The sequence below is a fragment of the Larkinella humicola genome, from assembly GCF_008727875.1.
GTDB classification, from domain to species: Bacteria; Bacteroidota; Bacteroidia; order Cytophagales; family Spirosomataceae; genus Larkinella; species Larkinella humicola.
In genome coordinates, this window is record NZ_VTWS01000007.1 from 57672 (window position 1) to 115342 (window position 57671).

Annotated in this window: 46 protein-coding genes and 1 tRNA gene (2 of these 47 cut by a window edge); 23 read left to right on the forward strand and 24 right to left on the reverse strand. The window is 51.9% G+C overall.

Features of this window, described 5'->3' with window-relative positions; genetic code table 11:
* The 3 genes from ade to F0P93_RS24350 all read left to right on the forward strand — a co-directional run.
* A protein-coding gene (ade, locus tag F0P93_RS24340) for an adenine deaminase (protein WP_150880346.1) crosses the window boundary here: on the forward strand, nucleotides 1-818 show its final stretch. 838 nt of this gene lie to the left of the window's left edge; 818 of the gene's 1656 nt are visible here — the last part of the coding sequence; the start codon falls outside the window, past its left edge; it ends in the stop codon at nucleotides 816-818.
* A gap of 151 nt (nucleotides 819-969) precedes the next feature.
* Nucleotides 970-1560: an RNA polymerase sigma factor gene (locus F0P93_RS24345; RefSeq protein ID WP_124873068.1), complete on the forward strand. Its 591-nt coding sequence runs from the start codon at nucleotides 970-972 to the stop codon at nucleotides 1558-1560.
* A 114-nt stretch (nucleotides 1561-1674) separates the two neighbouring features.
* A complete protein-coding gene (locus F0P93_RS24350) occupies nucleotides 1675-2946 on the forward strand; it encodes a replication-associated recombination protein A (RefSeq protein ID WP_150880347.1) in 1272 nt (423 codons plus the stop codon).
* 4 nt (nucleotides 2947-2950) lie between these two features.
* Here F0P93_RS24350 and F0P93_RS24355 read toward each other — a convergent pair whose 3' ends face one another.
* A complete protein-coding gene (locus tag F0P93_RS24355) occupies nucleotides 2951-4150 on the reverse strand; it encodes a hypothetical protein (RefSeq protein ID WP_150880348.1) in 1200 nt (399 codons plus the stop codon).
* A gap of 10 nt (nucleotides 4151-4160) precedes the next feature.
* Entirely contained in the window at nucleotides 4161-5111 is a 951-nt protein-coding gene (locus F0P93_RS24360) for a DUF2157 domain-containing protein (protein WP_150880349.1), read from the reverse strand.
* Nucleotides 5112-5170: 59 nt separating this feature from the next.
* Here F0P93_RS24360 and F0P93_RS24365 point away from each other — a divergent pair, with 59 nt between their 5' ends.
* On the forward strand, nucleotides 5171-6862 hold the full coding sequence (locus tag F0P93_RS24365; protein WP_150880350.1) for a VRR-NUC domain-containing protein: 1692 nt from the start codon (nucleotides 5171-5173) through the stop codon (nucleotides 6860-6862).
* A gap of 106 nt (nucleotides 6863-6968) precedes the next feature.
* On the opposite strand, the gene F0P93_RS24370 is transcribed toward F0P93_RS24365, so the two are convergent.
* A complete protein-coding gene (locus tag F0P93_RS24370) occupies nucleotides 6969-7706 on the reverse strand; it encodes a class I SAM-dependent methyltransferase (RefSeq protein WP_150880351.1) in 738 nt (245 codons plus the stop codon).
* 214 nt (nucleotides 7707-7920) lie between these two features.
* Between F0P93_RS24370 and F0P93_RS24375 the strand changes: the two genes are divergently transcribed.
* A complete protein-coding gene (locus F0P93_RS24375) occupies nucleotides 7921-8301 on the forward strand; it encodes a c-type cytochrome (protein ID WP_150880352.1) in 381 nt (126 codons plus the stop codon).
* Between the two features lie 104 nt (nucleotides 8302-8405).
* Here F0P93_RS24375 and rlmB read toward each other — a convergent pair whose 3' ends face one another.
* Complete coding sequence (gene rlmB, locus F0P93_RS24380; RefSeq protein WP_150880353.1) at nucleotides 8406-9224, reverse strand: 23S rRNA (guanosine(2251)-2'-O)-methyltransferase RlmB; 819 nt, start codon at nucleotides 9222-9224, stop codon at nucleotides 8406-8408.
* On the reverse strand, nucleotides 9197-10537 hold the full coding sequence (locus F0P93_RS24385; RefSeq protein WP_150880354.1) for a GWxTD domain-containing protein: 1341 nt from the start codon (nucleotides 10535-10537) through the stop codon (nucleotides 9197-9199). The genes rlmB and F0P93_RS24385 overlap by 28 nt, the downstream gene beginning before the upstream one ends.
* A gap of 209 nt (nucleotides 10538-10746) precedes the next feature.
* Between F0P93_RS24385 and F0P93_RS24390 the strand changes: the two genes are divergently transcribed.
* Entirely contained in the window at nucleotides 10747-11514 is a 768-nt protein-coding gene (locus F0P93_RS24390; RefSeq protein ID WP_150880355.1) for a class I SAM-dependent methyltransferase, read from the forward strand.
* Nucleotides 11515-11570: 56 nt separating this feature from the next.
* Here the strand turns inward: F0P93_RS24390 and F0P93_RS24395 are convergent, their stop codons facing one another.
* Nucleotides 11571-12455: an SDR family oxidoreductase gene (locus F0P93_RS24395; protein ID WP_225309625.1), complete on the reverse strand. Its 885-nt coding sequence runs from the start codon at nucleotides 12453-12455 to the stop codon at nucleotides 11571-11573.
* 142 nt (nucleotides 12456-12597) lie between these two features.
* Between F0P93_RS24395 and F0P93_RS24400 the strand changes: the two genes are divergently transcribed.
* The gene (locus tag F0P93_RS24400; RefSeq protein WP_150880356.1) at nucleotides 12598-13725 is read left to right on the forward strand and encodes a trans-sulfuration enzyme family protein; all 1128 of its coding nucleotides are present in this window, start codon (nucleotides 12598-12600) and stop codon (nucleotides 13723-13725) included.
* Here F0P93_RS24400 and F0P93_RS24405 read toward each other — a convergent pair.
* The 5 genes from F0P93_RS24405 to F0P93_RS24425 form a co-directional block, all read right to left on the reverse strand.
* Nucleotides 13722-14582, reverse strand: a complete 861-nt coding sequence (locus F0P93_RS24405; RefSeq protein WP_150880357.1) for an SDR family oxidoreductase — start codon at nucleotides 14580-14582, stop codon at nucleotides 13722-13724. The genes F0P93_RS24400 and F0P93_RS24405 overlap by 4 nt on opposite strands.
* Nucleotides 14583-14853: 271 nt before the next feature.
* A complete protein-coding gene (locus F0P93_RS24410; protein WP_150880358.1) occupies nucleotides 14854-16023 on the reverse strand; it encodes a cysteine desulfurase family protein in 1170 nt (389 codons plus the stop codon).
* 156 nt (nucleotides 16024-16179) lie between these two features.
* A complete protein-coding gene (gene glmM, locus F0P93_RS24415) occupies nucleotides 16180-17589 on the reverse strand; it encodes a phosphoglucosamine mutase (protein ID WP_150880359.1) in 1410 nt (469 codons plus the stop codon).
* A 177-nt stretch (nucleotides 17590-17766) separates the two neighbouring features.
* Nucleotides 17767-18609, reverse strand: a complete 843-nt coding sequence (locus F0P93_RS24420; RefSeq protein ID WP_150880360.1) for a transglutaminase family protein — start codon at nucleotides 18607-18609, stop codon at nucleotides 17767-17769.
* Nucleotides 18610-18645: 36 nt separating this feature from the next.
* The gene (locus F0P93_RS24425) at nucleotides 18646-19371 is read right to left on the reverse strand and encodes a proteasome-type protease (RefSeq protein WP_114406081.1); all 726 of its coding nucleotides are present in this window, start codon (nucleotides 19369-19371) and stop codon (nucleotides 18646-18648) included.
* Between the two features lie 252 nt (nucleotides 19372-19623).
* On the opposite strand from F0P93_RS24425, the gene F0P93_RS24430 reads away from it, so the two are divergent.
* Both F0P93_RS24430 and F0P93_RS24435 read left to right on the forward strand, forming a co-directional pair.
* Nucleotides 19624-20298 (forward strand): NUDIX hydrolase, encoded by a 675-nt coding sequence (locus tag F0P93_RS24430; RefSeq protein WP_150880361.1) that lies wholly within the window; start codon nucleotides 19624-19626, stop codon nucleotides 20296-20298.
* Between the two features lie 127 nt (nucleotides 20299-20425).
* Nucleotides 20426-20497 (forward strand) — tRNA-Arg (locus F0P93_RS24435).
* 124 nt (nucleotides 20498-20621) lie between these two features.
* On the opposite strand, the gene F0P93_RS24440 is transcribed toward F0P93_RS24435, so the two are convergent.
* Complete coding sequence (locus F0P93_RS24440) at nucleotides 20622-21074, reverse strand: hypothetical protein (RefSeq protein WP_150880362.1); 453 nt, start codon at nucleotides 21072-21074, stop codon at nucleotides 20622-20624.
* 217 nt (nucleotides 21075-21291) lie between these two features.
* On the opposite strand from F0P93_RS24440, the gene F0P93_RS24445 reads away from it, so the two are divergent.
* The 4 genes from F0P93_RS24445 to F0P93_RS24460 all read left to right on the forward strand — a co-directional run bounded on the left by F0P93_RS24445 (nucleotide 21292) and on the right by F0P93_RS24460 (nucleotide 27675).
* On the forward strand, nucleotides 21292-23235 hold the full coding sequence (locus F0P93_RS24445; protein ID WP_150880363.1) for a S41 family peptidase: 1944 nt from the start codon (nucleotides 21292-21294) through the stop codon (nucleotides 23233-23235).
* A gap of 53 nt (nucleotides 23236-23288) precedes the next feature.
* Nucleotides 23289-24152: a leishmanolysin-related zinc metalloendopeptidase gene (locus F0P93_RS24450; protein WP_150880364.1), complete on the forward strand. Its 864-nt coding sequence runs from the start codon at nucleotides 23289-23291 to the stop codon at nucleotides 24150-24152.
* 614 nt (nucleotides 24153-24766) lie between these two features.
* The gene (locus tag F0P93_RS24455) at nucleotides 24767-26665 is read left to right on the forward strand and encodes a hypothetical protein (protein ID WP_150880365.1); all 1899 of its coding nucleotides are present in this window, start codon (nucleotides 24767-24769) and stop codon (nucleotides 26663-26665) included.
* Between the two features lie 14 nt (nucleotides 26666-26679).
* On the forward strand, nucleotides 26680-27675 hold the full coding sequence (locus F0P93_RS24460) for a carboxypeptidase-like regulatory domain-containing protein (RefSeq protein ID WP_150880366.1): 996 nt from the start codon (nucleotides 26680-26682) through the stop codon (nucleotides 27673-27675).
* An 80-nt stretch (nucleotides 27676-27755) separates the two neighbouring features.
* Here F0P93_RS24460 and F0P93_RS24465 read toward each other — a convergent pair whose 3' ends face one another.
* The 4 genes from F0P93_RS24465 to F0P93_RS24480 form a co-directional block, all read right to left on the reverse strand.
* Nucleotides 27756-31307, reverse strand: coding sequence for a carboxypeptidase-like regulatory domain-containing protein (locus F0P93_RS24465; protein WP_150880367.1), 3552 nt, complete (start codon nucleotides 31305-31307; stop codon nucleotides 27756-27758).
* A gap of 287 nt (nucleotides 31308-31594) precedes the next feature.
* Nucleotides 31595-32185, reverse strand: coding sequence for a hypothetical protein (locus tag F0P93_RS24470; protein ID WP_150880368.1), 591 nt, complete (start codon nucleotides 32183-32185; stop codon nucleotides 31595-31597).
* 18 nt (nucleotides 32186-32203) lie between these two features.
* On the reverse strand, nucleotides 32204-32608 hold the full coding sequence (locus F0P93_RS24475; RefSeq protein WP_150880369.1) for a hypothetical protein: 405 nt from the start codon (nucleotides 32606-32608) through the stop codon (nucleotides 32204-32206).
* 271 nt (nucleotides 32609-32879) lie between these two features.
* Nucleotides 32880-33236, reverse strand: a complete 357-nt coding sequence (locus tag F0P93_RS24480) for a hypothetical protein (RefSeq protein WP_150880370.1) — start codon at nucleotides 33234-33236, stop codon at nucleotides 32880-32882.
* Between the two features lie 256 nt (nucleotides 33237-33492).
* Here F0P93_RS24480 and F0P93_RS24485 point away from each other — a divergent pair, with 256 nt between their 5' ends.
* Nucleotides 33493-34212 carry a hypothetical protein gene (locus tag F0P93_RS24485; protein WP_150880371.1) on the forward strand — a complete coding sequence of 240 codons (720 nt, stop codon included), beginning with the start codon at nucleotides 33493-33495 and terminating at the stop codon, nucleotides 34210-34212.
* A gap of 41 nt (nucleotides 34213-34253) precedes the next feature.
* Here the strand turns inward: F0P93_RS24485 and F0P93_RS24490 are convergent, their stop codons facing one another.
* Together F0P93_RS24490 and F0P93_RS24495 are read right to left on the reverse strand one after the other, a co-directional pair.
* Nucleotides 34254-34574, reverse strand: a complete 321-nt coding sequence (locus F0P93_RS24490; protein WP_150880372.1) for a hypothetical protein — start codon at nucleotides 34572-34574, stop codon at nucleotides 34254-34256.
* A gap of 90 nt (nucleotides 34575-34664) precedes the next feature.
* Nucleotides 34665-35138 (reverse strand): GNAT family N-acetyltransferase, encoded by a 474-nt coding sequence (locus tag F0P93_RS24495; RefSeq protein WP_150880373.1) that lies wholly within the window; start codon nucleotides 35136-35138, stop codon nucleotides 34665-34667.
* A gap of 118 nt (nucleotides 35139-35256) precedes the next feature.
* Between F0P93_RS24495 and F0P93_RS24500 the strand changes: the two genes are divergently transcribed.
* Entirely contained in the window at nucleotides 35257-36024 is a 768-nt protein-coding gene (locus tag F0P93_RS24500; RefSeq protein WP_150880374.1) for a MerR family transcriptional regulator, read from the forward strand.
* Between the two features lie 114 nt (nucleotides 36025-36138).
* Here F0P93_RS24500 and F0P93_RS24505 read toward each other — a convergent pair whose 3' ends face one another.
* Entirely contained in the window at nucleotides 36139-36963 is an 825-nt protein-coding gene (locus F0P93_RS24505; protein ID WP_150880375.1) for an alpha/beta hydrolase, read from the reverse strand.
* A gap of 111 nt (nucleotides 36964-37074) precedes the next feature.
* On the opposite strand from F0P93_RS24505, the gene F0P93_RS24510 reads away from it, so the two are divergent.
* Nucleotides 37075-39075 (forward strand): S9 family peptidase, encoded by a 2001-nt coding sequence (locus F0P93_RS24510; RefSeq protein WP_150880376.1) that lies wholly within the window; start codon nucleotides 37075-37077, stop codon nucleotides 39073-39075.
* A gap of 439 nt (nucleotides 39076-39514) precedes the next feature.
* Nucleotides 39515-40702: a phosphoglycerate kinase gene (locus tag F0P93_RS24515; protein ID WP_150880377.1), complete on the forward strand. Its 1188-nt coding sequence runs from the start codon at nucleotides 39515-39517 to the stop codon at nucleotides 40700-40702.
* Between the two features lie 305 nt (nucleotides 40703-41007).
* Here the strand turns inward: F0P93_RS24515 and F0P93_RS24520 are convergent, their stop codons facing one another.
* A complete protein-coding gene (locus F0P93_RS24520; protein WP_150880378.1) occupies nucleotides 41008-43458 on the reverse strand; it encodes a TonB-dependent receptor in 2451 nt (816 codons plus the stop codon).
* A 928-nt stretch (nucleotides 43459-44386) separates the two neighbouring features.
* On the opposite strand from F0P93_RS24520, the gene nadE reads away from it, so the two are divergent.
* The 4 genes from nadE (at nucleotide 44387) to egtD (ending at nucleotide 50212) form a co-directional block, all read left to right on the forward strand.
* Entirely contained in the window at nucleotides 44387-46411 is a 2025-nt protein-coding gene (gene nadE / locus F0P93_RS24525; protein ID WP_150880379.1) for an NAD(+) synthase, read from the forward strand.
* A gap of 184 nt (nucleotides 46412-46595) precedes the next feature.
* Nucleotides 46596-47993, forward strand: a complete 1398-nt coding sequence (locus tag F0P93_RS24530) for a mercuric reductase (protein ID WP_150880380.1) — start codon at nucleotides 46596-46598, stop codon at nucleotides 47991-47993.
* 3 nt (nucleotides 47994-47996) lie between these two features.
* Nucleotides 47997-49199: an ergothioneine biosynthesis protein EgtB gene (gene egtB / locus F0P93_RS24535; protein WP_150880381.1), complete on the forward strand. Its 1203-nt coding sequence runs from the start codon at nucleotides 47997-47999 to the stop codon at nucleotides 49197-49199.
* Between the two features lie 14 nt (nucleotides 49200-49213).
* Nucleotides 49214-50212, forward strand: a complete 999-nt coding sequence (egtD, locus tag F0P93_RS24540) for an L-histidine N(alpha)-methyltransferase (protein WP_225309626.1) — start codon at nucleotides 49214-49216, stop codon at nucleotides 50210-50212.
* 68 nt (nucleotides 50213-50280) lie between these two features.
* On the opposite strand, the gene F0P93_RS24545 is transcribed toward egtD, so the two are convergent.
* Nucleotides 50281-51159, reverse strand: a complete 879-nt coding sequence (locus tag F0P93_RS24545; RefSeq protein ID WP_150880383.1) for an SDR family oxidoreductase — start codon at nucleotides 51157-51159, stop codon at nucleotides 50281-50283.
* Nucleotides 51160-51356: 197 nt separating this feature from the next.
* Between F0P93_RS24545 and F0P93_RS24550 the strand changes: the two genes are divergently transcribed.
* Both F0P93_RS24550 and F0P93_RS24555 read left to right on the forward strand, forming a co-directional pair.
* A complete protein-coding gene (locus F0P93_RS24550; RefSeq protein ID WP_150880384.1) occupies nucleotides 51357-52223 on the forward strand; it encodes a DMT family transporter in 867 nt (288 codons plus the stop codon).
* A 311-nt stretch (nucleotides 52224-52534) separates the two neighbouring features.
* Nucleotides 52535-53587 (forward strand): hypothetical protein, encoded by a 1053-nt coding sequence (locus F0P93_RS24555; protein WP_225309627.1) that lies wholly within the window; start codon nucleotides 52535-52537, stop codon nucleotides 53585-53587.
* Nucleotides 53588-53698: 111 nt separating this feature from the next.
* Here the strand turns inward: F0P93_RS24555 and F0P93_RS24560 are convergent, their stop codons facing one another.
* The 3 genes from F0P93_RS24560 to F0P93_RS24570 form a co-directional block, all read right to left on the reverse strand.
* Entirely contained in the window at nucleotides 53699-54262 is a 564-nt protein-coding gene (locus F0P93_RS24560) for a phosphonate degradation HD-domain oxygenase (protein WP_150880385.1), read from the reverse strand.
* Between the two features lie 101 nt (nucleotides 54263-54363).
* The gene (locus tag F0P93_RS24565; protein WP_150880386.1) at nucleotides 54364-55845 is read right to left on the reverse strand and encodes a SusD/RagB family nutrient-binding outer membrane lipoprotein; all 1482 of its coding nucleotides are present in this window, start codon (nucleotides 55843-55845) and stop codon (nucleotides 54364-54366) included.
* A 151-nt stretch (nucleotides 55846-55996) separates the two neighbouring features.
* Nucleotides 55997-57671, reverse strand: partial view of a SusC/RagA family TonB-linked outer membrane protein gene (locus F0P93_RS24570; protein WP_150880387.1) — the 3' portion only. Its footprint extends 1649 nt past the window's final position; 1675 of the gene's 3324 nt are visible here — the last part of the coding sequence; its start codon lies beyond the right edge, outside the window; the stop codon is at nucleotides 55997-55999.

The window sequence follows — 57671 nt, forward strand, 5'->3', positions numbered from 1 at the left end:
TCAATCCGGTGTTGCATTACCGCCTGCCGGTGGGTCTGCTGCGGGAAGGTGATCCGGCCGATTTCATCGCGGTCAGCGACTTGCATGCGTTTCAGATTCTCAAGACGTATAGTAATGGCGTTGTGGTGGCCGAAAATGGAATTTCACTATTGCCGGATTTGCGGAGTGAACACGTTAACCGGTTTACTTGCCTGCCGAAAAAACCGGAGGATTTTGAAGTGAGCGTAGAATCGACCGTTGGTCAGGATCAGCAGCTTCAGGTCATTGAAGCCCTTGATGGGCAGTTAATTACCAATACCCTCCTTCTCACACCAACCCTTCTGAAAAACCGGGTGGTGGCCGATGTGACGCGGGATATTCTGAAAATAACCGTCGTGAACCGCTACCAGGACGCGGCCCCGGCCGTGGCCTTCATCAAAAATTTCGGACTTAAAAAAGGAGCGATTGCTTCTTCCGTCGGGCACGATTCCCACAACATCATTGCCGTGGGCTGCGACGACGACAGCATTTGTCAGGCCGTTAACCGGGTCGTCGAAGCCCGGGGTGGGTTGAGTGCCGTTGCGAATGCGGCCCACCATCACCTTCTTCCCCTCCCCATCGCCGGTTTGATGACCGATACCGACGGCTATGCCGTGGCGGCTACGTACACGGCCATCGACCGCTTTGTCAAGGATGAACTGGGAAGTACGCTGGGTTCACCGTTCATGACCTTGTCCTTCATGGCCTTGCTTGTTATTCCGTCCCTCAAACTCAGTGACCGCGGCTTATTTGACGGACAAAACTTCCGCTTCACTCCCCTTCTGATCCGACGGTCCTAAAACCGTATGCACGCATACTAAAATAAAAAAAATCCTATTTATACAAGTTTTTGTAAAAAAAAGCCCGAACTGTTTTTATTAACAAGTTTTGTTAATAAGTTTACATTCTGTAGAAAGAGTACTTTCTGTTGACCCATCCTAAACCATTACTATGCCTCGCTACCGCACCCCATCCGGTATAGACGAAGAGCAACTCTGGGATCAGTTCCGGAGTGGCGATGAAGTGGCTTTTGCCCGGCTTTATAAGGAATATGTGCAGGTGCTGTATCACTACTGCGCCCACTTCACCGCCGACCGGGCCTTGATCAAAGATTGTATTCACGACCTGTTTGTCGAATTGTGGAAACACCGGCAAACCATCGGTCAGACCACCTCGGTCCGGTTTTATCTGATGGCTTCGATCAAGCGAAAACTGGTTCGCCATTTGAACGCCGAGATGAAATTCAGCAGTCAGGACGATGTAGAAAACGACCGCGAATGGCTCCCCGGCTGTGCGCCGTCCTACGAATCGACGCTGATTTCCTACGAAGAAGACGACCACGTTAATTCCTGCGTGGCCAAAGCCATCGAAAAACTCCCCCGCCGTCAACGCGAAGCCGTTTATCTGCGCTATTACCAGAATTTGAGCAACGAAGAAATTTCGTCGCTGATGCAGATCAACATCCAGTCGGTTTACAACCTGATTTTCGGTGCGTTGACCAATCTAAAAAAATACATTTCGCCCGAAAAAGTGGTTCTGTAACGGACGAACACCACTCCCTCGCGGTTCTAACTATTGCTTGTCGTTTGAAGTTTACCCACTACGGTTACTTACCTTTGTAACCATAACCGGTCTACTTCAAACGACAAATTCTGCATGAACCCGATTACCACACCCCTGCCCGAACGGATGCGCCCCCGCACCCTGGATGACGTCATTGGCCAGCAAAAACTGATTGGCCGGGGAAGCGCCTTACGCCGGGCCGTCGAAGCTAATCGCATTCCGTCGATGATTTTATGGGGACCGCCGGGCGTTGGAAAAACAACCCTCGCCCAGTTGATTGCGGAAGCCACCAAACGCCCTTTTTTTAGTCTGAGCGCCATTAGCGCGGGCGTGAAAGAAGTCCGCGACGTGCTCAGTCGTCCCTCGGGTTTGTTCCCTCCCATCGTTTTCATTGACGAAATTCACCGGTTTAACAAAAACCAGCAAGATGCGCTGCTCGGTGCGGTCGAAAAAGGAACGATTACATTGATTGGGGCTACGACCGAAAACCCGTCGTTCGAGGTCAACTCGGCTTTGTTGTCGCGCTGTCAGGTCTATATTCTGGAATCGCTCGGTGCCGACGAACTAAAGCAACTGATTGATAATGCGTTGCTGAAAGACAGCTACCTGAAAGAGAAAAAGATAACCGTTCAGTCCTACGACGCGCTCATGCGGATTTCGGGCGGTGACGGGCGGAAACTCCTGAACCTGCTGGAACTGGTGGTGACCTCCAGACCCGACAATCAGGAAATGACCATCGATGATGAACTGGTGACGACCGTTGCCCAACATCAGATTGCCCGGTATGATAAATCGGGCGAACAACACTACGACATCATTTCGGCCTTCATCAAATCCCTGCGCGGCAGCGACCCCAACGGCGCGCTGTACTGGATGGCCCGGATGCTGGTGGCGGGTGAAGATCCCGAATTCATTGCCCGCCGGATGTTGATTCTAGCCTCGGAAGACATTGGCAACGCCAACCCGACGGCGATTATCATGGCGACCAACGCCATGCAGGCCGTGAAAATTATCGGCTTTCCCGAATGCCGGATTGTACTCTCGCAGGTGGCGGTTTATTTAGCGACGTCGCCAAAAAGCAACGCCAGTTATGTAGCGATCAATGAAGCCATGGCGCTGGCCGAACGGACGTCCGATCAACCCGTACCCCTGCATCTGCGAAATGCGCCGACAAAACTCATGAAGCAGATTGGTTACGGCAAAAACTACCAGTATGCGCACGATTATGAGGGGAATTTTGTGCAGCAGAACTTCTTACCCGATGAGTTGAAGGGGACGAAATTGTATCAGCCGGGTCAGAATGCGCGGGAAAACGAAATCCGGAAGCAGTTGCAGCGATGGTGGGGTGAGTGGTACGACTATTGATCGGTCAATACCGCTCACCGCTGCCGCCACCGCCAAAATCACCACCGCCAAACCGCATATCATCTTTGGAACCCAGATGCCCCGAAGTGGCCTGAACACTCGCCAGCAGTTCGGCATTGATCAGGAATTGGTTGGGTGAATCTTCATCGGGCCGATCCGTAAAACCGGCCTGGGGTACGCGCAGATACCGAATCAAAAAAACCGCTATCAGAATGAGCGACAATCCGTTGACGGCCAGATAAACTTCCAGCGAAAACAGCGGGTGAAAATACCGCCAGGTGGCCAGGGCCAATCCCCAGCCGATGGCACTCATGATCAGTAACGGGCGTTCTTTCTGACGGAAACCCAGGTAAAATAAGGCAATCGGAACCGCGATGGTCAGCGTCCAGAAAAGGCCCGCCCAGGCAATTTCTGGGGCTTCGGCGGGTCGTCGGTCCATCATCCAGTAGTTCAGTTCACGAACGGCATAGTAGTTACAACTAATCAGTAACAGGCTCAGGGACAGCCACTCCAGCAATATTAAATTATCCCGCCAGTACACCATTTCATCCCGGTCTTCATACAGCCGGGCCAGTACATACAGCCCCGCCGACACGCCCATCAGTACAAACGGCAGGAGTTGTTTCCCGAACGAAAACTCCAGTATGAAGTCGAAAAGGGCTACGGCCAGTATTACAAAAGCCGCTAACGTCAGCAACAGATCGCTATAATACCAGACGCCGAACAGCACCAGAGGCAAGCCGATGACACAATACTGCCAGAGCGGCAAGTTGTCGGGAAACAGACCGATTACTCCTACAATGACGAGGGCCACAGCGGCAATGATCAGGGCATTGTCAGTACCGGCCCGGTAGTGATTGCGGCTGTTGATCAGATGGTTAGCCAGAAAACCAATGGCGACTCCGAAACCGATATTGAAGAAATGATAAAAAAGATTGACTTCAAAGAGTTTTGACAAGAGCGTTGCCAGCAAAAAATACCCGCCACTGACGGCGACAATGGAAAACACGAACAGGCCGATTTCGATGAACCCGTTGGATTCGTGAAAACCGACCGGAAATTTTTCCCGGATCTGCCTCATTTTCGCTTCATCGAACAGGCCCTGGCGTTGCCAGTGGGCCGCCTGTTCGGTGATGTGTTTGTTGCGAACCCAGTTTTCGTTGTAGGCTTTCATCTTGGCAAGGGGTGTGGAGTGAATGCGCAAAGGGTCAGCGTCAAACGTTCCGGCTTTTTGATAGATAAGCCGTAATGCCAATGCCGGTGATGATCCAGTAGAGGTACGTGGCTTCGTCGCGCAGGTGCAAATAATGGAACACCAGGTAGGTTACACCAATGTACCCGTAAAACGTACTCATGAGCAGGAAAAGAAACGAATGTTCTTTTCGGGCATACCAGTCGAACGCAACGCAGGCGACTGCCAGCGCGACGGCAAACAACAGATCCTGTTCTTTAAAATTGAACAGCCCGGCCACCAGCGCAACCAGCAGCAGGTTGCCTGCAAATGTCAAAGTGGTTAGGGTAAAATGCCGTTTGATCCGTTGCCGATCCAGCACCAGTGCCCCCGCCATGAGCACCAGACTCAGCACGATGGCCGAAAGCAAAACCGTCAGGTCTCTCAGGTTGCCCCTGAAGTAAAACTCCAGCGGTCGAACCGTCACCCCAATCCACGAAATCAGGGCGGTGAGTCCCATCGCCAGCACACCCCGGTGGTCGAACAGATACGCCAGCGTCAGAAACAGGATGGCGGGCAAAAAAGTTACCAAACCGTAGCGGGTTCCAAACAGGTTATATTGGTATTGCAAATACCCTTCCAGCGTCAAAAAAAGCAGGCAACCCAGCAACAGGGCATAATCGCCAAACGGCGAACGACTGGGTGAGTGAGCGGTGGTGAGTGGCCCCTTGAAACGAATGGCAAACGCAAAACAGGCCGCGCAAACTACCGCCAGCGCCAGAATCAGCAGGTTGTGGCCGATCTGGTCGATGTATTTGTAAATCAGCCAGCCCGTTCCCGTCGTAAAAAGCAGAATACCGGCATAGAGCAACGACCGTAATTCCCAATGTACCGAAAACAGTTTCTGGTCTTCAACCGATTGGATCACAACGCGTTGTTGCTCGTCAAGCAAGTGCTGATCGGCAAGTTCCTGCAATACCCTTTTCGGGGACATATTAGCGAAAAATAGTGTTACTAGTTATAACAGTAAAGATGGGCAAATGGATTGAAAAAATGGCAACCAGACCGCAACAGATCGAACTTCCACCAAAATACTACCTGGATTATTTCCGCTATCTGACCGGTTTTGTCCGTCGCATGTACGGCCATTTACTGAATGAAGCGGAGCAGGAATTCATTCGCCGGTTTGACGAGCTGACCGAAGATGCGCAGTGCCTCTACGTCCGGTTCAGCAACCGACGGGGAACGTTTTTTCGGGTGCAGAAACTTCAATACAAGGAAATTGATGACCTTCCTGCGGCCGTAGGCGAACTCCTCATCAACGGTTTTATCGAACGGCTCAACCCGCACCACGAAGTGCTGGGCGATGAGGTGCTGAACACCTTTACCAAACCGGAGTTGCTGGAGTTGTTGCCGCTGGAACCGGAAGAAGTCAAACCGCTGGGGAAAGCGAAAAAGGAAAACATTGTCCGGTATGCCCTGCACGAGCTGGATTTTGCCCGGATTGTCGAAAGCCTGACCCGGCTGGAAACGGTGGTAAAACCGCATTTCGACGCGGAGGTGATGATGTTGAAATACCTGTTTTTCGGAAACCGTTCCGGCGACATGACCGAATTTGTGATTCGCGATCTGGGCATGGTGACTTTCGAACGCTACGACGAATCGAAGCTGACGGCCCGCTTTGTGAACCGTAAAGAGGTAGAAGACAAACTGCTGATTTCACTTACGAACGAAGAATTTCACGAACTGCGCGATTCGGTGACGCCACCGGAAGATGTGTTCAACTGGTTTATGAACTGGAACGAAACCCGGCCTGAACTCAGCGAGATTGCCAAACCGGGTTATGCCAAACTGGTGGCCCACGTCGGCGGTTTTCTGGAGCGTCAGAAAATGCCGGAACAGGCCATGCAGGTCTATTCCCTGACCGAACGGGTTCCGGCCCGCGAACGGCGCGCACGGCTGCTGTTCCGGTCGGGGCTGACAGACGAAGCGCTGGCCCTCTGCGACGAAATCGCGCTGAATCCGCAGAACGCCGATGAACGGTATTTTGCCAACGACTTCCGGGAGAAAATTCTGAGTGCCGGGGAGAAAAAGCGCAGCCGAAAAGCCACCACCCGGTTTTTATCCGATGCCGAGAGCGTCGGCATTCCGGCCATTTACCGGCACCACGTCGAAGCCGGGGTCATGAATCACTTTCTGGAAACCGGCTGGGAGGCTTCGTTTACAGAAAATTATCCGTGGCGTGGCCTGTTCGGGCTGGTGTTCTGGGACATCATTTACGACGCCAACGTGCAGGCCATTCACCACCCGCTGCAACGGACGCCTTCGGATTTTTACCTCCCCGATTTTTACGTAAAACGCGAAGAGTTGCTCAAAAAACGCCTGGCCGACCTCAAAACCCGTGACGATTGGAAGAAACACATCGAGACGGTTTTCTTCGAAAAATACGGAATCACGAATGTGCTGGTTGATTGGAATGAGGAACTATTGAGCCTGAATCTCCAGATGGTCGCGTTGCTGGAACCGGCGCAACTGGGTCTGATCATGCTCGAAATCTCGCGCAATCTCCGTGAAAACACCCGCGGTTTTCCCGACCTGCTGGTCTGGAACGAACAGGGGGCGTATGAGTTCGTAGAAGTGAAATCGCCGACCGATCATCTCGGTGCGCAGCAACTGCACTGGCTGGAGTTTTTCCAGCTCATCGGCGTCCGGTCACGGGTGCTTCGGGTGATTTGGACCCAATAGAGTGAAGAGTTAAGAATTAAGAGTTAAAAAAATTGGCATTGAGCAGTTTAAAACAATGGCCCCTGCCTGAAATTCAACGCTTAACTCTTCACTCTTAATTCTGCATTCACAATCTCCCCGCGCGCAGGAATACCGGAAACCGGATTTGCCGTTCGCCGGCGCCCCACACGGTTTTCAGTTGATCGGCCATCCACAGAACCGGATCGTTTCCATGCTGGCGGATGTATTTCTGAACACTCGACCACGTTCGGAGGTAGTTCAGAAAGCGATTCAAATCCCAGCTTCGCCAGATGGTAAAGTCCTGGTGGACCACCTCATCGAACGGAAAGGAAATACGGGCATAGCGGTCATCGACATGTTTTCGGTTTTCGTCCCAATACGGCCCAATGATGACCTCATAGAAATGGTAGAAAACCGGATCGATAACCGGGTCGATTTGCACGCTTCCATATCCCCACTCGGCCAGAACCGCACCCGGTTTTGCGACCCGCCGAACCTCCCGGTGAAACGCGTCGGTATCGAACCAGTGCAAAGCCTGGGCGACGGTTATGATATCGAAAGACCGGTCTGCGAAAGGCGTTTGTTCGGCCGCACAGACGGTATAGGTAATGTTGGGTTTTTGAACAGCTTTTTCCAGTTGCTGCGCGCTAATGTCCGTGGCATCCACGGTGTCAAAATGGGCCGACAACGCGCTGGCAACCTGTCCGTTCCCTGTAGCGCAATCCCATGCTTTCTGACGGTTACCGGTTATGGACAACAGAAAATCATAGAGTTCTGGGGGGTAATCGATCCGGTATTGGGCGTACAGATCAGCGTGGCCGGAAAAGTTGTCAATAATTGCCATAAGGAAATTCAGCTAGTTGGAATCTCATTTTCATGCTTCTTTTCATTCAATTTCAGCGACACCATTAAACTTTTGGTTTTCAGCCTTGTCAAATGAGCAAGATATTTATGGAAAAAGCCGGTGGAGTGTTGGCGTATATTAGCATTGCCGTATAACTTTGTTGGCCCGATCACAGTTTTTAGTCTTAACTCATTAAGCTTTTAATCGAATTTACATGAAAAAAACGTTTGGAATGCTCATTGCGGTTGCCCTGACCGCCCTTATTTCCGTCAGCAAAGCGCAAGCTCAGACCGTAATACCCGACGACGTTAAAGCTTTACTCCAGAAAAACATCTGTCTGGCTTGCCATAATCCGGACACGCGTCTGGTGGGCCCTCCTTATAAAGAGGTTGCAAAGAAGAAATATACCGATGCGCAGATTGTCGAATTGATTTACGAACCCAAGCCGGAACACTGGCCAGGTTACCCCCCGATGGCTGCGTTGAAAAACGTTCCGAAAGACGAAGCACTGAAAATTGCCGCCTGGATCAACTCCCTGGATGGTGGCGCGAAAAAAGCTCCGGCGAAAAAACCGGCTGCCAAGAAAAAGGCGTGATATTCGCTAATACGTAAAAAAATAGTCCTGCCAAAAAAGCAGGACTATTTTTTTACACGGATGAAATTATTTAAAGTTCGCGATTTGTAAATCGCTAATTATGCTTAAACCCCTTCATCAACCGGTGGCTCGTTGTCACTGAAAATCCGTTGCCGGACCGCTTCGTACAACACCACACCCGTGGCCACCGACACGTTCAGCGACTCGACCTGCCCCACCAGCGGAATGCGAGCATGGTGGTCGGCCAGGCGCAACAGTTCATCCGAAATACCATCATCCTCCGAGCCCATAACAATGGCTGTGGGGCCGGACATGTCAATGTCGTACAGGTAGTTATCGGTTTTCTCAGTACAGGCCACGACCTTAATGCCTGACTCTTTCATGTATTTCAACGTCTCCTCGAGATTGACTTCGCGGCAAACCGGCAGGTGACTCAAGGCACCCGACGAGGTTTTCATGGCGTCGGAATTGATGAGTGCAGCCCCACGCGCCGGAATCACAATCCCCTGGGCACCCGCACACTCCGCCGTCCGGGCGATGGCCCCAAAGTTGCGCACGTCCGTAATCCGGTCGAGCACCAGTAATAGCGGCACCTGCCCTTTTTCGTAGACGCCCACAATCACGTTCGAGAGTTTGGCGTAAAAAATCGACGACACAAAGCAGATCGCTCCCTGGTGATTTTTCCGCGTAATGCGTTCCAGTTTCTCAACCGGCACGCGCTGAATGGTCACCCGACGTTCAAACGCGAGTTGCTGAATTTCGGGAAAGCTGCCTTCTTTGACCAGATACAGCCGGTCGATGTCCTTCCCGGAACGCAGAATTTCGGTAACGGATTGAATGCCAAACACCATCTCATCGCTGGAGTACTGTTTGGGCTTTTTGGTATGAAACGTATTTACTCGCGAATTGCTCCGGTTCTCCATGCTTCGACTACGGGATACCAGACGGGTTGATATTCGACATATCGCACCAGTTCATAGTGATCCTCAACAAATTGATTAGGTTTTCGATTAAAGGTAAAGTTAATTTCCGAGACATTCGCACGTTGGTTATATACCCACACCTCCCGGTCGCGGCTGCGCTGAACCCGGTCGGGTGGTCCCAGCACAATGTAGATCATCCCTTTGTCGGTTTTCCAGCCTTCCTTATACGTGGTAAAAAGACGGTTGGCTTCTTCTACGCGCCCATAGTAGGCCCGAATGGCGCCTTTTGCCAGATTCTGGTCACCGGCCATCAGCGTCAGCCAATACCGGTCGAGTGCTTTTTTATAATCCGCAGCCGTATTCAGGCTGTTGATTTCGGTATTGGTGCTGACGTATAAAATGGGTTTGATCAGTTTTTCGGGGCGAGTCATTTTCGGGAAGCGATTATCAGCCACAACCAGCCCCAGACCGAACGCATCGGCGGTATCTTCCACAAAATAATACAGGCCTTCGTCCGGTAGTGAGAACGGCTGGTTCGTCATCACCGTCATGGCCGAGTCGACGCCCATCACTTTGGTCGGCGGACGCGGTGTGGTATTCATCGGCGACTGCGCCGGATCGAAATCGTGCCGATACCGGAATAAATGCAGCGGTTTCGAAACCGCCCCCAATACATCCCGTACCACCACCGTATCGCCGGCATTGACAAAATGGTGCTGCTGCGGCAGGTTGGTTTTCGGATCAAAAAAAGCAAAGCGGTCACTCAGCTTGACGGTTTTAAACCGGATGGGTAAATCGTTCAACACCTTGCGACCCGTACTGATTTCGGTAATTTCAAGCAACATGACTCCGTTGACGGTATTGGCCGGTTTCTTCACATCAAACGCAACCGTCAGCACATCGCCCGCTTCAGGCGTGGCTTCCCGGATCACCGACTCGGCCGTCAGCGGAACGTTACCGTAAGCCAGTCGTTCGCGGCTGTTGTAGTCCGGATAAACGACATAATTCAGCATGAACCGGGACGTAAAATCCTCAACCGTGGCATGTTCACTGCCCTTCCGAACCATCAGGTTCATGTACACCCGAATCGATGACGAATCTTTTCCCAGAAACCGTCCCTTGGTTGAAACCACCCGCCAACTGGTTTCCGTGGGTCTGGCCGGAGCCGAAGCACTAACCGGTGCCGACCTCGGCGCCGACCGATCCGCCGGTCGTTCGGTTTGGCTGGTGCTGCTTTCCGGATTTTTGGTACGCTTGCCGGAAGCACAGGCTCCCAGTAAGGCCGCACAGAGTATGATAATGGCTATTCTCATATGGCTTAAATTCTATTCATACCTAAAACGAACAAAACGCCCAATCCCATCAATTCCAATTCGTTTTTTCAAAGCTACCGCAAATCAAGTAACTTTACCGAAAAAAAGAACAATGGAGACCCGGTTTATTCGAAAGCTACGGCTTTAAGCACGCATTCGTTTTAGCCGAATCCTTCTTCCAACTACCCGAGTCACCGCTCAGGCATCCTATGTATAAAACCACCGAAATTACCTCCGCCGAAATTGCATCCGACAATCCTGTTCACCAACGGCTGTTGTTTCCGTACGTCGAAGCCGCCAAAATCGTGCGCGGCAAGGTACTGGAAATCGGTTGCGGCTGGGGACGCGGACTCGAATTGCTAACCAAAGCGGCTGATCACTATACTGGCATCGACAAAAATGAGGAGTTGATTCAATCGCTTCGTCAGGAATACCCACAATCTACATTTATTCAGGCCAATATTCCTCCACTGAGTGGGTTAGCCGACAACAGCTTCGATTATATCGTCACATTTCAGGTCATCGAACACATTCAGAATGATGAACTGTTCATTAAAGAAGCGTTTCGGGTTCTGAAACCCGGTGGAACACTGCTGCTGACCACCGTCAACCGCCTGTTTTCGCTGACCCGCAATCCATGGCACGTGCGCGAGTACACCGCCGACGAGTTAAAAAGCCTGATGCTGCGGTATTTTCCAAAAGTCGATACCCAAGGCATTCACGGCAACGGGAAAGTGATGACGTACTACGAGCAGAACAAGAAATCGGTCGAGAAAATTACGCGCTACGATGTGCTCAACCTGCAACACCGCCTGCCCCGCTGGATGCTTCAGGTGCCTTATGATTTGTTGAACCGCCTGAACCGCAATAAATTACTGGAACAGGACGGTTTGGCCGCCGAGATTCAGTACACGGATTATGAGCTGACCAACACGCCCGCCGGAAGTCTGGATTTCTTTTATCTGGCCCGGAAATAACTCGCTTGTGTGAAACCCTGACAGGGCTTTATCGCTGTCAGGGTTTCACACAAGAACTACTCTTTCCCAACCCTATTAGACTCCTTGATCGCCTGCCCAATTTCGTCCCACTGCTCCGGGGTCACGTTTTCCAGGTGATTGAACTCCCCCGCCGACAGCACTTCACCGCCATCGATGGTGATGCACTCGCCGGTCATATACGCCGAGTAATCAGACAGTAAATAAGCCGCCACGTTCGCCAGTTCCTGGTGTTCGCCAGCCCGTTTGAGCGGAATACGGCTAATGGGATCCATCATCTTCACCAGTGGTTCGGGAAAAAGCCGGTCCCAGGCACCCTTGGTAGGAAAAGGGCCGGGTGCAATCGCATTCAGGCGAATACCGTATTTCGCCCACTCGGCCGCCAGTGATTTGACCAGGATCAACGCTCCGCCTTTGGCGACGGCGGAGGGAACAACGTAACCGGAACCCGTTGTGGCATAGGTCGTTGAGATATTTAAAACCGTTCCCGGAATCTTATTTTCAATCCAGTATTTCCCCACCGCCAGCGTGAAATAGTACGTCCCGCGCAACACGATATCGACCACCACGTCGAACGCTTTGTAGGATAACCGCTCGGTTGGGCTGATAAAATTTCCGGCGGAGTTATTCAACAGCGCGTCGATCCGCCCAAATCGTTCGACGGTTTGGGCAATCACCTGCTCGATTTCCAGCGGTTTACGCACATCACAGGCCAGCGGCAACACCTGCCCGCCCGTTTCGTCCATCAATTCAGCGGCAGCGGCTTCCAGAACGGGTAATTTTCGGCTGCAAATGACCACATTGGCACCCAGTTGCAGAAAATACCGGGACATTGATTTCCCCAACCCCGTACCCCCACCCGTAACAATAATTGTTTTATCTTTCAACGCGCCTTCGCGCAGCATTCCTTCAGCTTTGATCATATTCAGTTGGACAGTTTAAGGTCTATAGTGTCTGGTTTAGGGTTTCAAAAGGTATGCATCAGGAAATAGCGTCCTGGCCTACAAACCTACACGTTAAACTATAAACTAACATTACTTATTTTAGCGCGTAAACCAAAACCGTATGCATCCCGAAACTCTCGCCATTTACCAAAGCCGTATGGCCGACGCCAACGCCGGAGCTGTCGTCCCGCCCATTTCGCTCAGCACCACCTTTGAACGGGAAGCCGATGGCTCGTTCCCACACGGGCATATCTATAGCCGGTCTAGCAACCCAAACCGCGATCTGCTCGAAACCGCCCTGGCTCAACTGGAAGGCGGTTTTGCCGGACTGGCCTTTAGCTCCGGGCAAGCCGCCACGATGACCCTGCTGCTGGCCCTCCGACCGGGGGATCACGTCATTCTCGGCGATGATGCCTATCACGGAACCCCGGCTTTGCTCGAAGAACTTTTTCACCCTTGGGGATTGACTTACACCCGCGTCGATTTTACGGATCTGGAGGCCATTCGCAGTTCCATTCACGAAAATACCAGCCTGATCTGGATCGAAACCCCGTCCAATCCGCTGTTGAAAATAGCCGATATTCAGGCCATTGCCGATCTGGCGCACAACGCCGGCGCGTGGTGTGCCTGCGACAATACGTGGGCAACGCCGATTCTGCAACGCCCGCTTGACTTAGGCTGCGATGTGGTGATGCACTCCACGACCAAGTACATCGGCGGCCACAGCGACGTGTTGAGTGGCGCGTTGATTTTCAGGGAAGACGGTGATTTCTACCAGCGGGTTCGGCGGTATCAGACGCTGGGTGGTGCCGTAGCAGCTCCGTTTGATTGCTGGATGCTGTTGCGCGGCACCAAAACCCTGACCACCCGGGTGAAGGCGCAATCGGCGACGGCTATGCAACTGGCGCAATTTCTGCACGAGCATCCTGCCGTCGAAGCGGTTCATTATCCGGGTCTGGAAAGTCATCCGGGACACGCCATTGCGCAAAAACAGATGACGCGGTTTGGGGCCATGCTGTCGGTTCAGATCAAAGGCGGTTCCGACGCAGCCATGGCCGTTGCAGGTCGCGTCCAGCTCTTTACCCGGGCCACGAGCCTCGGCGGGATCGAAAGCCTGATCGAACACCGGGCTTCGGTGGAAGGCCCCAATACGACGACACCCCAGAACTTACTACGGATTTCGGTTGGTCTTGAACACGCCGACGATCTGATCACTGATCTGGAACAAGCGTTAAATGCGCTGACTTAAACCGTTACCTGGTGTTTTTTCAGGTGGGTCAACTGCTCACTCAGCGTCCAGAGCTTCGTGGCATTGAACCGGCTTTGGGCGGCTTCGCTGGGCGGTTTAGGCCGGTTTTTGGCAAAATACAAACCCGTCACTTTGTCTACTTCGGGCGACGAGGCCAGGTAAATACCGGTTCTGGCGCCTTCTTCCGGGCTGATGAAAAAAGGACGCGCTATGTTGAAGAGAAATCCTTTCAGATTGCTGTAGTCCTGGGCAAAATTGGTTTTCACCACGCCGGGGTGCAGGCTGTTGGACGTGATGCCATCATCGGCCAGACGTTCAGCTAATTCGTTGGCAAACAAAATATTACACAACTTCGAGGCTCCGTAGGCTTTCATGCCTTCATACTGCCGTGGTTGGGCCAGTTCATCGAATTTGAAACCCCGATCCCAACGGTGCGCTTCGGAGGAGACGGTAATGACGCGGGAATTGGTTCCTTTCCGAAGCAGGTCGATCAACAGATTTGTCAGCAGAAACGGCCCCAGGTGGTTGGTGGCAAAGGTTAGCTCGATGCCTTCGGGCGTATATTGTTCTTTTTCAATGTATAAACCGGCGTTGTTGATCAGCACATCCAGCCGGTCGAAGCGGTCGATGACTTCCCGGGCGGCCTGAATTACCGACGACTGGCTGGCCAGATCACACCAGAGCAAATCGACATACCCGGTTTTGCTGACACTCTTGATCTCCTGACGAACGGGCCGGGCTTTTTCCAGATTCCGGCAAAGCATGATGATATTGAAACCTTTTTTGGCTAATTCTAAGGCAGTTATTCGCCCGATGCCGGAATTGGCACCAGTAATCAGACACGTTCGGGACTGCATGGTGGTTTGTTTGGGTTACAGGAATGGTAACCCGCTGAGGAAGGAAGAAGTTTTGGGAATGGAGTAATAACGAATATTGAATGCTGAATAACGAATAACGAAGTGATGCCTCCTCACTGATCAGCGCCCCTTCTTTCGATATTCAATATTCGTTATTCAGTGTTCGATATTTACTTGAATTATAAATGTAAAATGGTGAATATCAAATGTAAAAGTTAGAAGAACCAGCCACTTTTACATTTAATATTCACCATTTTACATTTATAATTCCTTATTTCACAGCCGCTTGCTCGCGCTTGAACAGCTCGACCAGCGTATCGACGGCGTAATCCACTTCTTCGACAGTATTGTATTTGCTGAATGAAAACCGGATGGCGCCCCGCTCGGCATCGTTGTGGGGCAAAGCTGAAAGCACGTGGGAGCCGAGGTTGGAACCACTGGTGCAGGCACTGCCGCCCGAGGCCGAGATGCCCGCAATGTCGAGGTTGAATAACAGCATGTCGCTCATTTCGGACGACGGCAGACCGACGTTCAAAACCGTATACAAACTTTCGGAGAGATTAGCCGACAGCCCGTTGAACGATACGCCATCCAGCCGTTCGCACAGTTGACCAATCATCCGGCTTTTCAAACTTTCGATGTACTGCCGGTGGCTTTCCATTTTGGCATACGCTATTTCCAGCGCTTTGGCCAGGCCCACAATTCCATAGACATTTTCGGTTCCGCCCCGCATGTTGCGCTCCTGCGAACCGCCGTGAATAAACGGATGAATCGGGCCGCGACCGGATTTGGTATGTGCATTCACGTACAGAAAACCGACGCCTTTGGGGCCGTGGAATTTATGGGCAGCGCCGACGATAAAATCGACCGGAAGCTGCTGTAAATCATGCCGATAATGCCCCATTGTCTGTACCGTATCGGAGTGAAAAACCGCTTTGTATTCCTGACAGAGACGGCCAACGGTTTCCAGATCGAGCAGGTTTCCGATCTCATTATTGCCGTGCATCAGCGACACGAGGGTGCCGGGATTCGCCCGGAGCAATTCTTCCAGATGCGCCAGATTGATGCGCCCCTCCTCATCCACTTCCACCAGATTCAGCGTAACCGCACCCTGCTTATGAAGGTGTTCGAGCGTGTGCAATACGGCATGGTGTTCGAGCGGAGACGTGATGGCGTGCGTCAGGCCGTAGGTTTCGATGGAACTGCGGATGGCGGTGTTATCGGCTTCGGTTCCGCCGGAGGTAAAGAAAATTTCGGCCGGGGACGTGTTGAGCAGCGTAGCGACAGTTTTCCGGGCCCGTTCGATGGCCGTCCGGACTTTCCGTCCGTGGGAATGAATTGAAGAAGGATTGCCGAATTCCTCAGTCATGAGCGGAAGCATGGCTTCCAGCACCTCCGGGTCGAGTCGGGTGGTGGCGGCATTGTCAAAGTAAGCGCGCATTGTGATGTTGTGTAATACACCACAAAGGTACTAAATTAGAAATTGCCCCCAACCTCAGAAATTGCCCCCAACCCCCTAAAGGGGGCTAAAACATCCGGGTTCCAAAGCCGCCTTTAGGGGGTTGGGGGCAATTTCTGAGGTTGAGGGTAGTTTTGATTATAACTTGGCGGCAATCACTTCTTTAATATCCGAAATGATTTTGTTGGCCAGGTAATCCGCCGTTGAAAGCGTATCGGATTCGGAGTAAATCCGGATAATGGGTTCGGTATTGGATTTGCGCAGGTGCACCCACTCTTTGTCGAATTCGATCTTGACGCCGTCGATGGTGTTGATGGGATTTTTGGCGTATTTGGCCTTGATCCGGTCCAGCACCGCGTCGACATTGATGTCGGGCGTCAGTTCAATTTTGTTTTTGGAAATGTAATAATTCGGGTACGTCCGGCGCAGCATCGATGCCGATTTGCCAAATTTGGCCAGGTGCGTCAGGAAAAGGGCAATGCCCACCAGCGCATCACGACCCAGATGCAAATCCGGATAGATAATCCCGCCGTTGCCTTCACCACCGATGGCCGCATCGACCTCCTTCATCATTTCCACCACATTGACTTCGCCAACCGCCGAAGCCGAGTGTTTGCCACCGTATTTCTGCGTCACATCGCGCAGGGCCACCGTCGACGACAGGTTCGAAACCGTATTGCCCGGTTTTTGATCTGCCGACCGGTTTTTCAGCACATAATCCGCCACGGCTACCAGTGTGTATTCTTCGCCAAACGGAGAACCGTCTTCGCAGATGAGCGCCAGCCGGTCGACATCGGGATCAACCACAATGCCGAGATCGTATTCGTTTTTCTCTATTTCGACAATGATGTCGCGCAGATTTTCGGGCAGCGGTTCCGGATTGTGGGCAAACTGACCCGTGGGTTCACAATGCAGCCGCTGAATCGATTCCACGCCCAGGGCTTCCAGCAACATCGGAACGACAATACCGCCGGTTGAATTGACGGCGTCGACGATGAGCCTGAATTTTCGGGCCGCAATGGCTTCTTTGTCCACCAGCGGCAGGGCCAGAATGGCATCGATGTGCTTCTGAAGCCAGGTGTCGTCGGTTCGGTAAGAACCTAACTTCTTGACGTCCACAAAGTCGAACGCTTCCGATTCGGCCATTGCCAGCACATCGGTGCCGTTTTCTTCGGAAATAAATTCACCTTTCTCGTTTAGCAACTTAAGTGCATTCCACTGAATCGGATTGTGGCTGGCCGTCAGGATAATCCCCCCGGCGGCTTTCTCGCCCGTCACGGCCAGTTCAACCGTTGGCGTAGTCGATAAACCCAGATCAATCACATTCAGCCCCAACCCCTGGAGGGTGGCAGCTACCAGTTTTGAAACCATTTCACCCGACAACCGACCGTCCCGCCCAATCACGACCGTACGGTTATCGGGATGGCGTTGCCGTACCCACTGTCCGTACGCTGCTGAAAACTTCACTACATCCAGGGGTGTAAGGCCATCGCCACTACGCCCACCAATGGTTCCACGAATTCCGGAAATCGACTTTATTAATGCCACGTTGAAAGAAATAATGAATATACTGAATGGTTTACGTATAAATGGTTTTATTTATTGAACGGCTTGATTATTAAATGATTACTCAGTACAAACGAATGCATAATCCATTTAACCATCCGCCCATTTCCAACCACGCAGCCATTGAAACAAAGATAACTTCTTTTTCCGATCCTCGGTCTATTCCGTTCCGGTTATCGAAACGGTCGTCGTCATGGTCGAGCGGGCCTGCCCCCGAAACGCACCGGCTAAAGGGGCCAGGCGATCATGAAAAAAGGAAGCTGCCAGAAAAACATGGTGATTGATGACCACCGAGCCTTCCGTCGGATCGAAACCGCGCCAGCCCGCACCGGGCAAATACACCTCAGCCCAGGCGTGGAGTTCGTGGTCCTGCTGCGGATTTCCGTACAGATACCCACTCACGAACCGGGCGGCCAGTCCAATGCTCCGGCAGGCCGCAATGTACAGCACGGCATAATCGCGGCAGGAGCCTTTGCGTGAAATCAGCGTCATCTCGGCGGACGTTGCCGGTCCTTCATCGCGGGTTTCGTACACAAAATTATTGCAGATCGTCGTGCAGAGGTGCGACAGAAACGGTACGGTTTGCCATTTGGCTTCCGACGCGATCTGCCGCGCGTATTGCTCCACCAGCGTGGTGACGGCGGTTCGTTCGAGATACGGTTCCAGCATTTTCCGGTCGGCGTCCGAATAATTAAACGGGATGCGCTGGGTTTCGAACGGAAACAGAAAAAAGTCGTAGGCATTGTACAGGTCCGATTCAATTTCTGTTTCGGCCCTGACAACCAGCGAATTGGTCTGGCTGGTGAAATAAATCACCTGCTGCGTGTTGCCTTCGATATCGACATTGCTAACCAGCTTGCTGGGTAGCGGGTCAATGTGCAGCGTGTAGTGGTTTAACCGTTGGTGCGGGTAAATTTTGGGGTACAAATACAGTGTGTGCGGTTCGAGAGATACCGCTGCTGAATAGTCATACCGGAGTTCATGCCTTACCCGAAGTTTCATTGGTGCGTAGAGGTGGTTAACGCGTGGCTTTCCGAATTAGAGTATTTTGTCAAATATGGGATTCATCCAGGCCGTTGGGAGTTTACGAACTGAATTGTTCAGTAACGCGCTCCACTGGTTCGACACGCCTTCCATATCTTCTTTTTCGAGTCGGTGCTCGGTCAAGTGAAAACTATCTTTCGCGTATACCACTACATCGAGTGGATAATCCACGTCGTTGGCGCTGACCCGCGTGGCATCAAACGCCAGAAAGCCCATCTTCAGAGCATCCTGCAGGGAGGATTCGTAGGTCAGATTCCGGTACAACAGCGGTTTTCCGTAGCCCGAATTGCCGATGATCTTGAACGGAGAACCGTGGTCCACTTCCACCCAGTTTCCTTCCGGATAGAGCAGAAAAAGTTTGTGTTCTTCGTCGTCTTCCAGTTGCCCGCCCACGATGGCGTTTAGGTTAAAGTGCATGCCGGACGCTTCCAGCGCGGCTTTATCCTCAATGGCTACGCGCCTGACCTGCTCACCGAAGGCATTCACCGCCTTGTACAGTTTGTTAAAGGATCGGTCTTTTTCCCCAATCACTTCCCGAAAGTACGTGATGGCCTTGTCGCGGACGGAGCGCAGACCGGAGGTCATGATGAACAGAGAGTGATTTTCCAGTTCGTGAACCGAAATCTTACGATTACTCGAAACTTCGGAGCCGGAGGTAAGTCGGGTGTCGGCAATGGCGACTAAGCCGGAGGCTACTTTGATACCTAAACAATACGTCATTGAATCTGTAAACTACAAGCTATGGCGAATGGCAAATATACACGTTTCCGAAATTTGACCCCCGATTTAAACCGGTTTTTACAAAAACAACTCGTTTTTGTTTTGACAAGACAGTGGAAAACAGCAAAAAATCAGGTCTGAATTAAAATTTGCCGGACTTTAAAAAAGGGTTTGTTACTTGCGTATCGGATGCGGTACGGGTTCTTTGCCGGGTCGCAATAACCGAAAACAATCCCTCCAAAACGAATAAATATGAAAAAAGAATCGCTGGCTGATGCGCCCAAATACCGGTTCTGGAAACAACAGGCCGAAACCAATGGACTGATCATCAATAAAATAGACGAGTTTTACATCCGCCGACGCCACAACGGCGAGGTGCTTTTCGCCATGCTGGAAGTGGATGCCAACACACCGGAAGGCGACAAAATACCGCCCGCGCTGTTTCTGAAAGGCCACGCAGCCTCGGTACTGGTGTGCCTGATCGACCAGGAAACGAAGGACAAATATGTGGTGCTGGTGCGCCAACGGCGGATCTGCGACGGCTCACACACCTATGAACACCCGGCGGGCATGGTCGACGCGGCCGATGACCCGCAGGAAGTGGCCGCCCGCGAGGTGGGCGAAGAAATCGGTCTGAACGTAAAACCGGAGGAGTTGACCAAACTCAACAACCGGCTGTGGTTTCCCAGCACCGGCACCAGCGACGAAGCCATGCACTATTTCTTCGTGGAGCGCGAACTGCCACGCCAGCAAATCATGGATTTTCACCACAAGGACATGGGCGTAGCCTCCGAATTCGAACGCATCACCACCGCCGTGACGACCTTGCCCGAAGCCCACAAGCTCATCACCAACATCAACGGCTTGCTGATTCACTTTTTATACCTCCACGCGGTGGGTGATTACGACACCATGAAGTTGCTGTAAGTGAGGGAGAAAGGTGCCAACGCACCCGAAAAAAGGGGCAAATGAATAAAAAAGAAAAAGCCGGGCTTGCGAAAAAGGCGTAACAATCACTATATTTGCAACCCGAAACGGGCAGTAGCCCGCGAATGGACCCGTAGTTCAATGGATAGAATTTCGGTTTCCGGTACCGACGATAGGGGTTCGAATCCCTTCGGGTTCACGAACTAGTGCAAAAACCCCCTCTACGCTGCGTAGAGGGGGTTTTTGTTTTCTGAGCCCTCTCCGAATTGTTTTTAAAAACAGTCTTCCCAGCGATAAAAGTTTGAGTTGATAAACAATCCACATCACCGTCCAGCATATTTGTAAAAATGCCGGACGGTATCTGCTTGTTCGGTGTATGCCTTCATGAGATCACTGGTTTGCATTTCCCGGGTCACACGATAATCCCTTCCAATTAGAAAATACTTCATTTGATGGGTTCCGTAGTTTTCTAAAATGGTCCGTTGGTCTTTGTCTTCCTGATTAAAATTGCGGGATCGAACCAGCTTCAAATACAAGGAATCATTTTGATAGAAAGCAACATAATCGACATTTCCATCATTTTCATGTTGAAGAATACGGCGATTTCCCATGGTTTGGGGAGTAATTACTTGAGTTGGTGTCACGGTTTTAATCCACTCCCACTTACCCATTAACTCTGAGCTTAAGGGAGGGGCACAACCACAGCCGGGTTTGTCACAAGCTTGTACCCCTAAGCAAAAAAGTAAAGTCAGGAATATAAAGATATTTCGTTTCATGCCGCTTCCCGTCTTACATGATCAATTTCCATTTATCATCGAAGCGACTCCTCATGAAGAGGGGTGTCGAATCGCCAGAATACAAATTTCACTTCAAATATCCCGAAGTTCCTATAAAAATCCGGGAAATTCCCCCTGATTTATAGGAGTATTTTCACCTTGAATGCGTGCGACTCAAGTGGCAATTTTGATCCACAAATAGCTACTTGTGTTTACAATGAAAAGAGAATCCATTCCATTTAAACGGCCGGCTTATCTTCAAAAAATGAATTCGTCGGTACGCTCTCATTTTGAAAGAGCAACCAGCCTGCCGGTTTTTCTCTCCTCTTCAAGCACACTCAACCTGGAAGATCGTAAGACGATTGTCCGGCAGGCTCTCCTCCTCATTGAACAAAATTACGCTCACCTGCCCCTGAAAAGGGCAATGCACGCAATTGATCCTGTCCAACGACTTAAACTACTTTTACAGACCCTTGAATTTGGTGAAGAAACGAGCATGCCGTCCGAAACCGAATTTCACCACGAAATGACCGACATATTTACGTCGCTTCGGGATCTCCACACCAATTACCTTTTGCCAGATCCGTTCAGGAAAATGACGGCGTTTCTTCCATTTATGGTGGAAGACTATTTTGAGGGCAAAGAACGACGTTACCTTGTCTCGCACGTCTCTCCAGGGTTCAGCCATCCAACCTTCGGTCCGGGGGTAGAGGTGGTCTACTGGAATGGAATGCCCATTGAAAAAGCGGTTTTGAACAATGCAGCCCGTTATGCAGGCAGCAACCGGGAAGCACGTCTGGCCAGAGGGGTGCAAACTCTGACGACCAGGGCACTGATTATTGCCCCTGCACCGAGTGAGGAATGGGTTATTGTCGGCTACCGAACACTCGATGGCGAACTAAAGGAAATCCGATTCGACTGGATGGTGAATCCTCCATTACCGGATGCCGCTGAAGGAGACAGTCGCCAGCAAGATCTGGCGGACATGATGACAACAGGGCTGGATCTGGAACAGGATCTCATTCAGCAAATGCGAAAAGCCCTATTTGCACCGCAAGTTATAAAGGCCCAAAAGCAGGTTGCCGTTAAACTGGCCAGCGGAGCAACGCTTTCGGATCTTGATAGTACACTTCCCCATATATTCCAGGCACGAACAGTAACGACACCATCCGGCACTTTCGGTTACCTGAGAATCTTTACGTTCAGTCACCAGGACGTACCGGGATTTATTAACGAGTTTATACGGCTGATTACGCTGTTGCCGGGAGAGGGTCTGATGCTGGATGTCCGGAGCAATGGTGGAGGCATTATTATGAATGGAGAATTTCTTCTCCAGTTACTGACGCCCCACCCGATCGAGCCTGAACCCGTGCAATTCATTAATACCCCCCTGAATCTGCTGATATGCCGAAACGCGCCCCGCGAAGTGGCTTTAGACCCCTGGATTGAGTCCTTAAAACAAGCTCTCCAATCAGGAGCTTCCTTTTCGGCCGGTTTTCCCATCTCCGAAACCAGGGCCTGTAACCAAATAGGACAGCGGTACTTTGGCCCGGTAGTGCTCATCGTCGATTCACTCTGCTACAGTACGACTGACATTTTTGCGGCTGGGTTTCAAGACCACAGTATTGGCCCCGTGCTGGGGACAGACGGAACTACGGGGGCAGGTGGGGCGAATGTTTGGACCCATGCTATTTTTTCACAGCTTCTGACGGAAGCAGACTCCCCCTATAAGCCATTGCCGAAAGGCACCAGCCTGCGGGTAGCGGTTCGTCGAACCTTACGTGTAGGTCGGCGGGCCGGAACACCGGTGGAAGATTTCGGTGTCATACCGGACGAACGTCACTTTCTGACCAGGAATGACTTACTCAATAAAAACCAGGATCTTATCAATCGGGCCGGGGCTATCCTGTCCACCCTGCCGGTGCGAAAACTGAAAATCAGATCCGGGAAGGTTGCCACAAACCAGGTCAGTTTCACCGTCGATGTCCAGGGAATCACACGGATTGATGTCTACGTGGCAGAGCGCCCGATTGAATCGATCGATATCAAACTAAATCAAACGGCATTTACTCTATCAACGGCCGAAGAAACGCGCCGACCGTTGGAAATCAGGGCGTATGATGGCAATGAACTAGTAGGCCGTTATCGGGCAGAAATCTAATTTTCAGCCTTCCTGATCTTATCGATCCTCATAAATCCTAAAAACGCTATCCCATGAAAAAGCAGAAAAAGAATGCGATCGAATCCTATTTTGCAAAAGCAGATGTAAACCTGGCGCAGGCATTAGCCAATTCAACCTCCCCATTTACTATTGAAGTACGGTTTTTAGGTGGGCTGACCGAAAACCAGAAAAGCGCCTTTAAAACCGCAGCCGACCGCTGGAGCAGTGTCATCGTCGGTGATTTACCGACAATTAAGGTAGACGGCGAGAACATCGATGATGTATTGATTTTGGCGGAGGGCTCTGATATTGACGGATCAGGTGGCATTCTGGGACAGGCAGGCCCAACCCACTTACGCCCCGCCAATGCAGGGGTTACCGCTTTTCTACCGGCTAAAGGCAGAATGACCTTTGATAAGGCCGATCTGGAAGACATGGAAAAAAACGGCAGCTTGACGCACGTAATTACGCATGAAATGGGGCACGTCCTTGGAATCGGTACCATCTGGACTAGAAAAGGGCTCCTGAAAGGAGCTGGAACCACGAATCCAACCTTTACCGGTACCCTGGCCATGTTTGAGTACGGCCAACTGAAAGGCACCAGCCCCACTCCCGTTCCGGTCGAAAATCAACATGGTCCCGGCACACAAGACTCTCACTGGCGCGAGCCTATTTTCCGGAATGAGTTGATGACCGGATTTATTGACGTGGGCAACAACCCGCTTAGCCGGGTCACCGTAGGCAGCCTAAAAGATATGGGGTATGTCGTGGATATGAATGCCGCCGAAGCCTACACACTGCCGAACCTACTCCAACTGGCCGAAAGTGGTGAATTGATTTCTGCGGAGGATTCCCTCGAGTTAGGCACCATGCTGTCTATTATTCCTACGGTATTACCTGAAGACAGTTTACAGTAACAAAACCGCCTATTGCCATGATTCGCTATGCCTGCCTGCTACTTACCCTCTTTCTTCATCACGCCCAACCGCTTTTTTCCCAGTGCATAGGGTGCAAAAATACTGATAGAGCAAAGCAACCTGACACGCTTGCTGTCAGCCGTGGGGGATTGCTCCTTTCCTTCTTACCTACTTTTATACCCTGCAACTCAGCTTTGACGCTCGTTATTCAGGATGACAAAATAAAACGGGAGACGCAGCTACAAACCAAATTGAAGGGAAATAAGTGGGCAGACCTACCGGCTTGTTTAGCAGAGATTTTCAAAGTTAAGGTAGGTTCCGCCGATACGGCTAAGATAAACAAAGCCATTCATCAGAAAAAAGATTCTACCTACTCGATTAAAGTCGGTAACAATGAGCCGATTTTTCTCAAAGGACCAAGTTTTAATAGTGGTGAAATTGTGTTTTCAAAAGCCGGAAAAATCGCCGTTAAAATAATTAAGCAAAACATTGATAACACTTTTTTTAAGATTCAATTCGACAAAAAACCTGCGTATGCGGATTGGAGTCAATACAAGCCTATTGTCAATGAACTTTACCCCGTATACGCCCGGTACGAAGCCCGTATCCGCCAGTTGAATTTAACGATCGAGGCCCTGAAGGAAAAGAAGAAATGTTGCGGCCCCGAAAATACCGGGTTACTTGAAAAGTTAGAAAATGAACGCTGTCAGTACCTTGATTCGATTCAGCGGACCCAGATCCAACTCTGTTCGATCGCGTATCAGGTGATCAAATCAAACGAAAAGTGGATAAATCACTGGCTTTGGTACACGGGGGGGGATCCAGTCCTGAATCCGTTCGGCGTCACCTCACCCACGGAAGCCAATGCCGAAATTGACCGGCAACTGGCTTCGGCCGAAGCCACCCTCCGGCTTTATCAGGCCCTCATGGACAAATGCTGTGAATCAACCGTGATCAAGGACATGCTGGACACCCTGAAACCGGCTATTTCCGAACTGACGCTAGTTCTGGTAAAATTGCGCCAGGAGAAAGAGAAAGCGCCCGTGCGACAGAAAGCGTACGAAGACTGGTTAAAATCAACCGCACAGACCGAAACCGTGTTGAACGAGATCGTACTGTATGCGTCCGACTGTCCACAAATCAACTGGATGACGCATTATGACGCCCAAAGCAATTACGCCACCATGCAACCGGATGGTTTACTACCCGATCTGGTTTTTGAAAAAGATGCGCTCCGTGGCCTGGTTCACAACATCCCTTCGGGAAGAAAGGTATCGGCCAAAGAAGTCGTGAAAGAAGCGAAGCTTCGCACCGAGATCGACGTGCAGACGGATGACTTTGCCGGTGCATTCACCCAGGCACTCGTCAACAGCAACGCGATTTCCGCGCTGTTCAATCAGCTCAGCGGTATTTTAAATACGATCCGGGCGGTCGGAAACCTGGGCGACGGCACTCCTATAAAAGTTGATGACCAGGCTGGGGTCAGAGCACCAGTGGAAAATGCCCGCCTGGCGCTGATCGTCGAAAAGCTTCAGGAACTCCTGGCTCCCTTGCTGGATGGAAAGTCGGACGCACAGCAACTGGACGAACTGACGTGTATCCTGAAATATCCGCTGGAGAATAAAAATAAGTTAAATGCGGCCATCCGACTCGAAAACAATAAAGCAAAGCCCGTTTCGGACGCCGAATTTAATGAAGCGTTACAAATGCTGATAAATGAACGGAAAGACAAACTAAGAGTGGCTGAAGAAGCGAAAAATAGTTGTACTGATCAACTGGCCATATTCGATTCTTCCAGCACATTAATTCGCTGGTTGATGGAACAAACCGACCCCCCAATTGACGATTTACAGATCGCTTATACTGAATTCGCCCGGAAAAAAGCCAGTCAGGAGCCGGTCTTACGATCAGAAGATGTGCTTATTAACGAGAGCCGAACCGCAAAAGGCACCAATGACATAAGCTACGACATTTTTGAAGCCGGAAAAGAAAAACCCGTCGCTACCGGCAGTTATAAAACCTATCACACGGTTCGTTTCTGGCCATCGGTCAGCATTAACTACGTGTTCGGATCACGGACTGTGTCTGTTTTCGACAACGCCACCGGGCAGTTCCGCACGGACACCGGCATCGACAATTTTGAAGCGGTGGTGGGGGTAAAATGGTACCTGGGGCCAAGTAATCTGACCCGAACCGCTGCCCGAACCCGGTTTATCAAAAATACTGCCGATAAAGAGTATAATATCTCCCGGGGAAACAGTGTATTGGGTAAGCTCTTTCTGACCGGCGGACTAGGAGTTACCCACAAGTTCCTGAAAAACTATTTTCTGGGTGCGGGAATCGACATCGTACCGGGATTAAGCGTTCAGGGTGGCGGCAATCTGTTCTTTCGAAAAGGGTACGACCTGATGAATGGCCAGATCAGCCGCGAATATGATGTACCGACAGGCCGCTGGTTTTTTGGGTTGGCCATTGATCCGAATGTAGTTACCAAATTGATTTCCATCTTTTAATCCATTCAAAGGCCATGCGTACCGGCATCTACCTCATTTTCTGCTTGTTATTGGGTCTTACTTTGGGATGTGAATCTAACTTTGAAGACGTCATAGACAGCGTTTATAAAGACGGGGAAATCAATGGCACCGTTTACCTCAATGATACGTTTACAGACGCGCCCGTTGTCATTGCACCGGAAGCAACCATTTACCTGACGGCGACCGGCAGTGCCACCACCTACCTAATCAGCACAACCGCGGTTTCAGACGGCAAGTTTACCTTTTCCCATAAGCCTGCCACCGAAAATTTTTACGTGGTCGGTCGGTTCAAAAATAAAGAGGGCATCCAGTTTGAAAAAGTAATGTCGTATACTGATTTCAAAAATGATCCTAAATTACTGCTGGAGCCGCAATACCCCGGCGGAAAAATCAAGGTAAAGGCCGTCAATTCTGCGAGTCAGCCACTCTTCGGAGCCGATATCCTGCTCTTTATCAACCAGGAACAAGCCGAATCGATTGCCGGAACCGCCCCCGCCGGGCAAATCCGGCAAAAGACAACCAACGAAAAAGGAAACGTTTTTTTCTATGATCTTCCAGCGGGTGACTATTACCTGGCCGGAAAAAAAGACCTTCTGGTTACCAGCCCAACGGCTGCGACCGTCAGTCAATCCAATGTAAATAGCTTCACAACTGTTCAAACAACACCGGCATCCCTAACGCTTACCATTCCGACGGAATTAACCGTCACCGTCAGGGATCTTAATTCTGACCCGGTGGCTGGTGCAACGGTTTACGTTTTCAGCAGCCGTACGCAGGCAGCTTCCATCACAACCACTTCGCCCGCTGCCATTGGGAGCAAAATCACCGATAAAAAGGGAGAGGCAAAGATCACTGGACTAACCGCCGGTACAACGTATTACATTAATGCCAAAGCGACATTTACGGTCAACAATACGGCTCAGGAACGAACCAACAGTACCGGCCCTGTCTCTGCAACCCTCTCTCAGCCCGTATCGCTTACGTTGTGAAGATGAACAGAAGTTTATGGTAAAGTAGGCTTTACCCGATTAAACCAATCAACCCATTTGTGGGCAAGCAAGCGGCCACCTTATTGCACCCGAACCAACTCAACGCCCAGCACCGGACGCCCATCGGCCGTAATGCCTTGTATCACCACGCGTACCGTTCGGACGACATCCGATAACGGAAACCGGAGCTGGCTGTGCCCCTGGCCATCAGTTTGCATCAAGGGTTTCCAGTACAAGACGTCCCGGTAATCGACCGGGCCAGAAACAGCACCGGTTGCTGCTTCCGCATCATAGCGGGGTACATAAAATTCGCGCTGTACCGACGGATACCCCATGAATTGAATCGGCGTCATGCCCGCCTGGGGTTTGGCTTTCCCCTGCATCGAACGTTTGCTTTTGGAGTAAAAAGCAATTACGCCATTCCCGCCCCGAACCCCATAGATACCGGCGGTACCCCCATTTTTCAGCAATTCGACCCGTTCAATATCCCCGGAATTGAATTGCATCAAAGCGGTTCCATCAGGGTCCTGAATGGGAATGCCATCGATCAAATACAAGGGTTGCATTCCACTTTTGAAACTATTTACACCCCGTATAAAAACCTTGTAGCTACGCGCTTGCGCAGCTCCTTCCCGTGCAACCGTTACGCCCGCCAAACGCCCCTGAATCATTTCGTACAGATTTGAATAGGTTGGGGATTTCTCATCGAACACCAGAACAGCATCTGCCCCGTTGTGCAAACTACGCCGTTGAATGTCCTCAGGCCTCTCCTCGTTTTTTTGCGCCCGAACCGTTACTTCTTCCAGCACTTTCGCCGTTTTATCCCGGTAAAAATCGGCATTTGCTCCCTGCCGAATGCGAACCGCTTCCAGGTGAGCGCGCAACATCGACCCGTTGGGCGTACTCGTTAGTTGACTGACTTCCCATTGTTGGCCGGGCCTTTCCTGAACCAGAAAGGCTTCTTTGGAAGAAAGAATATTTCTCTTACGATCAGCGAGTTGCGTCATTAATTGTACGGTATCCGTAAGGACCAGCCCCGCCAGTCGGAACCGCCCCTGTTCGTCCGCATCGGCTGCTTTGACGAACGATTGCCCGGCGGCTGTCGACACCACGGTAATTTGCGCGCCGGGTATGGGTTGCTTTTTCGCATTCAAAATGCGGCCCCTGAGTGATACTCCGCCCGGCAGGTCTGTTTGTGTGGTGCCGCTGACCCGTCGCCAACCCTGGGTCAGCAACAGGTCGTCCAGGGCCTTACGGGTTTCAGGCGAATGCTTCACCACATACTGGTTGGGATTCTCGATCCGTCCCCTCAGCTCGCCCGTTAGAAGCAAATGGGCTTGCAGTGTAGCGTCGGCGGTATCATCCGGCATTTTGTCGGCATCGGTAATCGACGCCGACAAAGCGGCTATTGCCGGAACTCCGTTATCGGTCAGATTGATGCCCAGCGTGACCAGCTCGCGGGGCTGATACCGGTTTTTGTTGAAACCCAACCGCACCCGGACAGGCGCAATGAATTCGGGCACAAAAACCAGCCGCTCAGCCTGGGGCCGGGCATTGGCATCGTAGAGGGTAATCTGCGCCAGACCCGGTAACCAGGTCATCATGGGTAAATTTACCTTCGCCACCCCATTTTGCAGGAGAATTTTTCGCTGATCGACCACCCGGCCGTGTTGCTGGATCAGCACATACGCGGAGTCGCTGGCGGCCCGGTTAGCACTTAGCAGGGTCAACGCCAGACGGGTTGTGTCGCTGATCGCATCGGCCGAGAGCAACAAACCGTCCGTTTCGGTTTTGGGCAGAGACATGCGTTGTGGTTGGTCGCTATACGCTACCTCGGCGTAATACGTCCGCTGCGGTTTGGGCTCCATCGACACGCTGGTCATGCCCTGCTGATTGGTTTTGAAACGAACGACTTCAGCTCCGAAATCATCCACAATACGTCCCGCGATGGGCCAGCCCTGACCATTTGGCTGGACAATTTTTACGCCCAGACGCGCTGGCAATCCTGCAATCCAGCGCCCCCCTTCCGGCAAAATCTGAACGTCTAATGGCTGATAAACCGAATCACTACGGATAGATTCCCCGTTCCGAAGCAGATTATAGACCGCTACCGACCGCTCGAAAGCCGGGCGTCGCTGGGCATCATCTTCATTGGTATAGGCGCGCAGGCGATACGTTCCCGTCGTGAGGGTATCCGACAAGCGGAAATGACCCTGGCCACGTCCGTCCACGATCCGTACCCACTGGTGCTGCACGCGTTTTCCGTCTGACGTAAGCAGGTCGACCTGCAGGGCTGTTTCGCCACTGGCTCGCTGGTGGCTAGCCGCGTCAAGTACATACGTACTCATCCAAAGCCAGTCTCCAGTGGCGTAAAAGGGCTTATCGATGTGCACAAACACACTGGGAGCCAGCAACTTGAATCGTTCATTGAAGGCCGCCGTGATCCGTCCCAAAGCCGTGTCGGGGGGCATGAATTTTCCCTGGGTGGCCAACGGGGCGTTTGTCAGGGACTCCTTTTCAGCACCGTCAGGTTTCCAGTCGGCGGGCAACATTGTCGATAACCGGTCATTCCCCATCGATCCTTTCGCTTCCATCCCTTCCGGCATCGTAATCACCCCATTGACGGTCATTTGCAGTTGACCGCCCGGTAGTTTCATTTCCGTATAAGCGTAACGGGCATCGGGATAGGGTGAGAAATTCGAAACCGCATTTGTATAGAATACGATCAGTTTCATGGGCGAAACCAACCGGCGTTCGGTTGGTAATCGGCCGGGTTGAATCAACGTAGAAACCTGAATGGGAATCAGACGCTTGTAGTCGCCAACCGCAGCAGCCAGTGTAATGGACCGACGTTCGGGGGGGATCAGCCTGGTAACATCTTCCTGATAAACCTTAAAGCCGGCCTGCTCGAACGTATTATCGATCAGGCTGGCCATCAAGTGCCTGATCGATCCCTGGTAAGCCAGCAGCCGGTTTCGGCGGAACCGGTTAGCCTGCCGTTCGTTCTCGGGTTTTACTTCTTCGAATCGCGCCGTACCCGCCGAAAAAACATTTCCTGACGGAGTGGCATCGAAATGCTGCAGTGCATAAATCAGCCGATAGCCCAGCGCCTGATTTTCAATAATCAACGGCTCACCCGCTGTCGCATACAGATGCTCTTTATCTTCTTTGAAGTTGAGAACTTCGCTGTTTACCAGCAGACACTGTCCGCCAAAGGGCTCGCCGAAGAGTAGCTTTTTAAACTGACGCAGGTGCCGCTCCCAGCCCTTCGGATTGCCCCGTACGGTTACGGCATCCAGCATTTGCACACTGGGTTCCAGTCGAAAACTGGCTTTTTGCGGGGACGTATTATCAAATCGAATTTTTTGCGTGGCGGGCTGATACCCAACGAATGAAGCGGCTATTTCGACCGTACCCAGTGGCACACCAGCCAACGTATAAAAGCCCTTTTCGTCAGTGGTTGCCCCCCGCGTTGATCCATTCACATAAACGTTGGCAAATGGCATGGGTTTCCCCGTCGTAGCATCTGTTACATAGCCGGTCAGGACGGCTGTCGTTTGCCCTTGAACCAGAAGCGTTGATTCTAGAAGTAGAACGGCAGTGATCCAGCCGATGAAGAAAAAGCCACGCATAGGTATTAAATTACCACTAAAAAAGAATTCCACCACCAAATTTTACTTATGTTTTTACAGATCTTACCGGTCGAAATACGAAAGCTTCGAATCAAATCCATCAGTCCAATTCTCCTTTTAATCTACACGAAATCAGGGCAGGTTTGTCAATTAGGTATTCCCGTTTAAAATATTTCAGAAAGCGTGCATCGACGAAAAAGAAGAGTGGAGATCAGCCCTATTAAAAGGCGGTTTTCATTTTTATTTTGCCAGGATAAATTCAACCAACTTCCTTCACCCACACCGATTCAAAAGTGAAAAGTAAGGCCCCCTCCCAGCATCGAACTAATGCCGGCCCGATTCAAATCAGCCAGCCGGACCCGCATATCGACGCTCCAGTGGGGGGCAAACAACCAGGCGTATTCAAGGGCGACATGCCCACCCATGTTCAGCTCGTGGCGTTTTTGCCGGTCAATAACCACCGCTTGCAGACCCGTTGGCGTGAACGCAGCTCTTGCGCCCCGATAAATATCGTCTCCCCGGTACCAGGCCGACCAGCCTGTTCCCAACCGCAGCGCGTGGCGGGGATGGCGCAGAAAATCATAAAATACCGTTAGATCGACCGTTAAGCGCTCCCGCTGGTTGGGCCCCGGATTCACTTCGTTAAAGAGCTGGTTGGAAGTCGTTTTACGCAGGTAACCGGCTTCGGCCGCCACGAGGAAACGATCGTGACCAAAATGACGGGCCAGCCGCGCCACGTAGCGGGGGCCTACGGCATCCGGCGCATCGAGCGACGTCCAATCGACACCCAACCGAATGGAGTTTCGGTTTTGGATGACTTGGGCATGGACGGATGTGGTCCAGAGCAGACCGATCAGCAACAGGGAAAATCGGGGCATCGCTGTCATACTAGTGGATTATTGACGGTACCATTCAATGGTAAGGTTTCCTACCGTACCGGTAGCGCCCGTAACGGTCAGTTCGGTGGATTGATTGGAATAATAATCACCTCGAAGAAGTGTATCAGTGTGAGTGCCCGCCATCAAGGTATCCCGGCGAACTGCCTGGCGCCCCTGACTTCCTCCAAACTGATCGACGGCTATTAAAACCGGTTTGCTAATGGTGCCGCTGATTCGAAGTGTGAGCGAATTCGGTACCCCATCGTAAGGCGGTAATACCGTGCGCAGTGGCTCCGAAAAATCCTGGATCATCAGGCGTTGGTAGGGTCGATCGACCAGACTGACGTCTCGGCAGCCCGGTAGGGCAACCAGGAATACCAGGGCACTCATGGCGAACCCAAAACTGCCGTATTTTCTTTGCATACGTTGAAACCAATGAATTAATACCGTACGTTTCAGTTGTCTACTGATTTCGTAACGCACCCGGGAAACGTTTACCTAACGACCCGAAAGCGGCCAAAAAGGTTGGAGTCCGTTCGCCTGTAGAAAGGTCAGAAGCGACAAGGGGGTAAAAACCAGAACAGGAAGTTAATGCAGTAAAAAACCGCTCCAAAAATGGTGGCCATTTTCAGAGCGGTCTTGTTCTTTGCATCCAGGCTCAGTCGATACACGAAGATTGATCGAGCCAGCACTTTTATCTAGATGTAGAAGTGCATTTATATTGTTGCCAGTGGGTGGCGGTGGTAATCCGCAAACTGGTGTTATTTTCAAAGGTTTCGATCAGGTTTCCTTTGTAATAACAACCGTCTTCTCCACTCATAATATCACCCGGCGCAATCACCAGCGGGGTGCCCGAAGCGGAAGTGGCATTGCCTGTGGATTTAACAATTTCAGCGAATAACGTAAATCCGTTCGGACATCCTTCGATCAGCGAAGTTACGGCTAAACAATTATCCGGACGGTGGTCGGGCCGGGAACAACTTCCAAATAAACCGGTTAACAATACAACACCGAGGCTGGCACTGGCGACACGCGTAAAGGCTTTTTTCATTTTGATACGGAAAAGGAGTTTAGTGATGGAAATAAAAACAAGTTCCAGCCACTAAAGTACTTATTTTTATATACCAAATACTAAATATGTTAACTTCGTACTTAATAAATGCATAAGGAGCCGCTAAATTCGTTTTCTTCATTTTTACCACAACGATTTCGGGCTCCTCTCTGAAAAAAAAATCCGTATTTTGAGTATCTTAAGGACCGGAATTAAAACTACTTCGGTTGTTCCTGTGACTTTTTCGGCTATCTCCATGCGGTATCGTTCTCTCCTGCTGATTGGTTTTCTGGGTATGCTGTGCCTGGCCGGTTACAGCCAGTGTATCGTCACGCAGGATGCGCAAAAACGGGTGATCACCACCTGCCGGTATTATGACCCCAAAGGCGGCTTTCTCATGAACCGGCCGGATCGCAGTCAGAGCGTAACGCAGGTGACGTACCTGGGCAGTGAGTATTTAACCTATCCCGTCTGGCAACCCGGTACGCTGGAAACCGGTGATTCGAAAAAGCCTATCCCCTGCCTGATTGCCTTTAACATCGCCACCAACGTTGTCAAATGCCGGTTTGAGGGCGATGAGCAGGAATACGAGGTTCAGCCGGATGCATTCACGGTAAATGGCATATCGTTTATCAGTCAGGTCAGCGTGAAGGGCGGCCAGACCAGCCGGGCCTATTACCACGTGCTGTACGCCGGTAAAACCCGGGTACTCAAACAGTTCCGTTGCAACCTGATTGCCGCCAAAAAAGAAGCGTATAGCCTCGACGATCCGTTTGACGGGACATTCCGGCACCAGAAAACCTATTTCATTCAGCGGAATAATGAGAAACTACGCGCCGTGAACTTGTCCCGCAAATCCGTCCTAAACGTTCTGGACGATCCGACCAGCCGACTCAATCAGTACCTCACCCAACGGAAACTGGATGTCTTTCAACTCGTCAATGCGGTCGCGTATTATGACGGGTTTCAGGAATAGATCAAAGAAGTGAGACAAGGGATAAAAGCCGGAGATTGATTTTACACTGCTCCTTCAAATAACTCCACATCGGTCACTGCCCATTCGCCCGCGATCATGGGCATGCCCCGCAGAACCCCCCGGTTATTCGTACAAATCAGGTAGAGATCGCCGGATTGAAAAATGGCCACAATTGTCTCGCCGGAGGTCTCCGACGGTTTACCCACGGTTTCCGTAATTCGCATGCCGTTGTCGTCAAACGTGATGGAATAAATGCGTAAATCGGTGGTGTCATAGCGGTGTTTTAACATAGCCTTCCGCAAAATGCCATGCACTTTTTCAGCTTCTTCGGTATTCTTGGTAGCGGGAACAAAAAATTTCATTGTTTGAAATAAGTCTATGGTTTTCAGGATACGGTTTTCGGTAGGCTGGCGCCCGAGGGCTAACGAGTCAGCCACTGAAAACCGTAAACCTTAATCAGGTTTCTTCCACGTCAGCGTACTCCGCTCCTGATCGACAAAACCGGCGGATTCGTACAACTGTTTGGCGCGGGGGTTGTATTTCTCGGTTTGCAAATGAATAACCGACACACCGAGTTCGTCTGCGGCTTTTTGCAGGCTCTGTAAAATCCGTCGGCCCAGCCCAGCTCCCCGGTAGTCTTCTTCAATAAACAGTTCATCGACCAACGCGGTTTTTCCGCCAAATTCGTAAGCAAAACCGTAGGTCAGGGCCGCGTAGCCCACCGGTTTATTCTCCAACTCAACCAGCCAGAGCGAGCCCAGTGACGGATTTTCCAGGACTTGCCGAATGAGCATCTGGCGCAGCGGCTGGTCGAACGGGTAGTTGAAAAGCCCGCAAAACGTTTCCATCATCCGCAGGACAGCATCGGCGTCGGCGGGTGTTCGGGCAAGTCGGATCAGGTCCGGAATGGGTGCGTGGGTTTCCAAGGGAGTCGATAACTTCGGTAAAATACGGTAAAGTTTAAAAAATACTTCATTTTTTTCTTGACTCTCCCCTTACGTCATAGCCTACCTTTACAACGTCAACATCGGCAACGTCCTGAAAATGAAAACGTATTCGGTCAAAAAACTGGCGAATCTGGCGGGGGTCAGCGTGCGCACGCTCCACCATTACGACCGCCTGGGCCTTCTCAAACCGTCCGTTCGCACGGAAGCCCGGTACCGGCTTTACGGCGAAAAAGAGCTCATCCAACTGCAGCAGATTCTCTTTTACAAGGAACTGGATTTTCCGTTGCTGGAAATCCGGCAGGTGCTGGAAGACCCCGACTTCGATCTCGTCACCGCGTTAAAAAGTCACCAAAACGCGCTGAAAGACCGACGTGACCGACTCACGACCTTGCTGAGTACGATTGACAAAACCATTTCAAAACTAAAAGGAGAATCCATTATGCTAACAGACGAAGAATTATACGAAGGCTTCCCGAAAGAAAAAGCGGAAGCCTACCGACAGGAAGCTGTCGACACCTACGGCGCCAAAGTCGTGGACGAATCGGAGAACAACATCCGTCAACTCAGCAAAACCGAGTGGGCCACTGCCAAAGCCGAGGGCGAGGAAATTGCCCGAAAGTTGGGCGAGCTCATGCACAAAGACCCGGCGGATACGGAGGTTCAGCAACAAGTCGCCCGTCATTATGCCTTCATCCAACGGATGTGGGGCGATTCGGTTTGCAACGGCGACAGGCTGGCGGCTTACCGCGGTCTCGCCCTATTGTATGTCGATGACCTCCGTTACACCAGCCACAACGGCGTCACCAACCCCGACTACGCCCAGTTTATAAGCAAAGCGATGACACATTTTGTGGACGGGAAGTAGGTAACAGTTTACGGTATACAGTTTACGGTATTTGGTTTTCAGTGGCCGACGTATTAGCTAGCTTGCGAAGGATAATGCGTCAGCTACCGTAAACTGTATACCGTAAACCGTAAACTATCCCTTCCGGTCAAAATACATCCGCATGAACAGAAACTGGTAATGAACGGCGTTGTTCCAGTAATTCCAGTTGTGTGCGCCGGGGCGGGTGATGTAGTCATGGGCAATGTTCATGTCCAGCATTTTCTGGTGCAGGTTGGTATTGACCCGAAAGAAAAAATCGTCGGTTCCACAGTCGATAATCAAAGCCTGCGAGCCGGGCGTCAGCAAATGAAGCAGGTTAATGACGGTATGTTGCTCCCAGCGTTCCGGGTTTTGGGCGTAGGTTCCCAGCCACTTCGCCATATCCCAGTTGTTCGGAAACGGCCGGATGTCCACGCCCCCGCTCATGCTGCCCGCAGCGCCAAACACATCCTGATGTTTGAACGCGAGGTATAACGCGCCGTGTCCGCCCATGCTCAGCCCCGTGATGGCCCGGCCCGTGCGGTTCTTGATGGTTTTATAATGACTGTCTACCCAGGCCACCAACTCTTTTGAAACGTAGGTTTCGTATTTGGAAGAAAGATCGACCGGGCTGTCAAAATACCAACTGGATGCATTGCCATCGGGACAAACGATAATGGCCTGATAGGTGTCGGCCAGGTTGCGGGTAGCCGGTGCTTTTTTGACCCAATCGCCGTAAAAACCGCCGTGCCCGTGCAGCAGATACACCACCGGAAATTCCTTGCCAGCCGCGTACGAATCCGGTGTAAGCACCACCGCTTTGATGGTTTTCTTCATGGAAGGGCTGTAGGTTTCGACGGTATCGATTTTAGTTGCCCAAGCCGATTGTTGGAGACAAAGTAAACTGGTCAGAAGGAACAAAAAACGGGAAACGGTCATGTTGTAGCTGGTTCAATATGGGAGTAGTTTCATTTGTTAAAAGGCTGCAAAATAAAACCATTTCCAAACTTTTTGTATCTTCATGGGCTGATTCCTCTTCAAAACAAACGCATGAAGTCCATTTTCTTTCTTTGCCTGCTAACCGGCACCGTCCTGGCCCAGTCGCCCGCCAAACGTCCCATTGTTCCTTCCGACATCCTGAGATTGCAGAACATCACCGACCCGCAGGTTTCGCCCGACGGCCAGTGGGTGGCTTATTCCCTGTCGTCGGTGGACAAGGATAAAGACAAACGCAACTCGGACATCTGGATGATTAGCTGGGACGGCAAACAGTCGGTCCAACTGACGAGCAGCCCCGACGGCGAATCATCCCCCCGCTGGAGCCCCGACGGGCGGTTTATCTCGTTTGTCGCTACCCGCAACGGCGACAAAGACAGCCAGTTGTGGCTCCTCGACCGACGGGGTGGCGAAGGCAAAAAACTCACCGACCTGAAAGGAGAACTGGAAGAATACGAATGGGCTCCCAACGGCAAAACCGTTGCGCTGGTCATTCGCGACAAGGACTATTCCGATTCGGCGAAGACCAAAATCCGTACCCCCTACGTCATCGACCGCCATCATTTCAAAGAAGATCGGAAGGGTTACCTCGACCGTCGGGCCGCACACCTCTATGCGTTCCATATTGAATCCAAAAAACTCGATACACTGACGGCAGGCACCTACGACGAAACCGCCCCGGTTTGGTCGCCCGACAGCAAGCAGATTGCCTTCGTCAGCAACCGCACTACCGATCCTGACAAAAACGAAAATACCGACCTGTTCGTGATCGAGGCCCGGTCCAAGGCCCCGATGAAGCAACTGACGAACTGGCCCGGAGTAGACAACAGCCCGGTCTGGAGCCCCGACGGGGGGCAAATTGCGTACCTGCGCTCGACGGCTTCGACCAATTTCATCATGTACGATCAGCCGGTTTTAGCGGTTATTTCGGCCGACGGCGGAGAACCCAAACTGGTTTCGGCGGCCCTGGATCGCCCGGTTCGCAATCCGCGCTGGTCGGTGGATGGCAAATCCATTGCGGTTTTGGTGGATGACGACCGCCGAACCTACGTCGGCGCCTATGAACTGGCGTCCGGCAAACTCAACCGCGTGGCCCACGACGATTGCGCCTATGCCGATCTGGAGCAAAATCCGAAAGGCGGCTGGGCAACGCTGATGAGCAAACCGCAACTGCCCGCGGAACTCTACGTCGTTGAAAACGGGAACGTTCGGCGGCTCACTACCCTCCAGGATGCGTTTGTCGCTCCGCTCCAACTGGCTACGGTTGAAGGATTTACATCGCGCAGCAAAGACGGAACCCAGGTCGAAAACATGCTTTTCAAGCCCGCCAACGCGTCGGCGGGTCAGAAAATGCCGACGATTCTCTTCATTCACGGTGGCCCGGTGGGTCAGGACAATTTTGGGTTCGACCTTTCGCGGCAAATCCTGGCGGGGGGCGGTTACGTGGTCGCGGGGGTCAATTACCGGGGCAGCAGCGGGCGCGGACTCGCGTTTTGCAAAGCCATTTACGGCGACTGGGGCAACAAAGAAGTAGCGGATATTCTGGGCGCCACCGATTACCTCGTTGCCAAAGGCATCGCCGATCCGGCTAAACTGGGAATTGGCGGCTGGAGCTACGGCGGTATTCTGACCAACTACACCATCGCCACCGACCAACGGTTCAAGGCAGCCGCCAGCGGGGCCGGGAGTTCGTTGCAGATGACGATGTACGGTTCCGACCAGTACATCAATCAGTACGAAAACGAGTTGGGAACGCCCTGGAAAAATACCGACAAGTGGCTGAAAGCCTCCTACCCGTTCCTGAAAGCCGACCGCATCAAAACGCCGACGCAGTTTATGGGGGGTGAAAAAGATTTCAACGTGCCGATTGCCGGCAGCGAGCAGATGTACCAGGCCCTCAAGTCGTTGGGTGTGCCGACGCAGCTCATTATTTATCCCGGCCAGTTCCACGGCCTTTCGGTTCCGAGCTACCAAACCGACCGTTTCGACCGGTATTTGAAATGGTTCAACCAGTATTTGAAGACATCGGTAGCGGTTTTAGGAACCGGCAAATGATGGGCACAGGTGTTGTTTTTGCCCTGAATTCGATTTATAAGCACGTCAAGTAATTTGCATAAGTGTTGTCTTTGCTCCGTTTGAGAGCATCACAGCGTAGCGTCGGTAGCCAAAAATAATCATTCCACCGCCCACGCGTGCCTTTAGGTACGCAACAGTGCGGGGAATCGTCGCGTGCCTGACGGCACGCTGTCGTTAGGTAGGGGCGTGATTATGCTACCGACGCTGCGCTGTGATGCCCTCAAACGGGGCAAAAAAACCGTTTTGGCACAAAAAACTAAACGAAGAGTAAGGGTAGCATTTGAATAACATCACAGAAAAATTGCAACTAAACTTTTATAATTATAACAAATTCAATAAGCTACCTTTCAAATTGCTACGTTTAAGCAAAAACCCCTAAGTTCGGGCGGATTTTGCTAACTAACAGGAAATCTGTCGTATGAAAACTTTAGACTCTTACAATTTTTCCGGTAAACGCGCCCTGATTCGGGTTGATTTTAACGTTCCGCTGAACAGTAAATTCGAAATTACGGACGATACCCGGATGAAGGCTACGTTGCCGACCATCTCTAAAATCCTGAAAGACGGCGGTTCGTGCGTGCTGATGTCGCACTTAGGCCGGCCCAAAGGCGGCCCTGAAGATAAATATTCGCTGAAACACCTGGTGGGACCATTGTCCATCATGCTGGGCGTATCCGTAAAGTTTGCCAACGATTGCATTGGCGAATCGGCCAAAGAAATGGCGGATTCGCTGCAACCCGGTGAGGTGCTGCTGCTGGAAAATCTGCGGTTTTACAAGGAAGAAGAAAAAGGAGACGTTGCTTTTGCCGAGAAACTGTCGAAACTGGGCGACGTTTATGTGAATGATGCCTTCGGAACGGCCCACCGCGCCCACGCTTCCACGGCGGTGATTGCCCAGTTTTTCACAGACAAAGTCTGCGGTTATGTCATGCAGGCCGAACTCGACAATGCCCAGCGGGTGCTCGACAACGCCGAACGGCCCTTCACGGCCATCATGGGTGGAGCCAAGATTTCGGATAAAATCCTGATCATCGAGAAACTCCTCGACAGTGTCGATAACCTGATCATTGGCGGAGGAATGTCGTATACGTTTACCAAAGCCCAGGGTGGCAAAATCGGCAAATCACTGCTCGAAGCTGATAAGCAGGAACTGGCGCTGGAACTGCTTGAAAAAGCAAAAGCAAAAGGTGTTCAGGTGTATTTACCCGTCGATAATGTCATTGCCGACGGTTTTTCGAACGATGCCAACCGCCAAATCGTTGCAACCGGCGAAATCCCGGATGATTGGGAAGGTTTGGACATCGGCCCTGACACCATTGCCCTCTTCAGCGATATCTTGTCCAAGTCAAAAACCATCCTTTGGAACGGCCCGATGGGCGTATTCGAATTCCCCAACTTCGCCATTGGCACCAACGCCATTGCGGATGTGGTCGTGAAAGCCACGGAAGACAACGGCGCGTTCTCGCTCATCGGCGGGGGCGACTCGGCTTCGGCCGTCAACAACGCCGGGTATGGCGACCGGGTGAGCTACGTTTCTACGGGTGGAGGGGCTTTGCTGGAGTATATGGAAGGCAAAGTATTACCGGGTGTGGCGGCTCTGGACTGAGAAACTGCAATTAATTGATTAGTAATTATCATTTAGGAAATCACAAAAAAGGTCACCGAAAGTGACCTTTTTTTACGACATTTAAATTAAAAAACCGCATATGATGCAAATATATTAAATGTATATACATCATGTCACCAAATGAAATTTTGAAATGGGTGAAGGTTACCGTACTTTTAAAAATCAAAAAAGCCACTCCTCAAGGTGGGAATGGCTTTCTGCTTTCTTAACCTAAACTAATTATCTATTAAAGTAACGGCGGACGGACCAAATACCGTCCGCCGTTTGCTTTATTTAACTTTTATTTAATTATTACCCCCACCGGCCCGGTTGCGTTCGGCTTCCGTGCTGGTGCTGCGCTGACGGGCCGCTTTCACATTCTGGTTGCCAAACCGGTACGTAAACGTCAGACGGGCAATGCGGCTTTCCCACCGGGCCCGCACCCGAAAATTAATATCCTGGTATACGGCTCTCCCTTCAAACTTATTCAGCCAGAACGGATCGTTCACATTCAGTTTCAGCGTGGCTTTCCGATTCATCAGCGTTTTTTGTACCCCGATGCTGAAGGCACCCATTTGTTTAGCCTCGTAAAAACCGTACAGATTTTTCGAGTTATACCAGCCGGCAATTTCGGCGCTGAACCCCTTGGGCATTACAAAATTCTGGGACGTATAGATGTTGTACGACACAAAACTCACGTTGTACTGCGCTCCCAGGTAAGGCGAATCGTACTGGTTGTAATTCACGCCGATGTTGTTCTGCATGTTCCACCACTTGGTCACCGCCACCGGGAAGCTCGCCGTCAGGTTGACGTTGTTTTGCGTGGCCAGGTTGTCGGTGGTAACATACGTAATATTCTCTTCGGCAATCTGACCCGGTACTTCATTGACAATCACGTCCGTTGTCCGGCTATAGCCCAGCGTCGTCGAAAACTTGCCCTTGTAGACATGCGTCAACTGGAATGAATTCGTAAACTGGGGTTTCAGGTACGGATTCCCCTGCTGATACGTGTACGGGTCCAGATAGAACCGGAACGGGTTCAGGTTCTGGTAGTTCGGACGGTCGATCCGGCGGCTGAACGAAAGATTCAGGACGTTGTTGGTATCGATCTGTCGGGAAATAAACATCGTTGGAAACAAATTCGTGTAATTCCGGTCGACAATTTTATTCAGCGTAACGGAATTGCCCCGGGATTGGGTGTTCTCCAGCCGTAAACCCGCCTGAATGCTGGTTTTGCTGTTCAATTTGCCCGCGAAATTGACGTAAGCCGCATTGATGTTTTCAGTGTATTTGAACTGGTTACTTTGCTTGGCGTTAAACACCCAGCGACCATCGACATAATCTTCGTATGTCAGGTTGTTGTCCGAGTTCACAAAGCTGGTTTTCACCCCGGTTTCCCACTTGCCGATTTTGGAAGGATGTACGTAATCCGACTTGAACGCCCAGATTTCGATAGTCGATGGCATGTCGTTGCGAACCTTGGCTGTGGGCTGAACAATGCTGTCGTTGGCGTTGGTGTAGGTCGTGCTGAGGTTGTTATACGAATCACCGTTGAAGCGGGAATAGTCGAGGTCGGTCGTCAATTCGCGGCCTTTGCCGTCGAAATCGTACTTGTAGTTCAGGTTACCCGTCAGGTTCGACCACTTGTTTTTTACCGAAACATCGGTAGTCGGTTTCAGCGTGATCTGACCCAGTTCATTCCGGATAATCGAGTTGTTGATCCCGTTGTCCTGCCGCCAGTCGTTGATAAAACCGGTCGCCAGCACGCCAATCGTGCTTTTCTTATTGATGAAATAATCGACGCCCGTCCGGAATGTATGCCCGTCGAAGCGGTTGGGGCGGAAAGAAGACTGGTCGAAATAGGTGATTTTGCCGTTGTAGGGAATAACCCGGTCCAGGCTATTTTCCTGAAACCGCCGGTTGTGAAAGTAGCTGTAGTTACCAAAGGCGTTGATTTTGCCGACGCGGTGGTTCAGGTTCAGGCTGGCGTTGGCTTTCTCATACCGACCGTAGCCCACCCCGGCGATGGCCGTTCCGTTGGTGCCGAAATTCTTGTTTTTCTTCATCCGGATGTTGATGATCCCCACGTTGCCGGCGGCATCGTATTTGGAAGAAGGATTGGTAATGATCTCGATTTTTTCGATGTTATCGCTCGGCGTATTTTTCAGCAAATTGGCCACTTCCTGACCCGACAGGTACGTCTGTTTGCCATCGATCATGACGATAACGCCCGCTTTTCCTTTTAACTGGATGTTGTCATTCTGGCGGTCGATGGTGACACCCGGTGCTTTTTCCAACACTTCCAGGGCCGTGCTGCCACTAGCCACAATGCTGTTTTCCACGTTGACCACCGTCCGGTCGATCTCCTGTTCGATGAACGGTTTCTTGGCTACAACCTTTACTTCGTTCAGGCTTTTGGCTTCTTCCACCATCGTCAGCGTCTTCACCTGCACCTCCGGATTGGCGGCATCGATCACGAACGGTTCTGAATATACTTTCTTGAAACCGACCAGTGACGTGGCCACCCGGTAGCCACCATCGGCCACATTGTCGAAATCGTACTGCCCTTTGTCGTTGGTAATCACGCCTTTCACCAGCGTCGAGTCTTTAGCCTTTACCAGCAGGATGGTGACGAATTCGGACGGTTTTTGAGTGGGGTCAATAACGAGCCCGCGAACTTTGCCTTTCGTCGGAGTCTGGGCGATTGCCGCCGTCATAACCAGCCATGTACACACAGCGGTGATAAACGTTTTCATAGTGATGTATTAGTAGGTTGTTGTTTACGTAGTATGCTTCAAAGTGTTGTTTACTGTTCGGATCAGATCCGGGGTACGTGGCAAAGTTAAGTAGTAGGTATTACATAGAACCTTATCTTACATAGATGGTTATTTTTTGATGATGACTGGTTCGGGGAGCCCTTGTATGTTACCGGCTTTGATTGACTGATGCAAAGATGAGCCGGAAGGTTGCATTCCCCAATCAAAAAGGTGTCAACGGGTGGTATGACGGTTTAAACGGGTGTATAGTGTCACACATGCCTGGGGACAGTCCGTTATTCCAACACCCGATCAGAGTGCGGTTTTGTCCTCTGGTGCACGCATTCTTAAAAATTGAAGACTGAGAGTGACCTGACAATGGGTTCTGCGTCAAAATGGAATAAATGGTTACATGCGTCCTCCCGGCGCCTACTGATATGGCTCTAAACAGTTCCCGAAACAAAATGCACCCCCTGGGTGTGTCGGCGGTCGTAGCCTTTCTTGCCTTCGTTGGGTCAATGTTTTTCAATTATGTCCAGCAGAAAGCCCTTGTTCAAAAAGAGATGAACAGAGCGAAAGTAGAAGCGGATTCTCTACGGCGGTAAAACCCCTTTCCTCCGTCTCAGGGCGACCACACCGGTGGTTGCGCTCACTCCTTTCAGCGTTCTATTTCTTCCAAACTGGCCGACCGACGTACTTCGTCGGCCCAAAGCAGCCGGATTACCGGGTATGGCTGCCATCATCCGATCCGGAAAGCGCTCACCTCTGCTTTGCTGAATTGGACCATTCCCCTTAATTTGCGGTTCTACGCCAAAATCACGACAACTTAAGTGCAACGCAAAGTGTTCATTTAATAGCTTACTACCCCAAGCGGACAAGTCGCCGGGTATCGAATGACGTATGATTCGCTAAACAGAAAATCCCATTCATGAAACTGATAAAAGTTGCTGCTGGTGTTGTCAACCAGATCCCAATGGCCTGGGAACACAACCGCCGGAACATCATCGACGCCATTGAAGAAGCGAAAAGCCAGAAAGTCAGCATTTTATGCCTCCCTGAGTTGTGCATCACGGGCTATGGCTGCGAAGACATGTTCTTCTCCCACGAGCTGCTCGAACAGGCCAAACAAAGTTTGCTGGAGATTGTGCCGCACACCGACGGGATCATCGTGGCCGTCAGTCTACCATTGCGACTGGCCAATAACCGCACCTACGACACGGCCTGTCTGATCGCCAACAAGCGCATTCTGGGTTTCGTCTGCAAGCAGGTGTTGGCCAACAACGGCATTCACTACGAAACCCGCTGGTTTCAGCCCTGGACGCCCGGCGTGCGCGACGAAATTCAGATTGGCGAATTTTCGTATCCGGTGGGCGACTTGTTATTTGATGTTTCGGGCGTAAAGATCGGCTTCGAAATTTGCGAAGATGCCTGGATTTCAAACCGGCCGGGCCGTAGCCTCCACGAACGGGGCGTCGATATCATCCTGAATCCCAGCGCGAGCCACTTTGCCTTCTACAAATCACACGTCCGGGAACGGTTTGTGATCGACGGATCACGGGCGTTTGGCGTCAGTTACATTTACTGCAATCTGGTGGGCAACGAATCGGGCCGCGCCATTTTCGACGGCGACTCCATGATTGCCTCCAACGGCCAGTTGCTGGTGTCGGGAACGCGTTTCAGCTACGCCGACCACCTGATCGTTACCGCCGTCATCGACGTGGACGACACGCGACTCAGTCAGGCCCAGAACAAGGTCAACCTGGCTTATCTGTTTCCCAACCTGCGGGTGGCGGCTCAGTTCGATTTTCCGTTCGTAAAACCGGTGGTTCAGAAAGCCGAACTGGAATACTGGGAGCACGGCAATCATTTGAAAGAAGAAGAATTTGCGCGGGCCGTGGCACTGGCCCTGTTCGATTATTTGCGCAAAAGCCGCTCCCACGGTTTTGTGCTTTCGCTCAGCGGTGGGGCCGATTCGTCGGCCATTGCGGCCCTGGTGTCGCTCATGATCCGGATGGCCGACGAAAGCATCGGTCTGGACGCTTTTAAAAAGAAATTGGGGTACATCAAAAGCATCCAGAAGCTAAAAACCGTCGAAGAAATCTGCGGGGCCTTGCTGACGACCATGTATCAGGGAACCCAAAACAGCTCGACAGATACCTATGAGTCGGCGGAATCGCTGGCAAAGTCGGTGGGCGCCACGTTCTACAACATCAACATCAATGGGCTGGTCGAAACGTATACGAAGCTGATTGAAGACCAGTTGGGCCGTCCGCTGACCTGGGAAACCGACGATGTGGCCCTGCAAAACATTCAGGCACGGGTGCGCGCTCCGAGTGCGTGGCTGCTCGCCAACATCCAGAACGCGCTGCTGCTCTCGACCTCCAACCGCTCGGAAGCGTCGGTCGGTTACGCCACGATGGACGGCGACACGGCGGGCAGCATCTCCCCCATCGCCGGCATCGACAAACACTACCTCCGCGGCTGGCTGCGCTGGCTCGAAACCACCGGTGTGGGCGGCAAAATCAAAGTGGAAGGCTTGCAGAAAGTGAACAACCTGCAACCCACCGCCGAACTCCGCCCGCTCGACAAGAAGCAAACCGACGAAGAAGACCTGATGCCGTACGACGTGCTGAATGCGATCGAAAAATTCGGAATCCGGGATAAATTGTCGCCGAAAGAAGTGATGCAGCAGGTGGAAGTGGTGTTCGAAGGCCAGTATGACCGCGATAAACTGTACACCTCCGTCGACCGGTTTTTCCGGCTCTGGAGCCGCAACCAGTGGAAACGCGAGCGGTATGCGCCCTCCTTCCACGTCGACGACGAGAACGTAGACCCCAAAACCTGGTGCCGCTTCCCGATCCTGAGCAGCGGTTTCGAAAAAGAACTAGCCGAGTTGAAGGAATACGTCGAGGGCAACGAAGGACGGGGTCGGAAGGGGAAAATTGGGTTTTAGAAGCCCGTATCTGAATCAACCAGCATTTTTATACTTGTTTTTCCATTGTCTAATCAAAAAGGCCAACACGCAAACATTCCACTTAAACAGAATGTAAAACAAATAGCTGGCTCAACCGTGTTACGTGTTCAGCGGTAAGGATCGGTCACGGTTCCTACAGGAGCGCTTCATTTAACCCGTTGGTATGAATTCAAATACGGTTGCGCATTTTGATGCGGTTGTGATTGGGGTTGGACAGGCCGGAAATCCGCTGGCGACCGCCCTGGCCGAAAAAGGCTGGAAAACCGCCGTCATTGAACGGAATCACGTGGGCGGCACCTGCGTCAACGACGGTTGCACACCCACCAAAACCCTGATTGCTTCCGCCCAGATGGCCTACCAGGCCCGTCGTTCGGCCGAATTCGGGATCGAAACCGGCGACGTTCGGGTTGATCTGAAAAAGGTGATGGCGCGCAAAAACCGCATGGTGGAAACTTCCCGCAAAAACATCGAAACGCATTTTGCGGAGACCGAAAACCTGACGCTTCTTTTCGGAGAGGCCCGGTTTAGTGGCAAGAAACAAATCGAACTTTCACGGCTCGATGGAACCCGGCAGACCCTGACAGCCGACACTATTTTTATCAATGCCGGTTGCAGCCCGACAAAACCGGATCTGGCGGGCCTGGATACGGTTCCGTGGCTGACCTCGACGTCAATCATGGAGTTGGAGGAGGTTCCCGAACACCTGCTGATCCTCGGGGGCGGTTACATCAGTCTGGAATTTGGGCAGATGTTCCGGCGGTTTGGCAGTGAGGTCACGATCATCGAACAGGGTCGGCAACTCCTGAGCCGCGAAGACGCCGATGTGTCCGACGAAATGGCCAAAATCCTGGAAAAGGAAGGCATTACCATTCTTCTGGATACGGAAGTGCATCAGGTGAGCCGGGCAGAAAACAGCCTCATCGAATTGCAGGTATCAACGAATAAACTGGCCAGCCGACTCCGGGGTACGCACCTGCTGGTGGCCGTCGGCCGAACGCCCAATACCGAAGCACTTCATTTGGAGGTGGCCGGAATTGAAACGGACGAAAAAGGGTTTATCCAGGTAAATGACCGGCTGGAAACCAGCCAACCCGGTGTGTATGCGCTGGGCGACATCAAAGGCGGGCCGGAATTCACCCACATTTCGTACGACGATTACCGGATCGTGAACCAAAATTTACTGGAAAAGGGCAACACCAGCAAAGCCGACCGCCCGGTTCCGTATACCGTTTTTACCGATCCGCAACTGGGACGCATTGGGTTGAGCGAAAAAGAAGCCCGGCGGCAGGGAAAAACGATTAAAATTGCCAACATACCGATGTCGCTGGTGGCCCGCGCCCAGCAAATGAGCCAATGCGAAGGTCTGATGAAAGTCGTCATCGACGCTCCCACCAGCCAGATCCTCGGTGCGGCCATTCTAGGTTCGGAAGGCGGTGAAATCATGACCATTCTCCAGGTTGCCATGATGGGTCACCTACCCTATCAACAACTCCGGGATGCCATTTTTGCCCACCCAACGCTGGCCGAAGGACTCAATACGTTATTCACGAGGATGGACTAAATGATGCTACAAAATCCCGTTTTACCCAAAAACGCAACCTTGTCGGATGCTTACCAACGCGTTCGAAACTGGACGGAGCGGCTCTGTGCCTCGCTGGAAACGGAGGATTATGTCGTTCAGCCCACGGCCGACGTCAGCCCGCCTAAGTGGCATCTGGGCCACACCACCTGGTTTTGGGAGCATTTCATCCTGACACCACACGCCCCCGGTTACCGCATTTTTCACGATGATTTCAGCTTTGTTTTCAATAGCTACTACGAATCGGTGGGTCGGCGGGTGCTGCGGACCCAGCGCGGGAACCTGAGTCGCCCAACGGTGGCCGAAGTTTATCGCTACCGGGCCTACGTCGATGAAGCCATGAACCGGTTTTTAGCTAACCGTTCTGCAAGCGCTGAACTCGAAAACCTGATTGAACTGGGCCTGAACCACGAGCAGCAACACCAGGAATTGCTCATCACCGACATCAAATACATTCTGGGACACAATCCGCTTTTTCCGGCCATCGACATGCCAGTCAATGAGCAGCTTGCAGATTTACCAATTCCGACTATTGAAATACCAGAGGGAATCTATTCCATTGGTTTTCAGCCGGAAGCGGGCGGTTTTTGTTTTGATAATGAGCTGGGGTTTCACCGGGTTTACCTGCATGAAACCACCCTCGACGGCCAATTGGTTACCAACGCCGACTACCTGGAATTTATCGAAGCGGGCGGCTACCGTCAGTTTCAGCACTGGTTGTCGGATGGCTGGGCCTGGGTGAAGGCCAACGGGATCGAAGCACCTCTGTACTGGCACCGAGTTGAAGACCAATGGAATACCTACACGTTTTCCGGCCTTCAACCCATCGATCTGACTTTGCCGGTTTGCCACGTCAGCTATTACGAAGCCGATGCGTACGCCCGCTGGCGCGGTCGGCGTTTGCCGACCGAAGCGGAGTGGGAAACGGCCGCCCTCCTACCCGCCAATCACCGCCTGGCCTGGGGCCTGCGCTGGGAGTGGACGGGATCGGCTTACCTGCCCTACCCCGGTTTTAAAACCGCCGAAGGTGCGGTGGGTGAATACAATGGCAAATTCATGAGTGGCCAGATGGTCCTTCGCGGAGGGTCCGTTGCTACGCCGGAAGGACACAGCCGCCCCACGTACCGAAATTTTTTCCAACCCGACAAACGATGGCAATTCACCGGCATTCGGCTGGCAGCCCTCTGAATGCTGACCTCTCCATGACAAAAATAGATTCATCGTTGAATGACTCGCTGGTGCTGCAAAGCGACTTCGCGAATGAAGTGGGCACCGGCCTGACCAAAACGCCGAAGCGGTTGCCGTCGCGCTTCTTTTATGATGACGAAGGAAGCCGCCTGTTTGCGGAAATCATGCACCTGCCCGAATACTACCTGACCCGCTCCGAATACGAGATTCTGGATACCAATCAGGAAGAACTGCTCCGGCTCTTTGCCTCCGACGGCCGGCCTTTCGAGTTGATCGAACTGGGAGCTGGCGATGGCCTGAAAACCAAAATCCTGTTGAATCATTTCTGGTCGGAACAGGCGGATTTCACGTACGTTCCCGTCGATATTTCCCAGGCTGCCATCGATAACCTGACGGCGGATATTCGGAAAAAGTGGCCTCAAATGCCGATTCAGCCCCGGCACGACAATTATTTTAACGCCATCGAACAGTTATCGAACCGCACGGAAACTGTCCAGAACCGTCCCCGGCTGGTGGTGCTCTTTCTGGGATCGAACATCGGCAACTTCTCTCCCACCGAAGCCCGCGATTTTTTCCGGCAAATCAGCCAGTCGCTGCAACCGGGTGATCTGGTGCTGACGGGGTTTGATCTGCAAAAACATCCGGCGGTCATTCATGCAGCTTACAACGACCGGCAGGGTTTAACGAGGGCTTTCAACCTGAATCTGCTTCGGCGAATCAACCGCGAACTGAACGCCAATTTCGACCTCTCCGCCTTCGATCACTACGAAATGTATCATCCCGAAACCGGTGAGGCCCGGAGTTATCTCGTCAGCCAGAAAGAACAAACCGTAACAATTCGGGATCTGAACCTGACCGTGCCGTTTGGATACGGCGAGATCATTCACACCGAAATTTCACGCAAATTTACCCGGGAGGGCATTGCCCAACTGGCCGAGCAAAGCGGTTTCGAACTGACCAACTGGTTTACGGATTGCAAACATTACTTTGCCGATGTTATTTTTCGGAAATAAAACACCCCTGGAAACGCCGGTTTGCAATCGTTTCCGGGGGTATTACGGGATTCATTATACGCAGCTCATCAGACCAGTTCAGCCGCACGACGGAACGCGCCCGCGTGCTCTTTGACGAAATCACCATACGAACGGGGTACTCTTCCCAGCAGTTTCGTCAACACCTCAAGTTGATCCGCAGATGCCTTCAGACCCTGCGTCTGGAAAAGATCGTACATCTGAACCCAATCGTCTACCAACCACCCCGGTAGCCATTGTTTTGCCTGGGTAGCCCACGCCTGAAGATCGTTACCGGCATACCGGACATCATATCCGAGGTGTTCCGTCAGAATCCGGGCGGTGGATTCTCCTGTTAAAATTTCAGGACCCACCAACGGAATCCGCTGGCCGTCGTATTCATCCGTCAGCAGCACCCGGACGGCGGCCTCCGCAATGTCGCGCACATCGACCCGGCTCAATCCACCACTGCCGTAGGGCTGGGTATATAATCCGTAGTTCGTGATGCCGTCTTTGAAAAAGAAATCGTTCTGGAAAAAATTATTGGGGCAAATGAAAACGTAATTCAAACCTGACCCCAGAATGGCTTTTTCAATGGCAATTTTCGTATGAAAGTGGGGAATATGCGCGCCTTCGTGAACGTTGTGAATGCTTTGGTACACGATTTTTTTTACCCCCGCCCGCCGGGCTGCTGCCACGGCATACGAGCCCTGTGCGATTTCGGTATGCCCCTGCCGGTTGAGCAAAAAGACGCGGTCGATGCCGTCAAACGCTTTGGGTAAAGTGGCGGGTTCGTCCAGATTACCGATGGCGGCTTCTACCCCTTCGGGCAACAAAACGGCTTTTTCGGCGGAGGTGACCAGCACGCGGACGGCTTGCCGGTGGCGCAGAAGTTCGCTGACAATCGGGCTTCCGACGGTGCCCGTTCCGCCGATGACTAAAGTTTTCATGGTGTTTGGTTTGTGTTGTTTACGGTTTCAAAGGTGGGCGGTTTTGCCCACCATCCCAATAAGCAAACCCACGAAACGGAAAAAGCCGGGGTTGAAGTGTCTCCTCTCCCGGCTCGTTATCCCAAATACATCCCCTGTCAGATCGAAATTAAAAAGGTTAGCTGGCACAAGCAGATGCTTCACCGTACCTTTGCGGCATGAAATTTCTCCTGCCCGGCCTGCTGTTTGCCGCTTTGTGGGCCTCCGCTTCGGCGGCCACTAAATTTGGTGTCCTGTCGGCCGATCCGCTCATCCTGGCCAACGTCCGATTCCTGATTGCCGGGCCGCTGATGCTCCTCGTAGCCCACGGTCTACAGCGCAAATCGCTCCCCAACCGCACCGAATTCGGGCGTTTGACGGTCTTTGCCCTCTTGAATACCACCATCTACCTCGGTGCCTTCGTTCTGGCCATCAAACAGGTTTCTGCCGGGATTGGCAGCCTGTCGACGGCCACCAGCCCGCTGTTTATCACACTGCTTTCTGCCATCTGGCTAAGTCGCCCCATCCGCTGGTACGAAGCTGCGGGCATTGTGTTCGGCATGGCGGGGGTTTGGGTGGTCACCTATCCGCTTCTCCAGAACAGTTTTGCCACGATTCCGGGTTTATTGATTCTGCTGGGCGGTATGGTTTCGGTATCGGCGGCAACGGTCTATTACGCCCGTTTTACCTGGAAGCTCCCGAGTCTGGTCATCAATGGCTGGCAGGTGCTGATTGGTGGTCTGTTGCTGTTGCCTTTCACGCTTCTATTTGCCGATTTTGAACCGTCGCATTTCGACGCCCGGTTCTGGTGGTCCATTTTCTGGCTGATCATTCCGGTTTCCGTCGTTGCCCTCCAACTCTGGTTCTATCTGGTCCGGCAGGATGCCGTTCAGGCGTCGCTCTGGCTGTTCCTTTGCCCGATTTTTGGTTTCGGGTATGCCGCCGTTCTCCTGGACGAACCCCTCTCAATTTACACCTTAATCGGCACGGTACTGGTATTGATGGGCCTGTATCTGGGGCAACGCGACAAGTTCAAGCGGCCCTGACAGTGCCGGGCCGTCGTACGGTCGAAGCCCCGGTCAGCGGCTAAACCCGGTCAGTTACAATGACCCAGTATGCAGCCAAAATCTCTATTACAGTTCCACAGTTTTTGCATGCGCTAAGGAGCCTAAAAATAGGCAACCCTGTCAGGGTCTCCGACCGCTGACAGGATTCTTCTCCCCGCTTTTTTCAAAAAAACCGGGTTCAAAAAAACACTCCTTCTGTCCACCAAAATACCCCTGATAATCAACTAATTAATACCCTAAAATAATTGTAAAATCCGGAACACCAAACCGTCTTTTTATGTTCTTATTATATGAACGAGAACACAGAAAAATTGACGACTCAAGAGGGCAAACTGGTGTCGTTTGTGCCAGCCCAGCCCGTGGACGAAACCTGGCGGAAATCCATTCCGGCGCAGGTGTTTCTAAACCACTTCTTCGCGATTGATTTTCACATTCAACGACAAAACGATCTATTCGATCTCCGTCGTTTTCCCCTCTTTCAGGACTTTGCACCCGCCGTTTCCGACGAACAGCGCAAGGCTTTGGAAAAGTTGCTACTCAATAGCTGGAGTGCCGAATATGCCCTCCGGATTACGCCGGTGGTGAATGACAACCAGTATCTGCAAAGCTCGCTGCACTGGACGTTCCCGCAGGCCTATTACAGCGTTTTGTTCAGCGTACGCGCTTTCCTGCACACGATGGGAGAACCGGTCAGCAATGAGGAGATCATTCGCCGGCGCATCGGAAACATGGTTGTCCGGGGCTATTACCCGGCTTCGGTGGGTTTCTATGCATCCGGCCCGTTGAATGGCTACCGGACGATGCGGTTGCCACTGGCGAAGTTCGATATTGCGAAACCGGACCTAACGCTGCCTTCGCGCGAGTCGGCCGCCCAGATTGAGATTGCCCAGTTTCTGAAAACCTCCCGCGACCGGCGCATCAAAGCCCTGCGGCAGGCGATTCAGAACAATCCCAAAACCGCATTACGGAGTGCACGGACAGGCAAGGTTCTGCAAAAATTTGGCGTTGATCAATACAAGCAGTTGGGGAAACAGATTGGCTACACGACGTATTTCGACGCGCTGAGCCGACTGCGGATTTCGTCGAGTAACCGCGAAATCGAGCGGTTTGTCGAATCGGAAATCGATGTTCGGTTGTTTCACGAAAGCCTAGTCAACATCGTGTCGCATATCAATGCCGTTCACGAAGCCTACATTGCCAAAGCACTCGGTATTCAGGGGTATAAAAATCTGATTGCCAAACTGCCCTCCTACCTTCAGGAAGGATTCCTGCGCGATCGGCTGAACACGGTGATCGAACCGATGCTGCGGCCTGAACAACAGGAACTGCGCATTGCAGCGTAAAATTTCAGATAATCATAAATGTAAAATGATGAATGATAAATGTAAACGTGTTGGCTTCACATCCCTTTTTACATTTATCATTCATCATTTTACATTTATGATTGCTTTCTTTTATTTCTCTTCCAGATACAATCGGCATTTTTCCAGATATTGACCAACGGGCGGCATTTCAACCTCCGTTTCCTTGGCCAGTTCATCCCAGCCGCGAACCTGCAAAATGCCCCGGAAATACGGATTGGCTTCAAACGCCTGGGCTTCCTCCGCCGACATCGGCCCACCCTGAAATTCCAGCGTTTTCAGGCTGGCTTCCGAGAGTTTGTTGAAATAAGCGGGATTCTTATACGTCAGATACCGCTTCGCATTGACGTGGTGCTCAATCAGTTGGGCGACTTTCTCCGAAAAACCGCGTTCCCGCAGCCAGTCCGCGCCCAGCTTTTCATGATCAACGCGACCGTATTCATCCATATGATCTTCCGCCAGATCCGACGGCAGCAGATGACCAATATCGTGCAGAAAAGCCGCAATGATCGTTTCATCGTCAGCCCCGGCCCGCTCGGCCAGCATCGCCGATTGCAACATGTGTTCCAGTTGCGAAACGGGCTCCCCGTAATAATCATCCGATCCATGCTGATCAAACAGCTCGGTGATTTCAGTAATTGTCTGCTCGGTGTTCATTTTTTGAATGAGTGATTGAGTGATTGGGCGATTGAGTGAATAGGGTGCCAGGAATCCGGCAGGTTATTCACTCAATCGCCCAATCACTCAATCACAATTGGTTATTTGTCCCACCACACGGCGGTGTTGATATCGTTAACTCCCTGGCGGGCGATGGCTGCTTCGACTGACGCTTTGTTCAGGCTCAGTTCCGAACTGGGATATGGGAACCGGATTGGAACCTTGTTGCCGTTCAGATTCGACGGACCCGGTTTGATGGCGGGGAAACCCGTCCGGCGCCAGTCGAACCACCCCTCCAAACCGCTGTAAAATAACGCAATCCATTTCTGAGTTCCAATCAATTCGAGGGCTTTTGCATCGGTGAAGGCCACATCCGCCTGGGCCAGATAACCCGCCGGAACGTCCAGACCGTAATAGCCGAAGGACGCTGCAATGCCTTTTTCGTAATAGCTTTTGGCATCGCCGGTAATCAGTTTCTTCTGGGCAGCTTCGGCCAGAATGAACTGCAATTCTGCGTAGGTCATGATGATGCCTTTGGCAATGTTCAGATTAGCTTCGGTTGGCGTACCAAAACCGTCGATGTAATACGTGGCTCCCACCCGCGAAACGTTCTGAGCCCCCCCATTGTAGGTCAGCGCCGAGTTATCGTCCAGACCATTCGGCACACCAACATAGGCCGGTTTTCCAGCGGCTACCGACGCCACCGTCGGACGGGCAAAAACCGCCAGACGCGAATCATTCAATTGGGTCAGTTTGTCGCCCAGCGTTTTGCTCAACCGAAACTCATCGAACGAACCCACCCGCGCAGTGTAAAGCGGGAACTGGTTCGGAACCGTCGGCAGATACCGCAAAGCCGCATTGTCGGAATTGCTCGTAAAAACCGGCGTCGTCGTCGGGTTGCTCACAATCGCCTGCAAATCCGCCTTGATGTCGCGTTTGTTCGAAATCCGCATCAGATACCGCACCCGGAGCGAATTGGCCATTTTCTTCCATTTCGTCACATCACCCCCGAACAGAATATCCCCGTTGACAACGCCGTTTTCCGGGGCCAGCAACGCACTGGCATCGGCCAGATCTTTCAGAATCCCGTTGTAAATGACTTCCTGCGTATCGTATTTGGGGAAATAAGCTGCGTCTTTACCTTTGGTGGCTTCCGTATAAGGCGCATCCCCGTAGGCATCCGTCACCAGCGACATCATCCACGCCTTCATCACCAGCGCAACGGCCTGGTAGTTTTTCTGAACCGGTGTCGTGCTCGACGCGATGTTGTACATGTTCTGCACTTCCCGAAGCGTCGAATACGTCGTGTTCCAGATTCCGTTCTGTTCACCCCACAGATACCGGTCTTCGTTTACAAACTGAATTTTAGCCGTATACTGCATCACGCTGTTGCCGATGCCCCAGGCGGTTCCCATGTTCTCGTTGACCGTCGACCGGATGATGTTCGGCAGGAGCAGATCCGCCGTGACGGTATTCGGAACGTTGGGGTTGGTATTGATCTCTTCAAACTCGTTGTCGCAGGACGTGCCGACAGCAATCAGCAGCGTCAGGCAGGCGACTAATTTTAGATATGTTTTTTTCATAAGAATGTTGTGGTTGAATGGCTGAATGATTTTAATGGCTGGATGGTCAAATGGTTAGAATGGTTAAATGGCTACCGGAATCGTAAACTATCCAACCATTTTTAACAATCTTAACCATCTAACCATTTTTAACCATCTAACCTTGAACAGCTTACAGGTTGAAAGATAAGTTTACACCGTAGTTACGCGCCGACGGGATGGCGACCGATTCAGAACCCGGAATGATGGTTCCGCCCGATACCGAAGCGGTTTCCGGATCGATGTGCGGCACTTTGGTCCACAAGAACAGGTTGCGGCCCACCAGCGATAGCGTCACGTTCCGGAACGGCAGTTTTTTGCCCAGAATCGAGTTCGGCAGCGAATAGCCCAGTTTCACTTCACGCAACTTGGTGAACGACGCATCGAAAATGGCGTCTTCCAGCACCCGGCGACCGAGTGTAAAGGCCGTGTGCCACTCGCGGGCCGAAATCCGGCGGGCATTGGCGGCAAACTGGCCTTCCCCGGTTTTCACGACGCCCGGCACCACATAGTACGTTCCGGCCGGGGCATTGGTAAACGTCTTGTCAACCGAGTTGTCGTAATAGCCATTCTCGCGACCCTGCAAGGTTTCAACCAACTGACCCGCTTCACGACCCACGACGTAGGTGTGGGAATAGACCTCTCCGCCTTTGCGGATATCGAACAGGAAGCTCAGGTTGAACCCTTTGTATTTGAACGAGTTGTTGATTCCCGCCAGCCAGTCCGGGTTGTAATTCCCCAGCTTTTGCAGGGTCGTCGTTGAAATCGGCCGACCGTCGGCAGTGATCACCATCTGACCCACATTCTGGCCGGTTGGGTCGTAATACGGGCTTTTCGGATCGCTGCTAACGCGCTCGTAGGCGTATCCGTACATGTCACCCATGCGCTCGTTGACGCGGGCCTGCACCGAGAAATACCGGTTGGCCAGTTCATAGGTCGAAACGCCGTTGGCCAGTTCGAGGACTTTGCTGCGGTTGCGCGAGAAATTGACGTTCATGTCCCAGCGGAAACCAATGTTGTCCATCCGGATCGGTGTCAGGTTCAGCATCACCTCAATCCCGTTGTTCTGAATCCGGCCCGCGTTCTGCACAATCTGGCTGTAACCCGTGGTGCCCGAAAGCGGCAGGAAGATGATCTGGTTTTTACTGATCGTGTTGTAATACGTGAAGTCCAGCCCCACCCGGTTTTTCAGGAACCGCAGATCAAAACCGTATTCCTGCGAACTGCTGATTTCCGGTTTCAGACTCAGGTTCGGAATCCGCGTCGATTCGCTGAAGGTTGGCGTCGTTCCCCAGGGTGTTCCCGGATTGAAGGGCTGCGAAAACTGGTAGGGTTCGGTGTCATTTCCAACCTGCGCATAGCCCGCCCGAACTTTGGCGAACGATACCCATTCCGGCAGTTTCACCCAGTCGCTTACCACCGCACTGAGCGTTCCCGACCAGTAGAAATACGAATTATCGGCCATACCGACCACGCCCTGCGGCAGCGTCAGCGTGCTCGACCAGTCGTTCCGGCCCGTCATTTCCAGCGTTAATTTATCGAGGTACGTCAATTGCGCCGACGCAAACATACTGTTGATCCGGCGATCGGAGCGGTTTTGCGAGTATTCGAGCGGAACCCGGCTGTTGTTCAGGCTATACACGCCCGGAACCGTCAACTGGGGGGCGAAATTGTCGATGTAGTCGTATTTGTTCAGCCGTTGATTTCCACCCAATGTGCCGCTGAGCGTAAAGGCGTCGTTGAGTCGTTTGTCTACCAGGAACAACAGGTCGGTGTTGCGCTCCATCGTTTTCACGGCTTCGCGCCGG

Bases quoted from the DNA above. Each gene is read 5' to 3' on its own strand.
- F0P93_RS24345 (WP_124873068.1), top strand. From the start codon at position 970: ATGCCTCGCTACCGCACCCCATCCGGTATAGACGAAGAGCAACTCTGG.
- F0P93_RS24350 (WP_150880347.1), top strand. From the start codon at position 1,675: ATGAACCCGATTACCACACCCCTGCCCGAACGGATGCGCCCCCGCACC.
- F0P93_RS24360 (WP_150880349.1), bottom strand. From the start codon at position 5,111: ATGTCCCCGAAAAGGGTATTGCAGGAACTTGCCGATCAGCACTTGCTT.
- F0P93_RS24365 (WP_150880350.1), top strand. From the start codon at position 5,171: ATGGCAACCAGACCGCAACAGATCGAACTTCCACCAAAATACTACCTG.
- F0P93_RS24370 (WP_150880351.1), bottom strand. From the start codon at position 7,706: ATGGCAATTATTGACAACTTTTCCGGCCACGCTGATCTGTACGCCCAA.
- F0P93_RS24375 (WP_150880352.1), top strand. From the start codon at position 7,921: ATGAAAAAAACGTTTGGAATGCTCATTGCGGTTGCCCTGACCGCCCTT.
- rlmB (WP_150880353.1), bottom strand. From the start codon at position 9,224: ATGGAGAACCGGAGCAATTCGCGAGTAAATACGTTTCATACCAAAAAG.
- F0P93_RS24385 (WP_150880354.1), bottom strand. From the start codon at position 10,537: ATGAGAATAGCCATTATCATACTCTGTGCGGCCTTACTGGGAGCCTGT.
- F0P93_RS24390 (WP_150880355.1), top strand. From the start codon at position 10,747: ATGTATAAAACCACCGAAATTACCTCCGCCGAAATTGCATCCGACAAT.
- F0P93_RS24395 (WP_225309625.1), bottom strand. From the start codon at position 12,455: ATGATCAAAGCTGAAGGAATGCTGCGCGAAGGCGCGTTGAAAGATAAA.
- F0P93_RS24400 (WP_150880356.1), top strand. From the start codon at position 12,598: ATGCATCCCGAAACTCTCGCCATTTACCAAAGCCGTATGGCCGACGCC.
- F0P93_RS24405 (WP_150880357.1), bottom strand. From the start codon at position 14,582: ATGCAGTCCCGAACGTGTCTGATTACTGGTGCCAATTCCGGCATCGGG.
- F0P93_RS24410 (WP_150880358.1), bottom strand. From the start codon at position 16,023: ATGCGCGCTTACTTTGACAATGCCGCCACCACCCGACTCGACCCGGAG.
- F0P93_RS24420 (WP_150880360.1), bottom strand. From the start codon at position 18,609: ATGAAACTTCGGGTAAGGCATGAACTCCGGTATGACTATTCAGCAGCG.
- F0P93_RS24425 (WP_114406081.1), bottom strand. From the start codon at position 19,371: ATGACGTATTGTTTAGGTATCAAAGTAGCCTCCGGCTTAGTCGCCATT.
- F0P93_RS24430 (WP_150880361.1), top strand. From the start codon at position 19,624: ATGAAAAAAGAATCGCTGGCTGATGCGCCCAAATACCGGTTCTGGAAA.
- F0P93_RS24440 (WP_150880362.1), bottom strand. From the start codon at position 21,074: ATGAAACGAAATATCTTTATATTCCTGACTTTACTTTTTTGCTTAGGG.
- F0P93_RS24445 (WP_150880363.1), top strand. From the start codon at position 21,292: ATGAAAAGAGAATCCATTCCATTTAAACGGCCGGCTTATCTTCAAAAA.
- F0P93_RS24450 (WP_150880364.1), top strand. From the start codon at position 23,289: ATGAAAAAGCAGAAAAAGAATGCGATCGAATCCTATTTTGCAAAAGCA.
- F0P93_RS24460 (WP_150880366.1), top strand. From the start codon at position 26,680: ATGCGTACCGGCATCTACCTCATTTTCTGCTTGTTATTGGGTCTTACT.
- F0P93_RS24465 (WP_150880367.1), bottom strand. From the start codon at position 31,307: ATGCGTGGCTTTTTCTTCATCGGCTGGATCACTGCCGTTCTACTTCTA.
- F0P93_RS24470 (WP_150880368.1), bottom strand. From the start codon at position 32,185: ATGCCCCGATTTTCCCTGTTGCTGATCGGTCTGCTCTGGACCACATCC.
- F0P93_RS24475 (WP_150880369.1), bottom strand. From the start codon at position 32,608: ATGCAAAGAAAATACGGCAGTTTTGGGTTCGCCATGAGTGCCCTGGTA.
- F0P93_RS24480 (WP_150880370.1), bottom strand. From the start codon at position 33,236: ATGAAAAAAGCCTTTACGCGTGTCGCCAGTGCCAGCCTCGGTGTTGTA.
- F0P93_RS24485 (WP_150880371.1), top strand. From the start codon at position 33,493: ATGCGGTATCGTTCTCTCCTGCTGATTGGTTTTCTGGGTATGCTGTGC.
- F0P93_RS24490 (WP_150880372.1), bottom strand. From the start codon at position 34,574: ATGAAATTTTTTGTTCCCGCTACCAAGAATACCGAAGAAGCTGAAAAA.
- F0P93_RS24500 (WP_150880374.1), top strand. From the start codon at position 35,257: ATGAAAACGTATTCGGTCAAAAAACTGGCGAATCTGGCGGGGGTCAGC.
- F0P93_RS24505 (WP_150880375.1), bottom strand. From the start codon at position 36,963: ATGACCGTTTCCCGTTTTTTGTTCCTTCTGACCAGTTTACTTTGTCTC.
- F0P93_RS24510 (WP_150880376.1), top strand. From the start codon at position 37,075: ATGAAGTCCATTTTCTTTCTTTGCCTGCTAACCGGCACCGTCCTGGCC.
- F0P93_RS24515 (WP_150880377.1), top strand. From the start codon at position 39,515: ATGAAAACTTTAGACTCTTACAATTTTTCCGGTAAACGCGCCCTGATT.
- F0P93_RS24520 (WP_150880378.1), bottom strand. From the start codon at position 43,458: ATGAAAACGTTTATCACCGCTGTGTGTACATGGCTGGTTATGACGGCG.
- nadE (WP_150880379.1), top strand. From the start codon at position 44,387: ATGAAACTGATAAAAGTTGCTGCTGGTGTTGTCAACCAGATCCCAATG.
- F0P93_RS24530 (WP_150880380.1), top strand. From the start codon at position 46,596: ATGAATTCAAATACGGTTGCGCATTTTGATGCGGTTGTGATTGGGGTT.
- egtB (WP_150880381.1), top strand. From the start codon at position 47,997: ATGCTACAAAATCCCGTTTTACCCAAAAACGCAACCTTGTCGGATGCT.
- egtD (WP_225309626.1), top strand. From the start codon at position 49,214: ATGACAAAAATAGATTCATCGTTGAATGACTCGCTGGTGCTGCAAAGC.
- F0P93_RS24545 (WP_150880383.1), bottom strand. From the start codon at position 51,159: ATGAAAACTTTAGTCATCGGCGGAACGGGCACCGTCGGAAGCCCGATT.
- F0P93_RS24550 (WP_150880384.1), top strand. From the start codon at position 51,357: ATGAAATTTCTCCTGCCCGGCCTGCTGTTTGCCGCTTTGTGGGCCTCC.
- F0P93_RS24555 (WP_225309627.1), top strand. From the start codon at position 52,535: ATGAACGAGAACACAGAAAAATTGACGACTCAAGAGGGCAAACTGGTG.
- F0P93_RS24560 (WP_150880385.1), bottom strand. From the start codon at position 54,262: ATGAACACCGAGCAGACAATTACTGAAATCACCGAGCTGTTTGATCAG.
- F0P93_RS24565 (WP_150880386.1), bottom strand. From the start codon at position 55,845: ATGAAAAAAACATATCTAAAATTAGTCGCCTGCCTGACGCTGCTGATT.